At 42.8% G+C, this 57,671-nt stretch carries 44 protein-coding genes and 1 other RNA gene (2 of these 45 cut by a window edge); 22 read left to right on the top strand and 23 right to left on the bottom strand.

All coding sequences use genetic code 11. The annotated features are described in order from the left end of the window. Window positions 1-791, bottom strand: the 5' portion of a protein-coding gene (locus tag JMX95_RS05805) for an SLC13 family permease (RefSeq protein WP_201560260.1). 631 nt of this gene lie to the left of the window's left edge; 791 of the gene's 1,422 nt are visible here — the first part of the coding sequence; it begins with the start codon at window positions 789-791; its stop codon lies beyond the left edge, outside the window. Window positions 792-1,322: 531 nt separating this feature from the next. Here JMX95_RS05805 and JMX95_RS05800 point away from each other — a divergent pair. Continuing rightward, window positions 1,323-1,487: a hypothetical protein gene (locus JMX95_RS05800; protein WP_176393024.1), complete on the top strand. Its 165-nt coding sequence runs from the start codon at window positions 1,323-1,325 to the stop codon at window positions 1,485-1,487. Between the two features lie 49 nt (window positions 1,488-1,536). Here JMX95_RS05800 and JMX95_RS05795 read toward each other — a convergent pair whose 3' ends face one another. Together JMX95_RS05795 and JMX95_RS05790 are read right to left on the bottom strand one after the other, a co-directional pair. Then, entirely contained in the window at window positions 1,537-2,232 is a 696-nt protein-coding gene (locus JMX95_RS05795) for a YoaK family protein (RefSeq protein WP_198329879.1), read from the bottom strand. 110 nt (window positions 2,233-2,342) lie between these two features. Continuing rightward, window positions 2,343-3,149 carry an enoyl-ACP reductase gene (locus tag JMX95_RS05790; RefSeq protein WP_201560259.1) on the bottom strand — a complete coding sequence of 269 codons (807 nt, stop codon included), beginning with the start codon at window positions 3,147-3,149 and terminating at the stop codon, window positions 2,343-2,345. Between the two features lie 353 nt (window positions 3,150-3,502). On the opposite strand from JMX95_RS05790, the gene folE reads away from it, so the two are divergent. Continuing rightward, the gene (folE, locus tag JMX95_RS05785) at window positions 3,503-4,099 is read left to right on the top strand and encodes a GTP cyclohydrolase I FolE (protein WP_193008042.1); all 597 of its coding nucleotides are present in this window, start codon (window positions 3,503-3,505) and stop codon (window positions 4,097-4,099) included. 130 nt (window positions 4,100-4,229) lie between these two features. Here folE and msrB read toward each other — a convergent pair whose 3' ends face one another. The 12 genes from msrB to ffs form a co-directional block, all read right to left on the bottom strand. Then, the gene (msrB, locus tag JMX95_RS05780) at window positions 4,230-5,435 is read right to left on the bottom strand and encodes a peptide-methionine (R)-S-oxide reductase MsrB (protein ID WP_201560258.1); all 1,206 of its coding nucleotides are present in this window, start codon (window positions 5,433-5,435) and stop codon (window positions 4,230-4,232) included. Window positions 5,436-5,702: 267 nt separating this feature from the next. Then, window positions 5,703-7,007, bottom strand: a complete 1,305-nt coding sequence (locus JMX95_RS05775; RefSeq protein ID WP_201560257.1) for an iron-containing alcohol dehydrogenase — start codon at window positions 7,005-7,007, stop codon at window positions 5,703-5,705. A 222-nt stretch (window positions 7,008-7,229) separates the two neighbouring features. Then, window positions 7,230-8,852, bottom strand: a complete 1,623-nt coding sequence (locus JMX95_RS05770) for an ABC transporter ATP-binding protein (protein ID WP_227675988.1) — start codon at window positions 8,850-8,852, stop codon at window positions 7,230-7,232. Between the two features lie 124 nt (window positions 8,853-8,976). Next, on the bottom strand, window positions 8,977-10,008 hold the full coding sequence (locus tag JMX95_RS05765) for an ABC transporter permease (protein WP_201560293.1): 1,032 nt from the start codon (window positions 10,006-10,008) through the stop codon (window positions 8,977-8,979). Between the two features lie 62 nt (window positions 10,009-10,070). Beyond that, window positions 10,071-11,138: a microcin C ABC transporter permease YejB gene (locus tag JMX95_RS05760; RefSeq protein WP_201560255.1), complete on the bottom strand. Its 1,068-nt coding sequence runs from the start codon at window positions 11,136-11,138 to the stop codon at window positions 10,071-10,073. Between the two features lie 90 nt (window positions 11,139-11,228). Continuing rightward, window positions 11,229-12,008 carry a hydroxyacylglutathione hydrolase gene (gene gloB / locus JMX95_RS05755; RefSeq protein ID WP_201560254.1) on the bottom strand — a complete coding sequence of 260 codons (780 nt, stop codon included), beginning with the start codon at window positions 12,006-12,008 and terminating at the stop codon, window positions 11,229-11,231. Window positions 12,009-12,112: 104 nt separating this feature from the next. Further along, window positions 12,113-13,945: an extracellular solute-binding protein gene (locus tag JMX95_RS05750; protein WP_201560292.1), complete on the bottom strand. Its 1,833-nt coding sequence runs from the start codon at window positions 13,943-13,945 to the stop codon at window positions 12,113-12,115. 246 nt (window positions 13,946-14,191) lie between these two features. Next, window positions 14,192-15,301 (bottom strand): 3-phosphoserine/phosphohydroxythreonine transaminase, encoded by a 1,110-nt coding sequence (serC, locus tag JMX95_RS05745; protein WP_201560253.1) that lies wholly within the window; start codon window positions 15,299-15,301, stop codon window positions 14,192-14,194. A 128-nt stretch (window positions 15,302-15,429) separates the two neighbouring features. Then, window positions 15,430-16,314 (bottom strand): hypothetical protein, encoded by an 885-nt coding sequence (locus tag JMX95_RS05740; RefSeq protein WP_201560252.1) that lies wholly within the window; start codon window positions 16,312-16,314, stop codon window positions 15,430-15,432. A 135-nt stretch (window positions 16,315-16,449) separates the two neighbouring features. Next, the gene (locus tag JMX95_RS05735; protein WP_201560251.1) at window positions 16,450-19,503 is read right to left on the bottom strand and encodes a M48 family metalloprotease; all 3,054 of its coding nucleotides are present in this window, start codon (window positions 19,501-19,503) and stop codon (window positions 16,450-16,452) included. A 58-nt stretch (window positions 19,504-19,561) separates the two neighbouring features. Next, complete coding sequence (locus tag JMX95_RS05730; RefSeq protein WP_083475715.1) at window positions 19,562-20,158, bottom strand: LemA family protein; 597 nt, start codon at window positions 20,156-20,158, stop codon at window positions 19,562-19,564. Window positions 20,159-20,354: 196 nt separating this feature from the next. After that, window positions 20,355-20,451: signal recognition particle sRNA small type (gene ffs / locus JMX95_RS05725), an RNA gene on the bottom strand. 328 nt (window positions 20,452-20,779) lie between these two features. On the opposite strand from ffs, the gene JMX95_RS05720 reads away from it, so the two are divergent. After that, window positions 20,780-21,433, top strand: a complete 654-nt coding sequence (locus JMX95_RS05720) for an SIMPL domain-containing protein (protein ID WP_413786180.1) — start codon at window positions 20,780-20,782, stop codon at window positions 21,431-21,433. 160 nt (window positions 21,434-21,593) lie between these two features. Here the strand turns inward: JMX95_RS05720 and JMX95_RS05715 are convergent, their stop codons facing one another. Together JMX95_RS05715 and glnA are read right to left on the bottom strand one after the other, a co-directional pair. Continuing rightward, window positions 21,594-22,391: a DUF4124 domain-containing protein gene (locus tag JMX95_RS05715; protein ID WP_201560249.1), complete on the bottom strand. Its 798-nt coding sequence runs from the start codon at window positions 22,389-22,391 to the stop codon at window positions 21,594-21,596. Window positions 22,392-22,585: 194 nt separating this feature from the next. Continuing rightward, window positions 22,586-23,995 (bottom strand): type I glutamate--ammonia ligase, encoded by a 1,410-nt coding sequence (gene glnA / locus JMX95_RS05710; protein WP_201560248.1) that lies wholly within the window; start codon window positions 23,993-23,995, stop codon window positions 22,586-22,588. Between the two features lie 690 nt (window positions 23,996-24,685). Between glnA and JMX95_RS05705 the strand changes: the two genes are divergently transcribed. The 5 genes from JMX95_RS05705 (at window position 24,686) to JMX95_RS05685 (ending at window position 29,072) form a co-directional block, all read left to right on the top strand. Beyond that, window positions 24,686-25,309, top strand: coding sequence for an anthranilate synthase component II (locus JMX95_RS05705; RefSeq protein ID WP_201560247.1), 624 nt, complete (start codon window positions 24,686-24,688; stop codon window positions 25,307-25,309). A gap of 108 nt (window positions 25,310-25,417) precedes the next feature. Then, window positions 25,418-26,539 (top strand): anthranilate phosphoribosyltransferase, encoded by a 1,122-nt coding sequence (gene trpD, locus JMX95_RS05700; RefSeq protein WP_201560246.1) that lies wholly within the window; start codon window positions 25,418-25,420, stop codon window positions 26,537-26,539. Window positions 26,540-26,609: 70 nt separating this feature from the next. Next, window positions 26,610-27,488 carry an indole-3-glycerol phosphate synthase TrpC gene (gene trpC / locus JMX95_RS05695; protein WP_201560245.1) on the top strand — a complete coding sequence of 293 codons (879 nt, stop codon included), beginning with the start codon at window positions 26,610-26,612 and terminating at the stop codon, window positions 27,486-27,488. A 68-nt stretch (window positions 27,489-27,556) separates the two neighbouring features. Then, a complete protein-coding gene (locus JMX95_RS05690; RefSeq protein WP_055124887.1) occupies window positions 27,557-28,288 on the top strand; it encodes a Smr/MutS family protein in 732 nt (243 codons plus the stop codon). Window positions 28,289-28,439: 151 nt separating this feature from the next. Beyond that, on the top strand, window positions 28,440-29,072 hold the full coding sequence (locus JMX95_RS05685) for a DNA-3-methyladenine glycosylase family protein (protein ID WP_201560244.1): 633 nt from the start codon (window positions 28,440-28,442) through the stop codon (window positions 29,070-29,072). A gap of 160 nt (window positions 29,073-29,232) precedes the next feature. Here the strand turns inward: JMX95_RS05685 and JMX95_RS05680 are convergent, their stop codons facing one another. After that, window positions 29,233-31,209, bottom strand: coding sequence for a mechanosensitive ion channel family protein (locus tag JMX95_RS05680; protein ID WP_201560291.1), 1,977 nt, complete (start codon window positions 31,207-31,209; stop codon window positions 29,233-29,235). Window positions 31,210-31,656: 447 nt separating this feature from the next. On the opposite strand from JMX95_RS05680, the gene JMX95_RS05675 reads away from it, so the two are divergent. The 8 genes from JMX95_RS05675 to JMX95_RS05640 all read left to right on the top strand — a co-directional run bounded on the left by JMX95_RS05675 (window position 31,657) and on the right by JMX95_RS05640 (window position 46,147). Then, the gene (locus JMX95_RS05675; protein WP_201560243.1) at window positions 31,657-33,591 is read left to right on the top strand and encodes a TonB-dependent receptor plug domain-containing protein; all 1,935 of its coding nucleotides are present in this window, start codon (window positions 31,657-31,659) and stop codon (window positions 33,589-33,591) included. A gap of 272 nt (window positions 33,592-33,863) precedes the next feature. Continuing rightward, entirely contained in the window at window positions 33,864-35,288 is a 1,425-nt protein-coding gene (gene ahcY, locus JMX95_RS05670; RefSeq protein ID WP_201560242.1) for an adenosylhomocysteinase, read from the top strand. Window positions 35,289-35,301: 13 nt separating this feature from the next. Next, the gene (locus JMX95_RS05665; RefSeq protein ID WP_201560241.1) at window positions 35,302-36,147 is read left to right on the top strand and encodes a methylenetetrahydrofolate reductase; all 846 of its coding nucleotides are present in this window, start codon (window positions 35,302-35,304) and stop codon (window positions 36,145-36,147) included. A 179-nt stretch (window positions 36,148-36,326) separates the two neighbouring features. After that, window positions 36,327-37,220, top strand: coding sequence for a 16S rRNA (uracil(1498)-N(3))-methyltransferase (locus tag JMX95_RS05660; RefSeq protein ID WP_201560240.1), 894 nt, complete (start codon window positions 36,327-36,329; stop codon window positions 37,218-37,220). A 54-nt stretch (window positions 37,221-37,274) separates the two neighbouring features. Beyond that, entirely contained in the window at window positions 37,275-38,987 is a 1,713-nt protein-coding gene (locus tag JMX95_RS05655; RefSeq protein ID WP_201560239.1) for a putative bifunctional diguanylate cyclase/phosphodiesterase, read from the top strand. Window positions 38,988-39,380: 393 nt separating this feature from the next. After that, entirely contained in the window at window positions 39,381-41,174 is a 1,794-nt protein-coding gene (locus tag JMX95_RS05650) for an acyl-CoA dehydrogenase C-terminal domain-containing protein (protein WP_201560238.1), read from the top strand. 302 nt (window positions 41,175-41,476) lie between these two features. Continuing rightward, complete coding sequence (locus JMX95_RS05645) at window positions 41,477-43,261, top strand: acyl-CoA dehydrogenase C-terminal domain-containing protein (RefSeq protein WP_201560237.1); 1,785 nt, start codon at window positions 41,477-41,479, stop codon at window positions 43,259-43,261. Between the two features lie 405 nt (window positions 43,262-43,666). Beyond that, on the top strand, window positions 43,667-46,147 hold the full coding sequence (locus JMX95_RS05640) for a site-specific recombinase (protein ID WP_201560236.1): 2,481 nt from the start codon (window positions 43,667-43,669) through the stop codon (window positions 46,145-46,147). A 101-nt stretch (window positions 46,148-46,248) separates the two neighbouring features. Here JMX95_RS05640 and JMX95_RS05635 read toward each other — a convergent pair whose 3' ends face one another. Then, window positions 46,249-47,091, bottom strand: a complete 843-nt coding sequence (locus tag JMX95_RS05635; RefSeq protein WP_201560235.1) for a symmetrical bis(5'-nucleosyl)-tetraphosphatase — start codon at window positions 47,089-47,091, stop codon at window positions 46,249-46,251. Between the two features lie 96 nt (window positions 47,092-47,187). Further along, window positions 47,188-48,051 (bottom strand): 16S rRNA (adenine(1518)-N(6)/adenine(1519)-N(6))-dimethyltransferase RsmA, encoded by an 864-nt coding sequence (gene rsmA / locus JMX95_RS05630; protein WP_201560234.1) that lies wholly within the window; start codon window positions 48,049-48,051, stop codon window positions 47,188-47,190. 451 nt (window positions 48,052-48,502) lie between these two features. Between rsmA and JMX95_RS05625 the strand changes: the two genes are divergently transcribed. From JMX95_RS05625 to JMX95_RS05615, 3 genes are read left to right on the top strand one after another with little or no spacing between them, the layout of a single operon-like run. Next, window positions 48,503-48,703, top strand: a complete 201-nt coding sequence (locus JMX95_RS05625) for a hypothetical protein (RefSeq protein ID WP_201560295.1) — start codon at window positions 48,503-48,505, stop codon at window positions 48,701-48,703. Between the two features lie 41 nt (window positions 48,704-48,744). Continuing rightward, window positions 48,745-49,446 (top strand): IS1 family transposase, encoded by a 702-nt coding sequence (locus JMX95_RS05620; RefSeq protein ID WP_201560233.1) that lies wholly within the window; start codon window positions 48,745-48,747, stop codon window positions 49,444-49,446. After that, window positions 49,446-50,180, top strand: a complete 735-nt coding sequence (locus tag JMX95_RS05615; RefSeq protein ID WP_227675984.1) for a hypothetical protein — start codon at window positions 49,446-49,448, stop codon at window positions 50,178-50,180. The genes JMX95_RS05620 and JMX95_RS05615 overlap by 1 nt, the downstream gene beginning before the upstream one ends. Before the next feature lie 84 nt (window positions 50,181-50,264). On the opposite strand, the gene ampC is transcribed toward JMX95_RS05615, so the two are convergent. Together ampC and pdxA are read right to left on the bottom strand one after the other, a co-directional pair. Next, on the bottom strand, window positions 50,265-51,440 hold the full coding sequence (ampC, locus tag JMX95_RS05610) for a class C beta-lactamase (RefSeq protein ID WP_201560232.1): 1,176 nt from the start codon (window positions 51,438-51,440) through the stop codon (window positions 50,265-50,267). A gap of 345 nt (window positions 51,441-51,785) precedes the next feature. Then, window positions 51,786-52,877, bottom strand: coding sequence for a 4-hydroxythreonine-4-phosphate dehydrogenase PdxA (gene pdxA / locus JMX95_RS05605; RefSeq protein WP_227675983.1), 1,092 nt, complete (start codon window positions 52,875-52,877; stop codon window positions 51,786-51,788). 335 nt (window positions 52,878-53,212) lie between these two features. Here pdxA and dnaB point away from each other — a divergent pair, with 335 nt between their 5' ends. From dnaB to argF, 3 genes are all read left to right on the top strand, one after another. Next, window positions 53,213-54,616 (top strand): replicative DNA helicase, encoded by a 1,404-nt coding sequence (dnaB, locus tag JMX95_RS05600; RefSeq protein WP_087815967.1) that lies wholly within the window; start codon window positions 53,213-53,215, stop codon window positions 54,614-54,616. A 164-nt stretch (window positions 54,617-54,780) separates the two neighbouring features. Beyond that, on the top strand, window positions 54,781-55,887 hold the full coding sequence (gene alr, locus JMX95_RS05595; RefSeq protein ID WP_201560231.1) for an alanine racemase: 1,107 nt from the start codon (window positions 54,781-54,783) through the stop codon (window positions 55,885-55,887). A gap of 189 nt (window positions 55,888-56,076) precedes the next feature. Beyond that, the gene (argF, locus tag JMX95_RS05590; RefSeq protein ID WP_193012283.1) at window positions 56,077-56,994 is read left to right on the top strand and encodes an ornithine carbamoyltransferase; all 918 of its coding nucleotides are present in this window, start codon (window positions 56,077-56,079) and stop codon (window positions 56,992-56,994) included. Window positions 56,995-57,125: 131 nt separating this feature from the next. Here the strand turns inward: argF and rpiA are convergent, their stop codons facing one another. Continuing rightward, window positions 57,126-57,671, bottom strand: the 3' portion of a protein-coding gene (rpiA, locus tag JMX95_RS05585; protein WP_060491162.1) for a ribose-5-phosphate isomerase RpiA. The gene runs 114 nt beyond the window's last position; the window shows 546 of its 660 coding nt (coding positions 115-660); its start codon lies off the right edge, out of view — the gene reads right to left on this strand; it ends in the stop codon at window positions 57,126-57,128.

The raw sequence follows: 57,671 nt of genomic DNA, 5'->3' as shown, positions 1-57,671 counted from the left end.
TCCTCAACCAGTACAATTTTACGGTTCAGGTTGGGCTTCAAAAACACATACATCGCGCCTAACAATAGCGGCAATAATACCAGCATCATCGGCACACCAAACTTCATCCAGTCCACAAAAGCAATATTGAGCGCCTTTGCAGCGATAGCATTTGGTGGCGAACCAACGATCGTACCTAAACCACCAAGGCTTGCTGAGTAAGCGATACCTAATAGTACAAATACAAAAGTGCCTCGGTCTTTTTCACGGTCAACTTGCGTTAAAATACCCAGCGCTAATGGCAACATCATCGCCGCCGTCGCAGTATTCGATATCCACATCGACAAAAATGCGGTCACACCAAATATCAAAAATACCGCCGTGCTTAATTTGCCACCTGACATTGATAAAATCTTCAGAGCAATTTTTTTATCCAATTGCTGTACATGCAAGGCTGCCGCTAAAGCAAAACCACCAAAAAACAAATAAATGGTCGGATTGGCAAAGCTTTGTAAGCCTATTTCGGCATCGAATTCTGGTATGCCAACTAGGGCACCAACCACGACTACCAATAGTGCCGTAATCGTGACGTGCAACGCTTCCGTTAGCCACAATACGCCGATGAAGAACAATAAGGCAAGACCCTTATTGGCATTGATATCGAATGGCAATACATTATAAATAATTATACTGATTATCGCCGCAATAGCGACCACTATCAACCCTTTACCAGTACCCTTTGGAAAGGTATCGGTAAATAAATACTCATTGCCATCATCAGGAAGATGGCTATCTAGTTTTTGCTCTGACATAAAATGTCCTTATTTTCCCAAAGACAGTGTAAAAAGACGCTAAAATAAAAACGCATGTTAGCGATTGACGGTTGTTCAACCAGCAACCACAAAAAATACGCCGTTATCATAACAGATATATAACAAAAAGCTGATGCAACAAAGCCTTTATAAAAAAAACCTTATAAAATTTGCAATAAATATGGTTGTTTCATAGGTAAAGAATTACTTTAATGCGTTTTAGGAAAGGTACTTTAAAACGGTACTTTATAGAGATGATATTTATCTAATGAGTTTTTAATTTTTGAACCGAATGCCGAGAGTAAGTGAGAGCAACTTATAACCAAGTAATTGCTTTTAATTAAACAGCAAGCCTTGTGAGTTGCAGTTACACATCGTCACTAAACAAGCGTACACTTAGTATGTACAAGCGTATGGTGCTATCTCATACTAAATAAGTCAAAATAAATTTCTAATACCAGTAATAGTTTAACAACTATTTTTTATTAGTATTTATATCGGAAAATGAATAACAATAAATAGGAGCACTTTATGACAGATGCAAATAAAACAGATTCAACCACTAAAATGGCACCGAGAGATATCAATCAAGACAGTTTGGCTAAAAAAGATCAGCAGCGTACCGATGACTCTGCACTCGATATGATGCAAGGGTTGCATGAACATGAAGACCATAAGGAAGAAGGTAAAAACTAAATCACAGCTTTATTATTACCTCAAAGCAAAAAATAAAGGGTACTGATCGTTATGATGAGTGCCTTTTATTTTTTGGCTCTCTTTTTTCTGGCAAGCGATCTGAGACGTAGTTATATATAAATGCTGCTGTTAAAACGATAGCAATGGGTACAAATAGCGCTTCATAGCCAACCTTGGCGAATAAAAATGCTCCAACGGCGCTGCCACCGCAAAAGCAATACCAAATAATGGCTTGGAACCCTAATGTCGGTTTGCTAATCGATCGACCCGCCAACCAGTTGCCAATCGCTGCGCCCATATCTGATGTCAAACCCGTCAAATGGGTAGTTCGAATAACCGCGCCACTATAAGTCGCTACCATGGCATTCTGTAATCCGCATGCCATTGCCGCTGCCAACTGTCCTAAATAATCATGCTGCTGATACAACCAGTAGCTGGCCATTAACAGTGCCGCCTCGATATATAGCGCACTACCATAGCGCCTACCTAACTTTAATGATGTCTGCCCAATTACATAACCACTCAGTATCGCACCTGCCAAAAAAGACAGTAGTAGCGCACCGATATACAAGATACTACGCACATCCAAGTAAGCAATAGCCGCTGCAAATAAGCTTACGTTGCCAGTGACGTGAGAAACCGATAGATTGGTAAACCCCATTAACGCAGCAGTGTTAACACAGCCAGCACTGAATGCCAGTACTGCCCCGCCCCACAATATCCACTTTGGTAATTTGGTTATCATATTCGCCGCCTAATGGCTTATCACCAAAAAGCATCTATTATAACCAAAAAAGGCAACCGATTGGCTGCCTTCCTGATCTATAGAACCCTATAATCGACTATTGAAGTGGATTATTTCGGCTCATCAAGCATCATTAATTGCTCACTGATAGCAACGGTATTAAAACCTGCGTCAACAAACATAATCTCGCCGGTAATACCAGATGCCCAAGGTGATAGCAAGAAAAGCGCCGCATTACCGACTTCGGTTTGTGTGATATTACGTTGTAGCGGCGCGATTTTTTCGCTGATATCGAGCATTTTACGGAATGATTTGATGCCACTGGCAGCAAGCGTGCGAATAGGACCTGCTGATATCGCATTGACACGAATGCCTTCACCACCCATCGAAGTAGCCAAATAGCGAACACTGGCTTCAAGGCTAGCCTTTGCCATACCCATGACGTTGTAGTTTGGCAATACCGAGATACTACCTTCATATGTCAATGTCAGCATCGAACCGTGACGCATGGCCAATAAAGCACGAGCTTCTTTGGCTAATGCTACAAAACTATAGCTTGAGATATCATGGGCAATTTGACTGCCTTCACGGGTCGTCGCATTAACAAAATCGCCATCAAGCTGATCCATCGGTGCAAAGCCAATCGCATGTACCACACCATCGATTCCATCACCCCAATGGGCAGTGACTTGCTCAAAGCAGGCAGCGATAGACTCATCAGACGCCACATCACACTCAAGTACCAAATCTGCTTCGAATTTCTCCGCTGCCATATCGACACGCTTTTTGATCTTATCATTAGGATAAGTGAAAATTAATGAGGCACCCTCACGGTGCAGTGCCTCAGCGATAGCCCAAGCGATAGACAGTTTGCTCGCAATGCCTGTCACGACAAATCGTTGTCCTTGTAGTAGCATAATATTTCCTTTTGGGTCGATCAAAATTATTTAATCATATTAGGTTATTTAGAGTGATTAGATACGATGAATATCACAGCGTAAAAAGCATAAATTATAAAATAAGTCATTATACACGAATTAATTTAAGTAAACAGTCGTAAACTGTATTCCCTTATAATGGCGTCTAATATTGATTAAACGCCCAACTGCTCGCCACAGCAGTATGAAGTTAAGTAGATTTCAAGTATAATCACAGCCCTTCCCAGCTTGCACAATTTTTATAAAAATCCTTTACCACAGTTATTTGTGACTGTTCGTAATTAGGGATTTAGCGTTAAGCTACACCCACATTTTGGATGGCTGCCAAACTTATGAGTAACACCCCAACAATAGCATCAAATTACCAAGAAAGCGTTGAGTCTTATCGCCAACTGATTCTCTCAACTGGCGAGGACTTACAGCGTCCCGGTCTTGAAGAAACGCCGATGCGTGCCGCGAAAGCTTTTGCACATTTAACCCAAGGTTATCATCAAAGCTTGGATGAAGTCGTCAACGACGCCCTGTTTCCATCGAGCAATCGCGAGCTGGTATTGGTACAAAATATTGAATTTTATTCATTGTGCGAACATCATATGCTGCCTTTTCATGGTATCGCTCATGTAGGCTATTTACCCAATGGTCAAGTACTGGGCTTATCAAAATTTGCCCGTATCGTCGACATGTTCGCCCGTCGCTTGCAAGTTCAAGAAAATTTAAGCGAGCAAGTGGCACAAACTATCATGGATGTCACTGGCTGTCGCGGCGTAGCAGTAGTGATGGATGCAGCGCATATGTGCATGATGATGCGCGGCGTAAATAAGCAGCACTCCACCACACGTACAACATCGATGTTGGGTGAGTACGTACATGACAATCAAGCACGCAATGAGTTTTTGAGTGCGATCCCTAGACGTCAGCCTGCATTCTAACGCTTCAAGTAATAATAGATAATAAAAAAAGGATACTTAAGTATCCTTTTTTAATGCGTACCTTTCAATATAGCTATCATTAATAATTAGCAATCAATCCTTGATTGCAATATAACGAAGCTTAACTAACCTATTTTACGTCATCAATCCAATTGCCATAACCTTCTGCTTCCATCTGCGCCAGTGGAATAAAACGCATTGCCGCTGAATTCATACAGTAGCGCTTGCCTGTCGGTGCTGGACCATCGTCAAATACATGACCGACGTGTGAGTCTGCATAGCGGCTACGAATCTCGGTACGGGTGCCGAATATCCCTCGGTCTTCCTTCTCAACGACCATATCTGTGCTCAATGGACGGGTAAAGCTTGGCCAGCCAGTGCCAGATTTGTATTGGTCACGAGAGGAATATAGTGGCTCCCCCGATATCACATCGACATACAGCCCAGGCGCTTTATTATCCCAATATTCATTATCAAAAGCGCGTTCGGTGCCGTCTTTTTGAGTGACTTTATATTGAATGTCACTGAGTGACTGCTTTAGCTCATCCTGTGCAGGCTTCACAAAAGTATCAGGATTGAATCCTGTACTAGCTTTAGTAGCTGTCGCATTGTTTAATGATGCCTGTACGCTATCTGCCGCCGTAGGTTTAAACTGGCTAAAATCCAGCTCGTAGTCTTTACCATAGACACTTTCGATAAACTGATAGCGACCAGAATTAAAGGTATAAGCTTTATAGCGGATTGGGTTTTTCTTATAATAATCTTGATGATACTCTTCAGATGGGTAAAACTTGCTAGCAGCAACAATTTCAATCACAACTGGTTTGCTATAGATACCAGAGTCTTGCAGTGATTGCTTAGCCGCTTCTGCTATCTGCTTTTCTTGTGCATTATTATAAAAAATAGCAGGACGATACTGAGTACCACGATCTACAAACTGACCTTTATCATCGGTAGGATCCCCAATGCGCCATAACGCTTGAACGAGACCATTATAGGTGATTTTCGTCGGGTCATAATATACTTGAGCCGCTTCAGTATGCCCTGTGCCGCCTGCTGATACAGTGCTATAAGTTGGATTGGTCGATTGACCGCCGGTATAGCCAGAGACCACTTCTACAACGCCAGGTATCTTTTCATAACCCGCTTCCACGCACCAAAAACAACCGCCAGCGACCGTAGCGACTGCGAGATTTGGATCCGTTGGCGCATAAGGATTATCGATGGCAGTATTTTTTACAGCGGGCGTATTTTCGGTGGCAGCACAGCCAACGAAAACCATACTGATGGCTGCTACAGCCATCGAAATAGCGCCCGTCTTTAATTTATGATTCATCGATACCTCCTAAAAGTAATATAATATAACTATGATAACTCTTTGACCTCACTAAACCATACCTACATTGTTATAAAAATTTAACAGTAATTAGATATTATTTAATATAATTAAACAGTATAATCCTGAATTATACCCAATTTCTTAATAAGATAAGTTTGCTACAAAGTACAATAATTAAAAAAAGAGCACATTACGGACAGCGTAGTGTGCTCTTTTATATTACATCAATATATCTTAGGCAGCTTATGTAGCTTAGTTACTCTTTTATTTTCCAGCAGTATGCTCATCACTGGCTTGCTGAATCTTGGTTAAAATAGCCTTGATTTCAGACGCTGATAGATACGTTGGTACGGCATAGGTATCACTGACTTCTTTTGCTGCTGCTTTGGCAATTTTATCAAAATCACTGCTTTGCATGCCTTTCACCGTTGGATCTATATTCAAAGTAGCAATCAGTTCGCGTACTTGCGCGATGAGGTGGTCGGCAATCTCAGCATCACTCTTGCTAGCTTGTCCCGATTTTACCATACCTGTTTTTCTAGCCAACTCTGCCAGTCTTTTTTTACTTCCTTGACGATTGACATCAAGCACATACGGCAGCACGATGGCATTGGCACGACCGTGAGGAATACTGTAATACGCCCCTAGCTGATGAGCGATAGCATGGACGTAACCAAGACCCGCTTTATTAAAGGCGATACCGCCGTAATGAGCGGCAATACCCATCTCTTCTCTGGCTTTAAGATTGCCGCCGTCTTTATAAACCAGCGGTAGGTTTTGCATCACAGATTTGACCGCAGAAGCCGCATAATAATCGGTCTCTACGCTCGCATTAGCACTCATCCAAGCTTCAAGCGCGTGCGTTAAAACATCGATACCCGTATCCGCTGTGATATGAGCCGGCATGCCTTTCATAATAACAGGGTCAATAGCCGCTGCTAATGGCACCATTCTTGGGTCAATAGACAGCGCTTTTTGATGCGTTTTATCGTCTGATACTACTGCACCAAGGGTTGCTTCTGAACCTGTGCCAGCCGTGGTAGGAATACAATAGAGCGGCATAGAAGGCTTTCTGGCTTTAAGAATGCCGATAAGTTGTTGCGGCTTGCAGCTATTGCCTTGTGACATCGCAATCATCTTAGCCGCATCAATGACCGAACCACCACCGATGGCAATAATTGAATCGCACTTAGCATCGATAGATTTGCGCAGTCCTTTTTCGACAACCTTAAAAGTAGGGTCTGGGGTAATGCCGTCATAAACGGTATAGCTGATATTTTTGCTATCTAGATAATCAGTCACTTTGGCTGGGATACCTAGCTTATTAAGCACGGCATCAGTGACGATAAATACATTGGTGCTGCCTTCGTTGATAGCCATATCACATAGCTCTTCACAAGAGCTCTCACCAACAAATAGCATTGGTCTTCTAATTGGAACAACATAAGCGAACGCTTTTAAGACTTTAGCGCGTGTTTTAGCAACGGCTAAATAACCAACTTGCTGCAATCCATTAGTATTTACTAACTTGTTATTTACTAATTTAGCAATACTATTTTGTTTTTTCATGAGTAAAAATCCTTTTTATTGATGGTAATAATAGCGATGACAATCCTTTAAAGCAGCGATTTAAACTGCTCTTTAACTAAAAATTAAACAAATTTAAGCATCTAACTAAAGTGAACGTCTGTTTAACTTATTGTATCACTGCTATTTTTAGGATATCGCAATTAGTATGAACTGCCATGTTCTACTTATTTGACTCTATCTGCTTAACTCTTTTTGGCTAAGCTAAATCATACTCGCCTGCAGCAACTGCTGCGCATAGGGATGCTGTGGGCTATTAAAAATATCTTCAGTACGTCCAGACTCAATACATATGCCATCTTTAAGCACCATAATTTGCTGACATAAGGCGCGCACCACTTTTAAGTCATGACTAATAAACACATAGCTGATTTGCAATTTTTCCTGAATTTCACGTAGTAAATTAACGACGGTCACCTGCGTGGTACTATCAAGCGCGGACGTCGGCTCATCCAATATCAATAGACTCGGCTGCATAATAAGGGCGCGCGCAAGTGCGACACGCTGACGCTGACCACCTGATAGCTCATGCGGATAGCGATGCGAAAACTCAGCTGGCAGATGCACGGTAGTAAGGCTATCCATCACTGCCTGCTGCCGTGCTGCCTTATCAACGCCTTGTACGAGCAATCCTTCTTCAACGATTTGCATCACCGTCATACGTGGATTGATACTGGCAAATGGGTCTTGAAATACCATTTGAATTTGCGAGCGAAACTGACGTAGCTCACCCTTGGACAATACTGAAATATCTTGTCCATTGACCATTATTTCGCCACCCACACGCGCTTGATTGCTAAGTAATTGACTTAACGCAAGTGCGATGGTGGTTTTTCCAGAGCCTGACTCACCTACAATGCCTAACGCCCACCCTTTCTGTAGCGTCATATCAACATTTTTTACCGCATCAAACCAGCGCTTAGTACCACCAAACAGACTTTTTTCAATGGGAAACTGTACTTGTAAATTGCTGACTTGCAATACGGTTGATTGCTGAATTTTATCATCATTAGAGAAGTTCAGTGCTTGGCCAAAGTCTTGTTTGATTAGCGAGCGGGTATATTCGGCTTTGGGCTGGTTAAACACCGCTGCGGTTTGCCCTTGCTCAATCGTCTGTCCTTGGCGCATCACGATGACGTCATCACTGTAGCGCCTGACCAGATTGAGGTCATGGCTAATAAGCACCATCGCCATATTATGCTGACGCTTAAGATCATCTAATAGAGCGAGAATCTCATGTTGGAGAGTAACATCAAGCGCGGTGGTCGGCTCATCAGCGATTAAAATATCAGGCTGCTGTGCCAATGCCATGGCAATCATGACCCGTTGACGTTGACCACCTGATAACTCGTGCGGATAGCGGTTCAACTTATCAATCGGATTGGTAATATTGACATCATTTAGTAAATCGATTGTTTGGCTTTGCCATTGTTTCTTGGGCACACCAACTAGACGTAGTGATTCAGCAATTTGTTTGGCAACTGTATGTAGTGGATTGAGCGCTGTCATCGGCTCTTGAAACACCATGCCGATGCGCTGTCCGCGAATAGAGCGCAGCGCAGCGTTACGTGCCTTAGCACTAACACCAACATTGGCATTGGCTATCGGTAGCACAGTCAAACCTGCTGACCCTGCCAGCTTCACCTCACCGCTAACAGTCAAACTGTCTGGCAATAAGCCTAATAGCGCGAGACTTGCAATGGATTTGCCAGAGCCTGATTCACCTACTATCGCTAACGTCTGCCCTTGCCGTAGCTCATACGATAGTTTATCGACCAGAACGCTGCCTGCGTCCGTGACGATGCTAAGTTTATCGACGCTCAGCATAAGCTTATTTTGGCTATTGCTATGATTGTTATTTGAATGGGCATTGTGCTCAGTAACACTTTGCTTAGTAGTCGTTATATTAGTCGTTATCACATCATCAGTTGTCACATCATCAGTTGTCATATCAGGAGCGCCTCGGATCAAAGGCATCACGTAGCGCTTCGCCAACGAAAATCAGCAATGATAAGATAAAGGTCAAACTAAAAAACCCAGATAGCGCAAGCCATGGTGCATCTAGGTTATTTTTCCCTTGTACCATCAGCTCGCCGAGAGACGGTGACCCAGGCGGCAAGCCATAACCTAAAAAGTCTAGTGCCGTTAAAGCAATAATATTAGCTGTTAATATAAATGGCAGTTGTGACAAGCTTGACGCTAGGGCATTGGGCAAGATATGCCTTAGCATGATTTGACTGTCCGATACCCCAAGATTACGCGCAGCACGCACATAGTCAAAGTTACGCGCGCGCAAAAACTCTGCCCGTACCAAACCAACCAGTCCCATCCAACCAAATAATAACATCATAGCAAATAGCATGAAGATACTAGGGCTGAATAAGCTGACCAAAATAATAATCATAAACAGCTGCGGCATACCGCCCCATACTTCCATGAAGCGCTGCCCTGCCAAATCTATCCAACCACCGTAATAGCCTTGTATCGCACCGACGATGATGCCAATCACTGCCCCAGCAAGTGTTAATGCTAAACCAAACAATAATGACACGCGCATGCCATAAAGTATCCGTGCCAACACATCACGGCCTAAGTCATCAGTACCAAGCCAATTCTGGCTATTGGGCGCTGCTGGATATGGAATACCCAGCTCAACGTTTGGTGTCTGATCGGCAAATGGAATCGGCGGCATAATGTAAAAACCCTGCTCATTAATCAGCGTTTGCACCGCAGGGTCTTTATAATTGGCTTCAGTCTCAAACACCCCACCAAAAGCCGTTTCAGGATAGGCTTTTAGGACAGGAAAGTAATAATCGCCTTGATACTGCACCAGTAGCGGCTTGTCATTGGCAATCACATTGGCTGCCATACAAATGACGAATATCAGCACAAAAATGAATAATGATACGACGCCTAGACAATTACGGCGAAAGCGGTTGAGGCGTGCCTGCCAGATAGGATTTAGGCGACGTTTTTTTGGCATAGAGACAGGAGATGCAGATGAATGCGTTGAAGGTAACGGATGATTTGATATTTTATCTGACATTATCGCCCCTCAAAATCAATACGAGGATCAATCAAGTGATAACTCAAATCACTGATTAACTGTAATAACAGTCCGACCAAGGTAAAAATAAACAATGTACCAAATATCACCGGATAATCGCGCTGCTGAATGGCTTCAAAACCTAACAACCCCAAACCATCAAGTTTAAAAATAATCTCGATTAAGAAGTTTCCGGCAAAGAAAATGCCAACGATAGCCGCTGGAATACCTGCAATAATAATCAGCATGGCATTACGAAACACGTGTCCGTATAGCACTTGACGCTCAGCCAAGCCTTTGGCACGAGCAGTAAGCACATATTGCTTACCCAGCTCTTCTAAAAAGCTAAACTTGGTCAAATAAGTCAAGCCAGCGAAACCGCCAATCGTACTTGCCAGCAGTGGTAGCGCTAAATGCCAAAAGTAATCTTTGATTTTACCCAGCGCGCTTAATTGATCGAAGTTCTCAGAAGTTAATCCTTGCAGTGGAAAGATATTCCAGTAGCTACCACCGGCAAAAAACACCAGTAATATAACGGCAAATACGAAAACAGGTATTGCATGCCCGATAGCCAGTAGCATAGCAGTAACTTTATCAATCCCCGAGCCATGATGCATGGCTTTATAGATACCTAGTGGAATCGCTATCATATAAATCAGCAGCGTGCTCCAGAGTCCAAGCGAGATAGAAACGGGTAATTTCTCGATAATTAAATCTGTTACCGACTGCCCTTTAAAAAAAGACTCACCGAAATCTAGCTGAGCGTAATTCTTTAACATGAGCCAAAAGCGCTCAGGTGCCGATTTATCAAAGCCGTATTGGGCATTAATCGCTGCAACCATTTCCTCAGATAAGCCACGCGTACCTTGATAGGTACTGTTATTTCCCGCACTACCCGCGCCAATATTACCGCCAAGCGCATTGTCTTTTGCCCCTTGCTCAATAAGCGCCAGTTGCTGCTCGACAGGACCACCAGGCGCTGCTTGTACAATCACAAAGTTTGCGAGCAATATCAAAAAAAGCGTCGGTAATATCAGTAGTAACCTTTTTAAGATATAACGACCCATAACGACGGCTTCCTAAGATAATAAATATGACGACAGAAAGAATACGCAGCTAATAACTATCGAAACGTCAGTCGAAGCGCCCGTTATGGTTTAAAAGCTATTTTTAAGCTCACGTAACGCAGCAAATACAGCCAAAGATTTATCATCATCGATAGTTGTTTTAGACTTCACCCCTGCTATCACACTCGGCTCTTGCGTCCGTAAAAATACATTGATCGCACGTTCATGTTCTAGAGTGACTGGCAACGTCGGAATACTTTGAGTGGTTTTTTCTTCTGCTTGAATCAGTGCTTGCTGCATTGCGTCATTAGTAGGTTCAATAGATAGTCCAAAGCGCAGATTACTGGCAGTGTATTCATGCGCAGGATATAGTAGCGTCTCAGCTGGTAAACCATTTAAACGCTTAAAGCTGTTGTGTAATTGCTCAATCGTCCCCGTAAATACCCGTCCGCATCCAGCACTAAATAAGGTATCACCGCAAAAACAATGCTTCTGTCCATCGATATCTAAAATATACGCCACGTGGCTTGCGGTATGACCGGACACATCCCATACTTGTGCTGCACAGCCCCACGCACTGACGGTACTGCCATCTTTGATGGTTTGATCTTCATCGACATTATGCTCAGTATGCGCAACCAGATGCGTCATCGGATAAGACTCTTGCAGTTCTGCGACACCGCCGATATGGTCATGATGATGATGAGTCGTCCAGATAGACGTTAGCTCTAATTTATTTTCTTCCAAATAACTCATGACAGGCTCAGCTTGACCAGGATCAATCACGATCGCCTGTTTATTATTTTCATTAATCAATGTCCAAATATAATTATCATTGAACGCTTTGATTGGGTGAATGCGAATAGTCATATTAAATCCTTACCAGTAGTTATCTTTATTGCTGATGTCTTTTATTGATTTTTTAAACGAAATAAAATTTTAAGATGAAGCGTTATTTCCTTTATTGTTCTAAATTATTGCTTCAAGTATTGGTTAACATGTGCTTCTGCTTCTTTATCCGTCCACCAGTAGTCAATACCGATGGCATTAGAGGGCAGTTTTTCAGTATGACGATATTGATCCCAATAGGCGACATTGGTCGCTGATTTGCCGTATAAGGGCACTAAATAATGACCAGCACGTAGTAGGCGATCGAGCACCTGAGTATATAAAACAATCTCATCACGATTTTTGGCTTTGCCTAACTGATCTATTACTGTGTCAATCGCCGTATTTTTAATACCAATAGTGTTTCTATTGCCCGCTTGGTCAGCGGCTGAGCTACCCCAAAAGCCAACTTGTTCCGCACCAGGGGATAAACTCTGAGCAAATACATCGACCACCATATCATAATCGAAACGGCGTACCCGCTCATAATATTGTGGTCCGTCGACTTGACGTAACGTCGCATCAAATCCCAAGCGCTTTAGATTTCGAATATATGGCAGCAGCACCCGACCCATGGTTTCGCCTGTCATCAATATCTCAATCTGAGCAAGTTGTCCATTGGGCTGATATAGTTTCATATCGTTATAATAAAACCCAGCATCTAGCAACAGCTGCCGCGCTTCTAACAGTCCTTTACGGTTAAAGCCGCTACCGTCACTGGTAGGCAATTGCCACTCCATTAATACGGCTTGACGTTGCAGCGGTTCAAGCTTGGGTAATAAAGGCGTAAGCACCTGCATCTCTTCAGCAGATGGCATCCCTGTTGCGGCAAGCTCGGAGCCATGAAAGAAGCTTTGTAAGCGCTCATACTGCCCATGAAACAAGGTCTTATTCATCCACTCAAAGTCATAAGCCTTGCTCAGTGCTTGGCGAACACGAATATCTTGAAAGATGGGACGTCGCATATTCATCACTAGCCCTTGCATTGGTACTGGGTTTTCGCTGCTAATCGTTTCTTTATTAATCATCCCTGCCTTGACTGCAGGGAATTTATAGCCCGTTGCCCAGTTCGACGCTTTATTCTCAGGGCGAAAACGATATTGACCAGACTTAAAACCTTCAAAGGCAATCTCATCGCTTTGATAATAAACAAACTTAATCATATCGAAGTTATAACGACCGCGATTGACCATCAAATCACGACCCCAATAATTGGGGTCACGTACATAGCTGACCGAGCGCCCTGCATCGACACGCCCTAACTTATAAGGACCACTGCCCATCAATGGCGTCAAAGTGATTTTCTCAAAATCAGTATCGATAGAGGACTTGGCAAAAATAGGAAACTGTCCGACCGTTAATAGAATTTCTTGATTATCTTCAGAAGCAAAGACAAATTTGACTTGCTGCTTATTAATAATTTCAATATTTTTAATATCACCCAAATAGCTGCGAATATACATCGGACCTTTATTTAACAGTGCATCATAAGTCGCTTTGACGTCACTGCTGGTGACCGGCGTGCCATCCCAAAAGCGCGCAGCAGGATTAATATGGTAAATAATCCAACTGGTATCATCAGGGTCATAAGTTACTTTGGTTGCCAGCTGCGGATACATGGTAAAGGCTTCATTGAGTGAGCCTGTCATCAAGGTATCATACAGATAGTCCGTACCAACCATCGCCACACCTGTGGTCATCCATTTATTGGCCGCATTAAAGGTGCCGCGTGCATCCAATGAAAGCGTACCACCTTTGGGCGCCTTTGGATTGGCATAGGGCATGTATGGTACGTCAATATACTCAGTGGTACTATTGTGCCCAAGCGCAGTCGTGGTGATTGGCGCTGCGATACTAACAGGTATCCAGCTGCTAGTCATGACAAGCAAGACGGCTTTTAGTATGGTATTTTTTAGCATCATGACTATGTAATACCCCTCATAACGACCTTCTACTCTAAACCGACTTGGATAAAAAATGCGCGACTGACGGCAAAATAGGCAATTGAAGAAATTTTATCATAACAAACTTAGGTTTTTTAACCTAATGCTTTGCGGTGTTAAGGATGCTACATAACGCATTATGCTACTTAAAAAAACGCTAATAGACATAAAAAAAGACGCAGCTCTTAAAGTTGCGCCTTTTGTTTCAAAGCCTGTACTAACTTAAGCGTGTTTTTTTTCAAAATCTATCATAAAGTCAACCAACTGCTGTACCCACTCTAATGACACTGCATTGTAAATACTGGCGCGCATACCGCCGACATCGCGGTGACCTTTTAGATTCATGAGGCCCGCCGCCTCTGACTCTTCTAAAAACACTTTATCAAGGCTGCTGTCGGCTAACGTAAACGGCACGTTCATGATAGAGCGATATTTGGGGTCAACGGGATTACTATAAAAGCTGCTGTCATCAATCGTTTTATAGAGTAAATCGGCTTTTTGCTGGTTGATTTTACCAATAGCAGCAACGCCGCCCTGCTCTTCTAACCAATCAAATACTAGTCCTGCTAAATACCAAGAATAGGTCGCTGGCGTGTTTGACATCGACTCTTTTTCAGCTTGGTGTTCATAGTTCATCAGTAGTGGGCACCACTCACTCGCTTTGCCCAATAAATCTTCACGAATAATGACGATAATTAGTCCTGCTGGCCCGATATTTTTTTGCGCACCCGCATAAATCATGCCAAATTTAGAGACATCGATTGGCTGTGACAAAATGCAAGAAGACATATCGGCGATAATTGGTGCATCGACTTGTGGCGGCTCAAAAATCTGCAAACCATGAATGGTCTCATTAGCGCAGTAATGGAAATACGCCGCATCTTCGCTTAGGTTCCAATCGCTTTGGGCTGGCACGTCAGTAAAATTACTGTCTTTACCCGTTGCCACCACATTAACCTCGCCCAAACCCAGTTTGGCATAGCGCTGTGCTTCTTTAACCGCTTTACCAGACCAAGTACCTGTCGTTAAATAATCTGCGCGGCTACCATTTAATAAGTTTAATGGAATCGCTGAAAACTGTAAGCTGGCACCGCCTTGTAAAAACAGCACTTTATAGTTATCTGGAATGTCCATGAGCGAGCGCAATTTGGCTTCCGCTTTTTCAGTAATCGCGATGTACTCTTTACTACGGTGACTCACTTCCATGACCGACATACCGCGTCCCTGCCAATCAAGCAACTCTTCTTGAGCGCGTGATAAGACGGCGGTAGGTATGGTGGCAGGTCCCGCTGAAAAGTTGGGTACACGGTTAGGAGCGGCTTTAGTGGTCATAATCATTATCCTAAATATGATGAAATCATCGTGGTTATTAAAGATTAAATGTTAAAGGTGAATGTTATCGTTATTTTTTAATCTCTGCCGTAGTAGTCGTAATAATAGTAAGTGGTAAGCCTTTAATACTACTTTGATAACTGCTCCCACAGCTGACGTTTAAGGCTACTATCAGCCAGCATCTCATCGAGTGTCGGCACAGTGGTAAAGTTCGGATGCTCAAGACCGTCAGGTAACACTGTCAATGCGGCAACTTTTATCTCTTCGCGACGACCAATTTTAAAGACATATCCTGCAAGGCTGGCATTGGCAAGCTCAGCGGTATCCATACCTTCACAAATAGGAAATGAGGTTGTCTCACAACTGATGGATAGCGCCTGGGTGATATTTTGCCACAGCTTTTGGCTGTCATTATTAAGGGCTTGGATATCAACCAAAATTACCCAATCGCCATAGCGACCACCTTGTAAATCAAATGGTGCTACCTTTTTAAAGCTTTCCTCTTTAAAGCCCTCTTCCTTAAAACCAACGTCTTCAAAGCTCGGAGCGTCGTTTATATTATCAATCGTAGTGTGCTGAACGACCGTATTTACAAGTGAGGTAACGGCCGGCTTGGAGATATCAGGGGCAGTCGAGTCAAAACTATAGATGACGGGGCTTTGTTGGTCAGAAGGACTTAAGCCTGTTTCATTAGCGTCATCATAAGAATGATTAGACTCATCATCTACCATATCTGCTATGGCGACGTTTATAGTATCGATATTTGGGGGTTCAATATTAGAAGATTCAATGCTTGGCTGTTCGGTGCTCGTTGTAGAAGTAGTAGCATTAGAATGAGATGCAATGCTAGCGTTAGCTGTAACCGCATCAGGCAAGGCAGGCGCAGAAATATCGGCGATATTCATGGTTTCAGAGCTCGGCTGCACCCACTGATTGATACCCATCATCGCTAAAATCTGGCGCTGCTGCATGCGCTGCTGCAATACAATTAGCGGGTCTCGGATATCACTCATGCTTATTTACTATCCTACTTATCTAAAATGAATTTACAGGCTTTTACTATCAAAAGAAATGCTATTAAGAAAAGGTCAAGAACATATCGTTTCTTGCCAGCAAAACAATTACTTAAGTACCATCAACTAAATTGCTCAAAAAAGCTGCCGAACGCCTAACCAATGATTGGCTAACATGGACAAGCAATCATACTCATCTTGACTGACTATCGTATCGTGTAACATCACCGTATGCAATGTGCTCAGCCATTGCCGGTAATCATTGTAATCATTGTAATCATAAGGCTTATTATTAATCACATTATAATCTATTTGAGCGCCGCCCTGTTGCCTCTGTCTATAATTATCATTACGTTTGGCTTTAGAACTAGATGATTGACTGGCAGATGCTAATAAAATAGGCACCGCTTCTATCACTGCCAATAACTGGATACTATTTATATTTTGCGCAGTCAATAGTAGCCATTGCAAATTTGCGTCACTAACGGCGGCTAAGTCAATATCAATCAAACGTGCGTGACGCCGCAAATCCACAAGATAGTGAGCAACACTGTCATTATTATAGCCGAGTACTGAAGTAGGTGCTGAAATGTGTACTGAGCTATCTAGTGCTGATACGACCTGACCCTTAACATCTTTTGATAGGCGATAAGCCAATAAAATAAGCATTGTTTTCGCCGCAACATCGAGACCATCAAACACCTGTCCTGAAGGGTCAATCTGGTCATAAATATCATCCGTGCCAGCGTTCAATACTTGCTGCCATTGATAGGATGAAGAAGATTGAGGATGAAGATGCGACTGGACCTTTGTAGCGTTTAATACGGCAGACAATATCGGTAATAATTGCTGCAACTGTAGCGCTTGCCATAATGATAAAATCGGTGGCAACCGAGAGTCTATTTTTCCTGAGTGCGTTGATACTGGCTTAGTTTTATCCATAGCACCATCTTCACTGGCTATGTTATCAGCCAAATGTTGACTTAAATCCGCCGTTAGATAGTGTTCAAATAGCTCAATGATACCCTGTTGATAGCGCATCAGCATTGTACGACACTTTTTTTGCTGCACATAATGTTGATGATCTTGATTGCTCTGACTCGCTTCATATCTTAAGCGTGATTCATTGATAGCAGTTTCTGACAGGTCATGCTGACTCAATTGCTTTATTGCCAATGCAATCAATGCGTTGTCTAAACGCCTATCAAGATGTGCCACTGCCGCTAATAATTTATGATCTATCGTATGCGCTAAAAATTGGGGGTGGCTGCTAATATTAGCGCTAGCGTTATTATCGATTTCAACAGCAGACGCTTTATCGTTAGCAAGTCCAAGCCAGATATCACTCAAGTCATAACTCTCAGTCGTTGATAATATACGACCTTGATGGCACAACATAACTGCTTCAATCAAAGCTTGCGCCCCAAGCGGGTGATAACTGTGATTGAGTATATACTGCGGCAGTGAAACTTTTTGTCTATCGTCGATACCAATCAATGTATCCGATGGCAAATCGCTATCAGGTTTTGCTTGCCATGGCTTGAGCAACTGATGAATACCAGTATCTTGCGCTTGAACCTGTAAACGTCCTGCAACAACGACATCTTTCTCGATAACAAACTCCAGTCCCTTATCTTCGTCCAACTCATTCTTTATTTCATTTGCAGGAAAAGGGGTAATTTCTTTGTCTATAACATCATTGCTGTTATTAGTAAGGCTTTTATCGTTATTGATTTTATTGTTATTTAACGCTGATTGAGTTTCAAATATTGATGATTGGGTATTTTTTTCTTTTTTGTTTTCGCTTAGGCTATTTGCTTTTATGAAACCCCAATTCCCTAATCGCCGCTGCTCATATATCTCTTTTATTTTCTGTTGATTTATGCGCTTTTCTTTAGCTACTTTTACCGCAAAATCATGATAAGCGTGGGCATTAATGGCACTCATTCGCTCAGCCAAGCTCGGATGGGTAGCAAACCAAGAGACGTCACCCAAATCAGCACCACTACTGGCAAAGAAGAAATGACTAAGACCATTGATATCAGCGATACTGGTTAAGCGCGAACCAAGCGAATCTTGATGAATGGCTTGTAAGGTTTCCATAATAGCCGGCGAGCGTGTCAGCTGCACGCTGGTCGCATCGGCAAGCAATTCACGCTGGCGATTAAAGCTGTGTTTAATCAGTTGCGCACTGGCCATACTCGAAAAACTCAATCCATGTATTAACAACGTCCAAATATTGCGCGGTGCTTGACTATCAAACTTATTATTATTTTGTAGCCATCGTGACTGGCTCTTAGCTGACGACTGCTGGCTTTGTGATTGACTTTGCCAATAGCTTACCCATTCACTATGGGTGGTAAAGTTGGCGGTTTGAGCTTCAGTGCTACGCGCATGGCTATCGACGACTCTTTGTGACAAGAGATTGCGTCGATTGACCGCATCATCAAAATAATTGTGATGGCTATTCTGATTACCAGCGCCAAAATTATTAATAGAATCACTCCAGTCATAGAGTAATTGCAAGCCTGCCAGTACCACCATCAGTTGCAAATTAAACGTCGCATCACCATGCAAGATATGACCATATTCATGCCCTATCAGCCCATACAGCCCCTCATCGGACAGCTTATCAAGCGCGCCTTGAGTGACGACCAATACCATATCTTGACTATGACGACCAGCAACGAAGCCATTAATACCTTGCTCATCAGGCAATACATAGAGAATCGGCATACGTACACCCGAAGCAATGGCTAGCTGCTGGGCAATCTCATAGTAACGACGGTAGACAGGCGGGAAGTCTCGCTCATCACGCACGGCGATATGACGGGCGCTGAAACGAACCTTTGGTATAGGCTCATGCTGGTGAGCAACCCCTTGACTATGCTCCCACGCATCTTGGCTGTGGTCGATAAACAGCCGAACCCCGCCCACACGCTGAGCAATAGCGCGACCGCCCGCTTCTAAGCGTCTGTACTCTAAAAAACTACCGATCACAAAGCTACCGATTGTCCAGATAGCAACCAGTATCAACACCCAATGATAAATGCCACCAGTAAATATCGTTAGCAGCAGCGCCATGATACCCAGCGCTACTGCCAGATGGGCAAAGACAATGAGAAAAAATAGCCCATAGAGCAATAGACTTCGCTGGGTACGGGTGCGTTGTTCACCAAAAAAATCCATCTATATGCCTGACTTAAAAATAGCTAAACGCATCTGAACATATGAATATAATTCAATATCAGCCCATATTGACGACAGGTGCTTGAGCGATCACCTTTCTGTCTTCAAAAACTAGCGGGCTTAACGGGCGAAAGCCAAAAGTCGTACTAATAAGATTGTTGGGAAATACCTCGCGGTCATTGTTGTAGAACATCACGCTGTCATTATAGTGCTGACGGGCGAAGCCAATGCGGTTCTCAGTATTGGTCAGCTCATCCATCAACTCTTTAATCATGCTGTCCGCCTTTAGCTCAGGGTAAGCTTCCACAACCGCTGAGAACTGCCCTAACGCTTTAGACAGCATACTCTCAGCTTTGGCAAATAGCGCCATATGCTCAAGCGAGTCTGGCTGATGTGTATTGGAGTCTTGCAAGCTCTGGGCATGATTACGTGCACTAATCACACGGGTCAGCGTCTCTTCTTCATGCGTTAGATAACGTTTAGCAGTTTCAACCAAATTTGGAATCAAATCATGACGGCGCTTCAGTTGTACATCTATTTGGGCAAAACCATTTTTCGCTTGGTTGCGAGCGCGTACCAATTTATTAAATATAGATACGCCAAACACAATCACTAGTAGCACGAAGGCAATGAACAACCAAACAAACATCTTCATAAGAAAACCCTAAAGTGTCCAGAATGTTAATAAAAGTTAATACATTGTATTTTAACCCATCTTAATCAATCAAAGGTCAAAATCGGACAAAAAAAGGTCGAAAAAAAGCCCTTTACAATGAAGGGCTTAATAGATCAAACGAGCATTTCTGATTAAATATCAAAACAGGTATCAAATTTTAGGCAAAAAAAAGCGACTCCAAAAGCAAATCCTCGGCACACACTGTGACTATTACCGTTGCTACCTTCCGGTCCTGGCGGGGTTCATAGAACAATGTTGCGAGGCTACCAATGGAGCCACCAGTTGCAAATTATACAAGAATTTTTAAATATTACAACCCCTATCGTAAAACTCTTTCTATTATCTCAAAACGCCCTGTAACTTAGGTGACAAAATTCTCACAGCGAGCCTGTTAAATTTTGCTATTTTAGTTGAGGAAGCTGAGCATACTCGGTATCAACTAATAACTAAAATGGACAGCTTCTCATAATAAGGCGAGTCTTACCTATGGTATGGCTCACCTAAATACTATTGATATAACTCACTCAGGAGATCATTGTGAAAACCACTTTACTTAATAAAGCCGCTCTAACGACTGGTACTGCATTTTTACTCACAGCCATGATGGGTAGCGCGCATGCAGAACCAACAGGCTACGATCAGCTTACTTTTCAGACAGAAGTAAAAGAAGAAATCCAGAATGATGAAGTACGAGCCAGCTTATATAAAAAAGCGCAGGCAACGGATTCTAAAACTCTAGCGACAACGCTCAACACCTCAATTAATAATGCCATGAAAATTGCTAAGCGCTATCCAACGGTCACCGTGAGTACCGGACAACAGCGCACCTACCCTCGCTATGATAAAAATGACAAAATCATTGGCTGGACAGGACAAGCAAACATCGATTTAAAGAGCACCGACTTTGCAGCAACCAGCCAACTCATCGCTGACCTACAAGAAACGTTGGTGATGGACAATCTGAACTTTGGTGTCTCAGATACCAAGAAGGATGCGCTTGAGCAAAAGCTGATGACCAATGCGTCTCGTGCCTTTCAGCAACAAGCTAAAAACCTAACACGCGCTTGGGATGCTCGTAGCTATCGTGTCGTCAATGTGAATCTAAATACAGGTAGCAACTACCCACGTCCGATGTATAGTGCTATGAGCATGAAAGCAGGCGCAGCAGACGAATCAGTACCTAGCCAAAGTTTTGAATCTGGCAATAGCACTATCTCAGTGACTGCTAATGGTACGATTGAATTGACTAAATAAGCTGTAAATACATAGAATTGATAAATATCCTTATAAACATAAAGGCAAGTGCTGCAATCAGCGCTTGCCTTTATGTTTATACAGAAGAAATTAACTTATAAAGTTACTCTACTTTGTATGGGTTCTTATACTTATCCATGATTGACACATTAACTACAAGTCAATTTGTCACTGGTTGCTCAAGCGTCATGGGTTTATCCACTATAGGCTTAGTAAATGATTGCATATTCGGTTGTTTGCCCTCTTGACGCATTTTTAACAGCACTTTTTGATACCAAGGTAGATTCTGATAAGCTAAAAGCTGTTGCGCGATTTTCTTATTATTTTGCAATGTTGTATTGTTTTGAATCACATAAACCGTACGCTCTACTTGTTTGAGTGTTTGACTTTTCTCATTTTTCAACACGGCTTTTATCTTGTGCGATCCTGGTAAAACATCTACCGTTGCAATCGATGCGCTGAGACCTTGAGCGACTTCATTGCCATCCAAATAAATACTGACACTATCACCTGCTTGTAACTCCGGCTTCACTTGTACCTTGATATCAATGCTTTGGGCTGGGCGACGATATGCACGTTCTGCGCTTGGTTCAGTAATATTAAGCTGATAATTGACGACTGGTTTGGCGACAGGGCTATTTTTAGCAGCCGTATTTTGCGTAGTCGTATTAACATTACTAGAAGGAGGTTGACTACTCGTGTTATCACTGTTACTTGAGCTGACGCGACTTTCTTTCGTCGTGACACCCGTTTGGCTGATTTTTTTACCTGCCTGCTGTTCATAATTTTGCGGGCGATCGGTAAAGGTGACTTGACCTGTTTTTTCGTCAATAACTTTATAAATAGGCGCAGCATTCACTGAAGGAGCATAGAGAGTTGCCATACTAATCATCGTAGCAGCAATCAGTGCCAACCCTAACTTACTGTTTGAAAAAACCGGTTTTGATAATGAAGTCATAGTCAGTCAACCTAATGAGTACCTAATATTATGAATATCTATTATGCGATACTTTGGGCGTTAAATCAGTAATAATTTCAAAGAGGACATATCCGTTGATTTAGCAAATTATTATTGAGATGTAAAAAAACCAGCTAAGTTATTCTTAGCTGGTTTTTTTACGTATCAAAATAACTGAGTGTTTTAGCTATAAATTAGCAGCTGTAGTATAAGTCAAACTCAACGGGATGCACGGTTACATTGACACGTTGCACTTCTTCTTCTTTCAAAGCGATGAACGCTTCTAGCATGTCTTCAGTGAATACATCACCTTTTAATAAGAACTCATGATCATCACGCAAGGCTTGTAATGCAACTTCTAAGCTCTCCGCAACGGTTGGGATGAGTGCTTCTTCTTCTGGTGGTAAGTCATACAAGTTTTTGTCAGCCGCTTCACCTGGATGTATTTTATTTTGAATACCATCAAGACCTGCCATTAGTAGCGCTGCAAACGTTAAGTATGGGTTGGCCGCTGGATCAGGGAAACGTGCTTCAACACGTACCGCTTTTGGGCTGCTAACATGGGGAATACGGATAGATGCTGAGCGGTTAGACGCTGAGTACGCAAGTTTGATAGGCGCTTCATAATGCGGTATTAGGCGCTTATAGCTATTAGTCGATGGGTTGGTAATCGCATTCAACGCACGCGCATGCTTGATAATACCACCGATGAAATACAGTGCAGATTCAGAAAGACCCGCATATTCATCACCTGAGAAAGTATTGACACCATCTTTGGAGATTGACATATGCACGTGCATGCCTGAACCGTTGTCACCAACGATTGGTTTTGGCATAAAGGTAGCCGTTTTACCAAACTGATGCGCAACATTATGCACAACATACTTTAGCTGCTGTACTTCATCGGCTTTTTTGACTAACGTATTGAAAGCGACACCAATTTCTGACTGGCAAGGCGCAACTTCATGGTGATGAACTTCGACACAGCCTTCACCGATGATTTCTTCTAAACGCTCACACATAACAGAGCGCATGTCTTGCGAGCTATCGATTGGTGGTACTGGGAAGTAAGCGCCTTTAACACGTGGACGATGTCCCATGTTGCCCCACTCATAGTCATTGTTAGTCGACCATGCCGCTTCTTCGGCCGTGATCTTATGGCTAACGCCAGACATATCAATTGACCATTTCACATCATCAAATATAAAGAACTCAGGCTCAGGACCAAAATAAGCAGTATCGCCAATACCCGTTGACTTTAAGTACTCTTCGGCGCGGCGCGCAATAGAACGTGGGTCACGATCATAACCTTGTAGCGTTGATGGCTCGATGATATCACAAGTAACAACTACGGTAAGTGAATCAAAGAACGGGTCAAGAAAAGCCGTCTCTGGATCAGGACGCAAGATCATATCTGACGCTTCGATACCTTTCCAACCAGCAATAGATGAGCCATCAAACATCTTGCCATCTTCCATCACTTCTTCGTCAACGCTATGCGCTGGAAAGCTGATATGTTGCTCTTTACCGCGTGTATCAGTGAAGCGAAAATCAACCCATTTAGCATTAGAGGATTGGATAAGATCTAGTAGTTTGTTCGACATAAATAGTCTCCGTTGTGTTGATTAGGTTATTGCGATTTAAAATTATAGGTACAATCTGTTGATTAAAAATCTCTGGTTTGATAACAGTCAGCGCTGCGTTTAGAGCTAAATATCCTGTTTAATATTATGCTTATTCTCAGCACTGTCAATATTATTAGTAAAGATAGTCATCTGAGTTATGCGCTTAATAAGAACCGCCAGTGTTTTGGTTCGATATTATTCTAACAACATATCACTCATTATGCTGAATTCTTCAGGCACTTGTTAATAATAATTATTGAACCACTTTATCACCAAAGATAATCATAACAGTAACAATGCAAAGGCTATGCCAGTTTTTTATAACAATAGAAACACAGAAGATGAAAATATATTTTTTATAATAATTACAGTAACTTATAATACTTTTGAAAATATTCTAGCCGTAGATTTATCGTCAGTGGCGTCATGCGAATTATTTATTCAGAATCATTATTAACGCATTTACGCACTAAATTAGTGCGTATTTAGTGTATAAATAAAAATTATGTACTTTTTTAGTGCGTTCGAGATTTTAACAAATGTCATCTAACAAGCAAAATGTATTGTTATTCACCACTTGTTTGGGTCGCCTGCACCCTACATTTGATAGTCTACAAAATAGTGGTAAGATAACGGCGTTATATAACCATCTCAATAAGTAGAACGCTAATGATTCTGATGATCGATAATTACGACAGCTTTACGTACAATATTGTACAGTACTTCGGTGAATTACAGCAGGACATCACCGTCTGGCGTAACGATCAAACCACTATTGAAAATATTAGAACCCTTGCGCCAGATGCGATCGTCATTGGCCCCGGTCCCTGCGATCCTGATCAAGCTGGTATCTCTCTAGAAGCTATCAAGACTTTTCAGGGCGTGATACCGATACTAGGTATTTGCCTAGGACATCAGGCAATTGGACAGGCATTTGGTGGACAAGTGGTCAAGGCTGGTGAAGTCATGCATGGCCGCTTATCCGCCGTTTATCATACTGACCAAGGTGTCTTTGAAGGCTTACCTAATCCCGTACAAGTCACGCGCTATCATTCGCTTGTCATTGATAAAACCAGCCTGCCCGACTGTCTTGAGCTGACCGCATGGACACAAAACAGTGATGGCAGTATTGAAGAAATCATGGGTATCCGTCATAAAACGTTTGCGATAGAAGGGGTACAATTCCATCCTGAGTCTATCTTAAGCGAAGCAGGTTATATGCTGCTCAACAATTTTTTGCAAACGCATCATTTGTCAGCACTAACCTCAGATCAACTACCACAAGTCGGCTAACAGTTTATTAAAGCATGTTCTAAAAAAGCCGTTAATAACAAAATTAAAATAAAACCTATTCTATTGATAATTTAAAATTAACGTATAAAAGTATTAAGAGAGATCATAATGAGTACAACAAAAACAAATGAAAGCCCTAACCCAGCTAACATTGCTCAACTGTCTGATGAAGAGACACATACGCTACTGACGACAGCTTTGGGTCGAATTTTTCAGCATATTGATTTGACCTTTGATGAGATGTATCAAGTCATGCTGATTATCATGCAAGGCAGATGTAGCGATGCGATGATGGGCGCTATTTTGACTGGTTTACGTATGAAAGGTGAATCCATCGACGAGATTACGGCATCAGCCAGTGCCATGCGCGCTTTGGCTGCGAATATCGAACCTAAGAACTGTGCTCATTTAGTCGATATCGTCGGTACGGGCGGTGATGGTGCGAATTTATTCAACGTCTCTACAGCGTCGGCGTTTGTGGTGGCAGCGGCAGGCGCTCAAGTTGCTAAGCATGGTAATCGCGGCGTCTCTACCAGATCCGGTAGCTCAGATTTGTTGGAGCAAGCGGGTATTAGTCTGTCGCTCACACCTGAGCAAGCAAAAGACTGCATCGAAAATCAAGGCGTTGGCTTTTTGTTTGCGCCCAATCATCACAGCGCGATGCGTTATGCCAATCCAGTCCGTCGTGAGCTCAAATCGCGGACTATCTTTAATATCTTAGGGCCATTAACCAACCCTGCTGGCACACCCAATTTGGTCATTGGCGTCTTTACTGCTCAGCTGTGTGAGCCAATCGCCAAAGTTATGAAAAATCTAGGCGCACGTCATGTCATGGTCGTCGGTGCAAAGGATGGCTTAGATGAAATCAGCCTCGCCACTTCGACCACAGTAGCTGAATTAAAAGAGGGTGAAATCTCTGTCTATGAGATGATGCCAGAGGATGCGGGTATCGAATCACAAACGCTGATTGGGCTTGATGTAGATTCTCCAGAACAAAGCCTTGAGCTAATACGCGCCGCTTTATCAGGTGAAGAGACTCATGATCGCGCGGTCCTAAAAGCTCGTGATATGATTGCCCTAAATGCAGGTGCGGCGATATATACCGCAGGACTTGCCAGCAACTATGCTAATGGTGTGAGCCGGGCACAAAAAGTCATTCAGAATGGTGATGCTCTACTCAAGCTTGAGTCTCTCGCCACATACACGCAGCAACTAGTGACTCCTGCTTAACGGCTAAGCACCATTACTGTGCACTATAGCTATTTTGTCTATTTACATTTAACGATATTCGGATACCAGCATGACTCATACAGAAACCAAGACAGATGTTCCTTCCGTATTGCAACGCATTGTCGCCACTAAAGTGGAAGAAGTAAACGCCGCTTGCAAGGTATTATCTCTTGAAGACTTACAAGCACAAGTCGCGGCGGATAACAAACCACGTCGTGGCTTCGCGACGGCGCTGCGAGCGGCTAGCACTAAAGAGCATGGTATTGGTATCATCGCTGAGATTAAAAAAGCCTCTCCTTCTAAGGGCATTATCAATCACAACTTCGCGCCAGCCCTATTTGCCAAGCAATACGAGCAAGCGGGCGCCAGCTGTCTGTCTGTATTGACTGATCGCGATTATTTCCAAGGTGATGATAGCTATCTTATTCAAGCAGCTAATGCGGTAAGATTACCGATACTGCGTAAAGATTTTATGATAGATGTGTACCAGATCTATCAATCTTATCTGATGGGAGCTGACTGCATTCTACTTATTATGGCCTGCCTTGACGACATCCAAGTACAAGAGCTGCATGCGCTAAGTATCGAATTGGGTATGGATGTATTGATAGAAGTCCATACCCAATTCGAACTTGAACGTGCGCTACAGCTACCGCGCTCAGCGCATAATATTTACGGCATTAATAATCGTGATTTGAATACTTTCGATGTCGACTTGCAAACCACGCTGGATCTAAAAAATATTTTAATCGACGCACTGGCAGCTAATGTGGATAGCACGCTTAAACCGCTTATCGTCACCGAAAGTGGCATTCATAATAGCGCTGATATTCGTTCGATGTTAGATAATGACATTCAGCACTTTTTAATCGGTGAACAGTTCATGAAGACTGACCATCCTGGACAAGCGTTACAATCCTTACTTGCGGGCGTCGCAGCAGACGGGTAAAGTGGCTTAAGTCTACTGAACAGTTTAAATCAATCCATCATTCATCAACCAACGATACGTTAACTTCTATGTCAAACTCTCTATTTTCAAAAGAAATGCAAGACCAGCTCAAAGAGCTAAAAGGCCAACTTAGCAAAGGTCGCGATACCAATTCGCCTGAAGATGAAAACCAAAAGCCTACTGAGCCTGTATCATTGCCCACGCAAAAGCAAGTAAACAAGACCGTCAAGCAAATGGCTAGCGAGCATATTGACGATGACAAAGTACTGTTTATGCAAGCAATGCATGGCGTCAATCAGCTTGAAGACAAAAACGTACGCTCACCTGCCAATGCTAGCAAAGCGGGCAAGCCTGATGCGACCACCTTGTCTAAACGTGCTGCCGCGCAAGGTAGTGAAGCGAGTGATTTGGGAGCTGGCTTGTCAGATATGCAAGCACTACTCAACCCTGTCGCTGCTGAGGCCTATTTATCTTACAAACAGCCGACTTTGCAGAATAAAATCTTTGATCAGCTTAAAAAAGGTAAGCTACGTTGGTATGACGCCGTAGATATTCATGGTTGTACCATCGAAGAAGCACGCGTGGCCATGACTCAACTCCTAAGCCAAGCGAAACAGAAAAACGAGACCATGGTAAAAATCGTCCATGGTAAAGGCAGTGAAGCCATTTTAAAAACCTGCGTCAATGGTTGGCTGCGTCAACTACCAGAAGTATTGGCATTTTGCTCTGCACCGCCAAAAGATGGTGGTAACGGTGCTGTATTGGTACTGCTCAAAAAATCTAAAGCTGATGGTGAGTAGTTTTTAGGGTTAGTATGAAGAATCAAAAGGACTGCTTATTGGCAGTCCTTTTTGTTATGCTCATAAAATCATTATTTAATCTTTATTGACTATAGCCACTATATTTAACATCTAGCTATAGCGATATTTGCATAAATCAGGATAAGCATTTATGAGCATACAGACCATTCAGAACACACAACAGCTACATGAACATATCATGGCTTTGATTGTTATCGAGCCAAGATTTTTGTCTATCTATGAACAAGTTGGTATGCCCAGTCTACGGCATAATGTCGGTGGGTTTGAGCAGTTGATGCGAGCAATGGTTGGTCAACAGCTGTCTGTGGCAGCAGCAGCCAGTATTTGGCAAAGACTACTTGATGCCGCCTTAACGAATCCACAGGCAATTATCAAAGCAACAGATGAGGACTTAAGAGCGCAAGGGTTATCTAAACAAAAAACCCGTTATATTCGCTCATTAGTCGATCATGATATAGACTTTGCTGCGTTAGAAATTATGCCTGATGAAGAAGCAATAGAAGTGCTGACGGCCGTTACTGGTATTGGCATCTGGACGGCTGAGATGTATTTATTATTCTCTCTCAAACGTGCAGACGTACTTGCGGTCGATGATCTAGCGATTAAAGTAGCGGCGATGGTGTTATTAGGCTTAACGGAACGCCCAACGCCGAAACAGTTAAAGAATCTAACACAAGATTGGTCACCACATCGCAGCGCTGCCAGCCTGTTGCTATGGTCATACTACGGCTTATTACGTAATCAAACCGCTGTCCCTTTATAATGCCAAACATCCAAGTGACGATTCACTATGTCAAACTCGCTTAGCTTAAGCTTAGTCTAGCACTCGTTTTCTTTGCTGCTCTAATTTTTGTGAATGGTATAAGATAAACGCTTGGTACTTACCTCAAGTGCTTATCTTATACCGTTTTTAATCCATAATTTTATGGCTGATTCCATATAGAAAAGCCAGATTTTCTTTTTGCGTACTTGAACTTGATTTTCTTTATCATCCGACTTTTATTTCTCAATGCCTTTAACGCATTGTCTTTTTTGCTCTTGACTGATTTAGAGGTTCGCTGGCTGCCTTTTTCATCTGTCTTGACGTTATCTTTACCTTTACTCAAGTCCACGGCATGCTTATCATCGTTGCTGTTATCCTTATTGTCGCTAGCATCATCATCATCAGCATGGTCATCGTTTGACATGTCTTTTGTCGTTTCAGCGACGTTACCTTCCTTATTCTTATCTTCAATTTCGTTTTCTATGTGATGCTCAAGCTCAGTTTGATTGACAATAAGCTGCTGCGTTGGCAAGGCATGCTCGACATCATATTTCGCCACTTGGTTCAATAAATCAACAAACAAAACGTTCTGTTTGTCATAGAACTCAGTCACGCCATTAGCATTAACATACGCCTGTAATTGAATGATGTAGCAGTCTTGACGTAGCTCTAAAATATTGACCTGATTCCATTCTTGGTTGGTCAAATAATGCTCATCTATAAACTCATCCAAGTCCTTAACCATCTTAAAGACCACATCAATATCAGCAGTGCGTTTAATATATAACTGATGGAAGAAGCGAAACATATCGCGGGACGTAAAGTTTTCAATCTGCATGGATGAGAAATCACCGTTTGGTACAGTCACAACAGTGCGCGTCAAGGTGCGCACACGCGATGAGCGAATACCAATATCAATGACTGTGCCTTCATAAGTGCCAAACTTACAATAATCACCAATACGTACGGGCGAATCCGCCACGACCACGACACTACCAACAAGGTTTTCGATGGTTTTTTGCGCCCCCAGTGCTAATGCCAAACCACCCACACCCAAGGCGGCAATACCCGTGGTCAAATCAAAACCCAAATTACCGAAGATAACAATCACAGCAAAAATCAGCAGCAACGCTTTGACGACTTTGCGTAGCAGCCCCAAGATAGAGACCCGTTCAGTATAGTTTTTCTTATAACTTAAATTTACCGCACGAGTGAATATGGCATCGATGACTCGTAGCAGCAACCAAGTTAATGCAAGCCAAGATGCAATCTCAGTAAAGCGATTGACCGGTTCTCGCAGCGTCACTGACACGCCCGCATATACCATCACTTCTGACAATATCAGCGCCATAATGACCACAGCCAGCGGCAATACGACCTTATCAGGTAATGGCAATGGTACGCCGCGTACACGAGGATAGACGATTCGTAATAGATGGTACAGCAGCCATACCATGATATAAGTAAATACAAAGCTGCCGACAGTCATCATTAACGCTGCGGCTAAATCCGCCACTTGATAGCCAAACAGCTTTTTGCCTTCTAATGAATCAAAAGTATAGCGAGACACTAACGTTGGTTCGGTATTTTCTATGACTTCTGGTACTGAGCTAAGCGTATCCGTAGAAAACTGCCAGTACTGCTCTCCTTGCTTAGACACCACTCTTTCAAGTATCAGTGGCACACTTTTTTCACCCACATTAATCGCACCGACGTTTTCTTGGCTTGGCGGTAGCTGATCAGTTAGATTGCCCTCAGGCGTATTATTAATCTGCAAATCAGGCTGAAAACGCCCGCCTGCATCCAGCGCTTGCTTGAATTGACGAACGATTGTGGTTGGATTGTCAGACTTTGATAAGTTTAAATAATTACTCGCCAGCAGATAGTCATTTTCACCTAACGCACTGATGAAGCCCTGTACGGTATGGCGCGGTGTATCGCGTCCGAATGAATCTGGTATCGGCGTACTCGCCGACTCCTCACTGGTACTGCCACCCATCCCCAGTGCGCTAGCTTCAGCAGCAAATGCATTATTTGGTAACAACGCACTCAACAGCATCACAAGCAAAAACAAAATTGCCATTAGTGGCATTTTGATGATTGAGTATGGTGAAGACAACTCGGGACTGGTAATCATAGGAATCAGGCGATACTTAATAGACAAAACAAACCTCTTAGCATTATGAATGGTACAACGAAGAACAAATGAGCACTTCCCCATAATAGCAATTATTTATAACAGCAGTGCTTTTGATTACACGTTTTTATGGTCATCTATGTGAGTTATCTGCTCTCACCTTTGCTTATGGCTTCTGATTTTTTATCACCTTTCACGATACTCCTTCTCAATGCCTACTATGAATGAGAGTGATAATCGTTAAATGAGTAAACCGCAATCTATCATGAAAACTCCTCAGCTTATCGTGAATAAACATTAGGTTAAAGTGGTTTATAAAGCGGTCTGTTTTGTAGATAATGAACGCAGTTTTGCTTGTCCACTGTTTTTTGTAATTTTTAGCCATATTAACGTCAATATGGTTGCTTTTTCGCTGCATTTTTTAATATGATTATTTTGGAATTGACTATGTCTTTATCACGTTCATCTTCACGTACCTACCTTCGTTTGAGTATCTTAAGCGCACTAGGTTTACTTGCGGTTAACACAGCAATGGCAGTGACACCTGACGTTGCTACTATTAGCGATAGCGAGCTACCACAAGTTGAACTCGATGAAATCGTTGTAACAGCTACCCGCACCCCTACCAAAATCAGCAATACCATTGCCCAAACAAGGGTTATTGATAGCGAAGAATTACAGCGTTATCAAGGTCAAACCGTGCAAGATATAATCTCTCGGCAACCAGGTTTTAGTAACTTTTCTAACGGTGGCATGGGAACTACTGGCAACTTCTACATTCGTGGTTATGACAAAAGACAGATTTTAGTTTTAGTTGATGGGATACGTTATAGCTCTGTTGATGATGGCGGTGCAGCATTAAGTTTATTGCCTGCTGAGCAAATTGAACGTATCGAAATATTATACGGTGCTTCAGGCTCAAGTATGTATGGTGCTGATGCCATGGGTGGCGTGATTCAAATATTCACAAAAGGCTCTAATATTGAAAAAAATCAATTTTCTGTAACTGCAGGAGCAGGCTCTCACGACCATTACCTATATGGTGCTACTGCACAGTTCAGAAACGATCAAGGTACGAGCCTAAGTCTCTCTGCTAGCCGTAATGAAATCAAGGGTTTTAGCGCCGTTGCTCCCGATGGCTATGGTTATAATAAAGACGATGATGGATTTAAGAGCAATAACTATAGTTTGAATCTTAACCAAAAGGTGAATGAAGCGGTCACGGTAGGTATTAGTGGCTTATATACTGACTCAACCACAGATATTGATTCAGCAGATCAGTATAACTGGGAATCTCCCTATGAAAAGCTAGAAACAGCTCTACATGACGCTTATGTCAATCAAAAAAACGGGGTTGCTAGCGCCTATATCCAGTACAAAGATGCTGAAAAAACAGCTAAGCTAGCTTATGGATACAGTGTTGCCGACTCTTCTACCTATGAATATGAATCCAAAGTGGGCAATCCAGATAAATATGATACCACTCAACAGCAGATCACCTTAACAGGTGATTATAAGTTACCTATTGGTACTGCTGTTTATGGTATTGAGCACCTAAAACAAGAGTTAGACTCTAGTGTTTATGAAGCTGATGACCGTAAAGTTACTGGTGGTTATCTAGGATATATTCTATCTAAAGATAATATAGACGCTCAGGCTAATGTTAGACATGATGATTATTCTGATTTTGATAGTGAAACCACCTATAACTTAGGCGCCGCTTATCACTTCACTCCTGAATTACGTGTCGGAGCGAATTATGCTAAAGGTTATCGCGTACCATCTTTTACCCAATTATTTGGTCCAGCTAGTTGGGGAAGTAATCCAAACTTAAAGCCTGAAACCAGTGACAACTATGAAGCTTTTATTGAGTATGATACTTTGCTTCAATCTACGCGCTTGACAGGCTATCATAATACAGTTGATGACCTTATCTCTTGGTCTGGTTCACAAAATGAAAATATTGAATCAGCAAAAATAAGAGGTGCTACTTTAAGCACTGACTGGAATATTGATAATTACTTATTTGGCTTAAGCTATGATTACCAGAAAGCCGAAAATGATAGTGGACTTGGTAATGATGGTAACTTACTAGCTATTCGTCCTGAACATAAAGGCTTGGTCTATGTCGGCTATCAATTATCAGATCTAGATATCCGTGCTGAATACCAGTACGTGGATGATTATTATTATGACGCTACTAATGATACGAAAGTTGAGAGTTATAATTTAGTAAATATTAGTAGTAATTACAAACTGACTGACAACCTATCTATGACTGCACGTTTAAATAACGTGTTCAATGAAAAATATGTAACAGCCCCTGGTTATAATACTGACGGCACTAACTTCTTCACCTCATTAACTTATAACTGGTACTAGAGTTATTCGTTCTGTTATTAAAAGAGACCATCTATTGATGGTCTTTTTTTATGGGTGACATTTTATCTGTCATCTATTACAATGACACCCTCCGAGAGGTGTTGCGCCATAATAATTGATTATTGCATCTAGGCTTCAAAGCCATGTTAATCAATCATTATGTTAGGCTCGGTTAACTGTCGATCGCCCTATTTTGGTCGCTCACAGCGCAAACAACGGCACCTGCGTTTTTATTCTTTTTATCATACCTTAACCACTGATAGGAGCATATTATGGACGCAGTGTCTAACACCCCATCTGCCCATACGATCGACCCCTCTTTCACTGACTATAAAGTCGCCGACATCAGCCTTGCTGACTACGGTCGCCGTGAAATTACCCTTGCCGAAGCTGAAATGCCTGCCCTAATGGGTTTGCGTCGTCGCTACGAAGCCGATCAGCCGCTTAAAGGCGCAAAAATCGCTGGCTGTATCCACATGACGATTCAGACTGCCGTCCTTATCGAGACACTAGTCGCGCTAGGTGCTGAAGTACGTTGGACCTCATGTAATATCTTCTCAACCCAAGACCATGCTGCTGCGGCTATTGCTGCTGCTGGCATCTCTGTTTATGCTTGGAAAGGCGAAACTGAAGAAGAGTACGAATGGTGCTTACGTCAACAAATCCACGTTGGCGGCGAAGAGTCAGGTCAGCTTTGGGATGCCAACTTAATCTTAGATGATGGCGGTGATTTAACTGCATTGATTCATAATGATTATGCCGAGCTTCTTGACAGCATCCATGGTATCTCAGAAGAAACCACTACTGGCGTCCATCGCTTAGTCGAAATGCTAAATAAAGGCACACTTAAAGTTCCCGCTATCAACGTTAACGATGCGGTTACTAAGTCTAAAAACGACAACAAATACGGCTGCCGTCATAGTTTAAATGATGCTATCAAACGTGCAACTGACATGTTCCTTGCTGGTCGTCGCGCTTTGGTCATCGGTTATGGCGATGTGGGTAAAGGCTCTACACAAAGCTTACGTCAAGAAGGCATGATCGTACGTGTCTCAGAAGTTGATCCTATCTGTGCCATGCAGGCATGTATGGACGGTTTTGAAGTATTGTCACCTTACATCAATGGTGATAACACTGGCGGCGCAGAAAACATCAACACCCGTCTGCTTGAAGACACTGACATGATTGTTACTACTACTGGTAACTACCATGTTTGTGACAGACATATGCTAGCAGCCCTTAAGCCTGGTGCGGTTGTTTGTAACATCGGTCACTTTGATACTGAGATCGACACCCAATTCATGCGTGATAACTGGCGCTGGGTTGAGATTAAGCCACAAGTGCATCAAATTTTCCGCTCGGACGACGAAAATGATTATTTGATTTTGCTTGCTGAAGGTCGTTTGGTTAACCTTGGTAATGCCACTGGTCACCCATCGCGCGTGATGGACGGCTCATTTGCCAACCAAGTATTGGCACAAATGTATCTGTTCGAAGAAAAGTTTGCTGACTTGCCAGCCGACGCACGTACTGACAATTTATATGTAAAAGTACTGCCTAAGAAGCTCGACGAAGAAGTCGCTGCGGCGATGGTTTCTGGCTTTAACGGTACGTTGACTAAGCTGACTGAAAAACAAGCAGAGTATTTGGGTGTGCCTGTCGAAGGTCCATTTAAGCCTGACGCTTACAAATACTAAAAGGAGCCAGACTGTGACTAAGCCTGCTTTCTCCTTTGAGTTTTTTCCTGCCAAAACCGAGCTAGGTCATGAAAAACTACTCAGTACTTATGATGAGCTGAATAAGCTATCACCTGCGTATTTTTCGGTGACCTACGGTGCTGGTGGTTCAACCCGAAATCGCACTTTAGATATCGTTCAAGCCCTGTGCGCACGCGGTGAGACTGACATTGCGCCGCATATATCTTGTATCGGTGATGATAAGGCGGAAATCGCTGAATTGCTCGATCTGTATAAAGGTTTGGGCATCAAGCGCTTAGTCGCGTTGCGTGGTGATTTACCATCAGGTCAGGTTGGTATGGGCGAGCTACCATTTGCGTTAGACTTGGTTAAGTTTATCCGTGAACATTCAGGCGATCATTTCCATATCGAGGTCGCAGCGTATCCTGAAATGCATCCACAAGCGCGTAGCTTTGCGTTTGATATTGACAACTTGGTCAATAAATACCAAGCGGGTGCTAATGCATCGATTACCCAGTTTTTCTATAACGCTGATAGTTACTTATATTTGCGAGATACCTTAGAGAAGCGTGGTATCGATACGGTTGCTCAGCCTTTAATCGCTGGTATCATGCCAATTACTAACTCAAGTAATTTGGTACGCTTTGCCGATAGCTGTGGCGCTGATATTCCGCGTTATGTACGTAAGCAGTTGTCTGACTTTGGTGATGACCGCAAAGCCATTCGTGAATTTGGTTTTGATGTCGTCTATCGTTTATGCGAGCGCTTAATTGCTGAGGGCGTACCTGCCATGCATTTTTATAGCATGAATAAGGTTGAGCCAAACAAGCGCTTGGTTGAAGCACTCGGCTTAGCTTAATTACTCATCATATTTATCGAATGTATTTTTTAAAGACTGGCGTTCCTAGGAGCGCCAGTCTTTTTGGTATAAGAATTGCACTAATGCAAATTCTACTAAAGATAATCCCTTTACCCTCTCAAACGATATTCTGCTAAGATATTTGAAATATATTATTCAAACAATAGGACTAAGCAACTGTGCGACGTTTTTTTTATGACACCAGCAATGACATCAGTGATGAAAGAAGCTCACTCCATCCTCAACTTAGCACCTTGGCTATTGGGGATAGTGCCGAATTAACAGAGAGTATCGTCCATCATTGGTGCCGTGTATTACGTGCCAATATTGGCGATCAAGGCATATTATTCGATGGCTTTGGCGGCGAGTATCAGGTGCAGCTACAGGTCATCAGTAAAAAACACGCCACTGTGACATTATTAGCACATGTAGATACTGACCGAAGTGCCGCTGTCTTCACTAAAATCGGTCTAGTGATGAGCCGCGGTGAACGCATGGACTATGCGATTCAAAAATCCACCGAGCTTGGTGTCACTGCCATTCAATTGCTAAGTAGCCATCATGGCGAGGTCAATCTAAAGCCTGCCCAAGTAGAAAAAAAACTGGCACATTGGCAGCAAGTTGCCATTGCCGCGTGTGAACAATGCGGTCTTAACCGTCCACCGCTTATTATTGCGCCTGTGTCCATAAATGACTGGTTACAAAAGTCAGTGACTCACTCTGCCGATTCACAAATGGACGTTCGCCCTCCTACTACCAGTACTATTGTCACAACCCTTAGCCAAGACCCTTATTATCAAATATTACAACAACCAGCAGATTTGCGTCTGCAACTGAGCGTACCAGCTGCAGGACAACCAGCAATGCCTAGGTCGCTACCAACAGTCTTAACGCAACAGTCTCCTTATATTGAGCTGCTAATAGGCCCTGAAGGCGGTCTGAGTGTTGATGAATGCCAGCAAGCAGCGAAGGCTGGTTTTGAACCTTGGCAAATTGGCTCAAGAGTCTTACGCACCGAGACCGCACCCGTGGTGGCGTTGGCGACTCTGCATGCTTTGAGCTATTATGAGTAAATACCATATGCGTAATCCTAATTGCTGTTCCATTTCGACGTGATGAGTCCAACTATGACTGCTTTCGCCCCTATTTCCATCGCAGACAAACAGCAACTGCTGGCCGAGTTATGTGAGCAGCTTGATGATGCAATATTCATCTTGGATGTCCATTTACGCTATCTATCGGTCAATGCCAGTTATGAGATTATCATTGGCTACAGTGAGTCATTTTTGCTTGGCAGACCACTTGGTGTTTATGCGGCAGAGTTTTTATCAGATGAAGAAAGAGCCGTTTTAGCAGATATTACTAACCATCTAGACTGCAATGGTTTTTATGAAAACGACTTTTCGATGCCGAACCGTTATGGACAAATACTTGACTGTCACATGACTTATCGCAAAATCTGTGTCAATCATAAGACTTACTATATCGGTATGGTGCGTGATATGTCCTCGGTCGTCAAGGATCAAAAGCAAGTGGCGCATTTGCTCAATTATGATCAATTGACTGGGTTACCAAACCGTAAGGTTTTCTTGAGTCAGACCAGCGACCTATTGTTGGACAGCTATCAAGAAGTCGTGATTGTGCGCTTTAATATTGACCGTTATCGCAATCTAGCAAGCTTACTTGGCCCTGATGGCATCAACACTTTGGTAAAAAACTTTGTCACACGCCTGAAGAACCTCAAGCTCGATAATTTACAGTGTTTTTCCCATTTTGGCGGCGATGATTTTGCGTTATTATTCGAATCCAATGACGCTAACATGGTACGTCATCAGCTAGATAGCTTGATGCAAATGTGTGAACGCCCCTTCTCCTTAGATGAAAATACTGCGACAGATGCCAAGATTTATTGTCATATTTCCGTCGGGGTCAGTTACTTTCCCACTAACGACGACGAAGTGACAGGATTATTGACCAAGGCTGAAAAAGCCCTGCATTATGTCAAGCAGCAAGGCGGTGATGACATTTGCTGGTATGATACGGCCATTGACGAAGCCACTGCGGGTAGCTTGCAGTTAGAGGCGGAACTTAGAGCCGCCACCACTGAAAATCAGTTTGTTCCTTATTATCAACCAAAGTTTGAGTTGGCTACTGGCATCATTATTGGTTTTGAAGCGCTGGTACGTTGGCAACACCCGACTCGCGGACTGCTAAAGCCGATACATTTTATCAATGCCATTATCACTCATAAACTGTCGTTTGAGCTGTTCTCGCACATGGCGGTTCAAATAGCTAAGCAGTTATCGACTTGGCAACAGCAAGGATTTTGTCAGCATATCTGTATCAATGCAGATGCCGCCGAATTTAGCCACCCTGAGTTTTCTGAGATGGTGAGCAATTTACTGGTGCAACACCGTATTTCTGCGCATCAGCTACATATTGAAGTCACTGAATCATCGTTAATTCAGCGTCATGCAAATGTCAAAAAACAGCTTACTCTGCTCAAAGAGCTGGGAATTTGTCTGGCGTTGGATGACTTTGGCACCGGTTATGCTTCTTTGAGTTACTTACAAGAATATCCGTTTGATTTTATTAAAATTGACAAAAGTTTTATATCCAACATCGACACCGATCGTACCCAACATGCCATTGTAAAAGCTATTTTAGACTTGGCAATGGCACTTGATATGCAGGTAGTCGCCGAAGGTATCGAAACTGAACAACAGCGAGATGTGTTGCTAAAAATGGGCTGTCAACAGGGACAAGGCTATTGGTTTGGCAAACCAGTGCCAGCAGAGGCTGCGACTGAGATGTTGATTCAGCAGTACGCCGCCAAATAAACCCCCTTTAACGAATGTTTATTCATCCAGTATCATGAGTATTTTCATATGGTTATTCGCGTTTCCTCTTAACGCCTAACGTCGATTGTATAACCGATGCAAGATAGGTTCATGACTTATCAGTGCTGTCACCAAACTTGTATAATCCCCTCTGAAAGCCTATCTTTTATAGTGAATTTGTTAGAGCTTATTAAGTTTCAAGCTTACTCTGACCATCGCCATTCTTTTCAATACTATTTTATATAGCCGACAACATCGTCAATCTGCATTATTGCCTAGCATTTATTTGGGCTCGTTAGATTAATATGGGCTGGACTTGTGCATTAAATAACAGTGCAGTCATGTGCCTACCCTTGATGATGATTGGTTATATTCTCAAAAGGACAGGAAGTTATGCAATACAAAGCGCCCTTACGTGACATTCAATTCGTGATGCATGAGTTACTCGACAGCGAAAGCCATTATAAAACCCTGCCAGCATTCCAAGAAGCGGATCGCGAGCTAATGGACAGCCTGTTTGAAATGGCGGCAAGCTTTGCTGAAAATGAGCTATCACCATTGAATCAAAGTGGTGACGCTGAAGGCTGCCAGTTTAACAATGGTCAAGTGACCACGCCAAAGGGCTTTAAAGAAGCATACAAAGCGTATTGTGAGCTTGGTTTCCCAGCCTTATCTGCTGAAGAAGACTTCGGTGGTCAAAACATGCCGTTCTCATTATCGACCGTCATTAATGAAATGGTTGGTACAGCGAACTGGTCATTCTCTATGTACCCTGGTTTATCACATGGTGCGATTCAAACCATCGAGCATCACGGTACGGACGAGCAAAAACAAACCTACCTAGAAAAAATGGTCAGCGGCGAATGGTCAGGCACCATGTGCTTGACTGAAGCACATGCGGGTTCTGATTTGGGTATTATCCGCACCAAAGCCGAGCCTAAAGAAGACGGCAGCTATAGCATCACTGGTCAAAAAATCTTCATTTCAGCGGGTGAGCATGACTTAACGGACAATATCATTCACATTGTATTGGCTCGTCTACCTGGCGCGCCTGCTGGCACAAAAGGCATCTCACTGTTTATCGTTCCTAAAGTAACGGTCAACGAAGATGGTAGCCTAGGTGAAAACAATAACGTCGTTTGTGGCTCTATCGAACACAAAATGGGTATCAAAGCCTCAGCCACTTGCGTGATGAACTTTGATGGCGCAACGGGTTATCTAATTGGCCCAGAAAACCGTGGTCTACAGTGCATGTTTACCTTTATGAACGTGGCGCGTATTGGTACCGCAGTGCAAGGTTTAACAGCAGCAGAATATGCGTTCCAAGGCTCATTGACTTATGCCAAAGATCGTCTAGCAATGCGTTCATTATCTGGTGTTAAAGCCCCTGAAAAAGTCGCTGACCCTATCATCGTTCATCCAGCGGTTCGTAACATGCTCTTGACTGAAAAAGCCTTTGCTGAAGGCGGTCGTGCTTTGGTCTATTACCTCTCACATTTTGCCGATACTGTTGCAAAAGGCGAAGGCGATGCGCTTAAATTTGCTGATCAAATGTTGTCACTATTGACACCTATTGCTAAAGCGTTCTTGACTGAAACTGGTCTTGAAGCGGCTAACCATGGCGTACAGGTTTATGGTGGTCATGGCTTTATCAGCGAATGGGGCATGGAGCAAAACGTGCGTGATACGCGTATTGCTTGCTTATACGAAGGTACCACTGAAATCCAAGCACTCGATCTACTAGGTCGTAAAGTATTGGGCTCACAAGGCAAACTGCTTGCAAACTTTGTCAAAATCATTCAGACATTCTGTGAAGAAAACAAAGAAAACGATGAGATGGGTCAGTTTATTCGCCCACTTGCCAAACACCTTAAAGAATGGGGTGATTTGACTGCACGCATCGGCATGCAAGCCACTGAAAACCCAGATGCGGTCGGCGGCGCTGCGGTTGATTACATGTATTTCAGCGGTTATGTAACGCTAGCCTACTTATGGGCACGCATGGCATTAGTAGCACAAACTGAACTTGCTAACGGTACTAGCGAACAAGCCTTCTACGACGCGAAAATAAAAACCGCGCAGTTCTACTTTGCTAAGCTATTGCCACGTACCACCACTCACGTACAGCGTATCAGCACTGGTGTTGAACCATACATGAGCATGGACGTTGATCAGTTCGCTTTTTAATTAGACGTTAAATACTGCTAATACTGTATTTTTATCGGCAACATACTCAGGTGTGTTGCCGATTTTCTTAGCGCTATTAAAATTAATAACGAGTAGAGTTAACACTGTCAAAAAATCTATCCTTATTTTTATAAAGGCTATCCTTTATCAATACTTTTGGTGTACGCACAATTCACGAAGAAACACACCCGTGCGCAAGCTTATTTGCTAAACTTTGATTATTAACCGCTAAGGTTAGACCAAAAGAACAATTGATATCTTTAACAACTTTAATTTTATTTATTTGAACCAAAGGAATGTTTATGGCTGTTTATAATGCCCCTCTGAATGACATGCGCTTTATCTTAAATGATGTATTTAACGCGCCTAAATTTTGGCAAAACAACGAAAACTTAGCTCATGTCGATATGGAAACAGTCGATATGATTTTGGAAGAAATGGCAAAACTGTCAAAAAATATTCTTTTGCCAATCAACCGCAGCGGCGATGAAGAAGGCGCAACCTTTGAAGGTAATGGCGTCGTCACGACTCCTACTGGATTTAAAGAAGCGTATAAGCAGTATGCTGAATCAGGCTGGGTTGGCTTAAGCGGTAACGCTGAATACGGTGGTCAAGGTTTCCCAAAAATGGTGACCATGCTGACTGAAGAGATGGTATTCACTGCCAACCAATCGTTTGCCCTCTACCCTAACCTAACCGTTGGCGCAACACTGTGCCTAAACGCAGCGGCTTCTGAAGAACAAAAGCAAACTTACCTAGAAAAAATGTACAACGGCGAGTGGGCGGGCACCATGTGCTTGACAGAGCCACATGCTGGTACTGACTTAGGTATCATCAAAACCAAAGCTATCCCTAACGATGATGGTAGCTATGATATCTCAGGTACCAAAATCTTTATTACTGGCGGCGAGCATGACTTAACCGAAAACATCATTCATTTGGTATTGGCAAAAACCCCTAACGCGCCAGAAGGCTCAAAAGGTATTTCGCTATTTGTGGTACCAAAATTTTTGGTCAATGCAGATGGTAGCTTAGGCGAGCGTAACACGCTAGCAGTCGGCTCTATCGAGCACAAAATGGGCATCAAAGCCTCAGCCACTTGTGTCATGAATTTTGACAGCGCTAAAGGCTGGATGGTTGGTGCTGAAAACACGGGTCTGTCATCAATGTTTATTATGATGAACTATGAGCGTGTCACCATGGGTCTGCAAGGCCTTGGTGGTTCTGAGCTTGCTTACCAAAACGCAGCGCTATACGCCAATGATCGTGGTCAAGGTCGTAGCGATACCCAACTGCAAAGCCCAGAAAAACCAGCAGATGCCATCATTCATCATGCCGATGTACGCCGTATGCTATTAAATGCCAAAGCCAATACTGAAGCGTCACGTTGCTTTGCGATGTACGTTGCCAAAAATCTTGATCAGGAGAAGTTTAGTACCGATCCAGAGGCCGCTCAAGCTGCTGCCGCGCGTGTTGCCCTATTGACGCCTGTTGCTAAAGCGTTCTTGACTGACAAAGCGTTAGAAGCCACCATTGATTGCCAGCAAGTATTTGGTGGTCACGGCTATATCCGCGAATGGGGTATGGAGCAAATCGTTCGTGATACCCGTATTGCCCAGATTTATGAAGGCACCAATGGTATTCAAGCGCTTGACCTACTAGGTCGTAAAGTGGCGAAAAATAACGGCAAATACGTCACTCATTTCTTAGGTGAAATTCGTGATTTTGTCAATAACATGCAAGCAGATCATGGTATCAAGCAAGCAACGCTAGATGCTGCTGACACGATTGAAGCATTGACTAACACTGTGCTTAGCAACATTGGCGAGCGTAAAAACGAAGTCAATGGCTGTGCCGTTGACTACATGCATGCCTTTGGTTACCTCGCTTATTCGTACATGTTTGCGTTGATGGTAGAAGCCGCTAACGGTAAAGAAGGTGAGTTTTATACCAATAAAGCCAAGCTTGCCGATTATTTCGTCGGGCGTATTTTGCCACGCATTGATGCTCATGCACAAATGGTTCAAGCTGGTAGTGATCCAATGATGAACTTTGATCTTAGCTACTTTGATGTACCTGCTAGCTAATTTCTTACTTTTATAATAAAGTAAGCCATACCGCACTACGATAAGGGGACAGTCACGCTACTGTCCCTTTTTTTGCCAAAAATATCATCACAGTGATGGTTTCCACAATCGATATAATGAGCGCCACAAAATAACTGCTAACAAAATAATTAACCGCTCAGGCATTGTTACGATTAAAATAACGCAAAGTCACAACATTAAGATTGGTACAAATATCTTTAACGCCGAAACCAATAAGCTCTGAACCAATAATTTCCAAATTAGTGAGCTGTAAATTAAAAACCTAACAATCAATCGTGGTAGATATCGCGACATTGATAGCCAATATAGCCATTCAAAGCACTTATATCTTTGCTCATACTCAATAATAACAATGATTGAAATAACCACCACAAGGGATGCAATGTGTCAGAAATAAAACACATTTTACAACAGATTACAGCCTTAAGTGATGTGCCAGATCCTGCGGTACTCAAGCGCCTAATCGATGAGCTACGAGTGAGTGATAAAGAGCCCACATTAGCCAATCAAAACATTCAAGAGCTGATTGATATTTTACGTCAACATCCAGAATATGCAGATGGACTGTCAAGTTTCGTCTTAAAACTGATTATTGAATATCGCCAAATTGCTTTATATACCGATACCGGCATCATGTCGGATCAGGGCTTTTTTAATAGTCTACGTCGCCTTATCGGGCACCGTTTTTTACCGCTACTGCCACAAGAAGATTCTGTCGTAGAATTGGTCGGTTATTTATTTGATAAACGCTATGATGAGCGCTGGCTTGCCAATATTAAAAAAGACAAATGGGATGAACTGGTTGAGCTACTCAAAGTCGATGAGCAGCATTTAAACTTAGTTGCGACAGCAAAAAACAGTATTTTGAACGCGATTATCATTTTGTCATACCGTATCAGCGGTATTGGCTTGCATCCAGATTTGATGGAATTTTATCCGCAAATGCTGAATTATTCAGCGTCATTTGTGGCACAAAATCAAGAGGCGGTCTTATACGTCAATCAGTACCGAGAAGCGCATGAGCTTGATACTTTAACGGATATTACGCCCGAAAAAGCGGTAGATCCTGCGCCGTTATTGGTCATGATTGAACAATGCGAAGATATCGTTGCCACCATACGCAAGCGCATTTATAAAACAGGAATCTCTATTCGCCTGACCAACATGATGCTGCGTTTAGACCAAAGCTTGCAACGTATGCGCATCCTAACTGAACTGGTAGCAGATAATTATGATAAGCGTGATCAGGCGCTCATTGAGTTGATTCAAGCGCTGATTACCACTGCGAGCCGCCGTTATAGTATCGGATACTTAATTGATAATAATACCAAGCTGCTGTCGCGCAAAGTCACTGAAAATGCCAGCCGCGTGGGTGAACATTATATTAGTACCGATAAATCGGGCTACCAAAAAATGTTCAAGAAAGCCTCTATCGGTGGTTTTATTATTGCGTTTATGGCAACGCTTAAGATATTAGCCTATAACCTAGCCCTCGCACCGATGGGACGCGCCTTTGTCAATAGTATGATTTATGGATTGGGTTTTGTTTTTATCCATATCGTTCATGGTACGGTTGCTACCAAACAGCCTGCTATGACGGCGGCGGCAATCGCCTCTACTATTTCGGACGGTTCTGGCAAAAAGTCACACCAGTTAAATAAATTATCAGAATTGGTGGTCGATATTTTACGTACCCAGTTTGTGGCGATTATGGGTAATATTATGCTAGCGATACCAGTCGCTCTGATTATCTCTTTTGCATGGCTACAATATACTGGTGCGCCGATGATCAATACCGACAAGGCTGCACACTTACTGCATGATCTTGACCCCTTTCACTCACTGGCATTGCCCCACGCGGCCATTGCTGGCGTCTATTTATTTTTATCGGGTCTTATTGCTGGTTACTACGATAACTTGGCAGTCTACAACCAAATCGGTGCCCGTATTCAGCGCCACAAACTACTTCAATACCTACTACCAAAAACTTGGTTACAGCGTTTAGGCGGTTTTATAGAAGCCAACCTTGGCGCCATTATGGGCAATTTCTTGTTCGGGGTGTTCTTAGGTAGTACTGCAACAATTGGCTATTTATTTGGCTTACCGATTGATATTCGCCACATTGCGTTTGCCTCGGCGAATTTGGCGCATGGACTGTTTAATATATCTGCCAACCAGTGGGATTGGCAGATTGTGTTTATTTCTATTTTAGGCGTTGCCCTTATCGGCATGGTGAACCTCATGGTCAGCTTCTCGCTCGCCTTATTTGTGGCACTGCGCTCTAAAGAAGTCAAATTCATGGAGTGGAGTCGTTTAACCAAGCAGCTTTTCAGCCATATGCTTACCCATCCTTCAGACTTTTTCTGGCCACGTGATAAGCCAATGAAGTATGCTCGTATCGACAGCCAAGGACATATGATTTTTGACGATACCAGCGCTCATAAAGGAGGACAAACTATTCCCAATAATTATGTAGTGCGCCGTTTGTCTGATGTAAAAATCCTACCTAAATCCAAGCAAAAAAGCATGCAAAATGAACAGGCTATCACAGACATAGATTACGATAATAACATCTCAAATGCTGACACTGACGCTGCGCTAAAAAGCCGGGAAACACACAGCACCACCAATCATATCAGTACCAAAAAAACCATTGAACTCGATGATGGGCTGATAGATGAGGAGCTCAATAGCGTCCCTTATAGTAGTGATATTCAATATGATAAAGCGCATAACGCCTTTACTGAGGGTAATGAGGCGATTGCCCATCCTGAAAGCGATAACAGCAACCCTGAAAACAAGGCTGCGAGCGATGCTAAAACCTCACTACCTAAACCCAAAAAACCACCAAACCTACCCAGCTAATGGGAAGGTTTTGGTGGTTTAATAAATCGTTTGGATAAGCCAAATAGTTGCGACATGACCTCATTTTAAAACGGAGATAGAAATGAGTCCATGCCCTAATATTATGTTTCTGGCTGTAAGCAGTGCGCACTTGACCTGATGATTTTTCCATCACTCAAGCGATAAGCCAATAGATCATTACCCCAAACGCAGCCGCCGTCAAGTGCACGCGCATACGGTAAGTCTACCTCACCTTTCAGCGCTGCCCAATGCCCAAATAATACCTTGCGAGTCCGCGGTACTTGCCATTCAAACCAAGGCAAAAAACCCTCTGGCATAGACGCTTCTAACCCTGCTGCAAAGCTAAATTCTAACGTGCCGTCTTGTTTGCACAGCCGCATACGAGTGAAATAATTGGCAATTGCACGCATTTTGGTAAAGCCGCTAATATCTGGATGCCAATCATCAGCAGTCTTACTATATAAATTCGGCAATAGACGATCCAGCTGTTTTAAACTACCTTGCAGTTGTGACTCTAACTGCTGCGCGTGATTTGCGGCCGCCTCAACCGTCCAATGCGGTGGAATGCCAGCATGAACCAATACCGTCTGCTCATCAGGAAAAGCCAATACTGGCTGATGACGTAACCATTCAAGCAGTTCATCGCAATCATCGGCAGCAAAAATGGGCGCTGTCTGATCCTTTTTTTTAATCTTTGCCGCACCGCGCCAGACAGCGATCAAATTGATATCATGATTGCCGAGTACTGTCGCGGCTGCCCCTTGCTCGCAAAGTGCTTTGACATGACGCAAGGTACTTAACGAATCTTCACCACGTGCCACCAAGTCCCCTGCAAACCATAGCTTGTCTTGTGCAGGATCAAAATCCAATATTTCAAGTAAATGAAGGTACGCCGCATAGCAACCTTGCAGGTCACCGATGACATACTGATGGCGAAAGCTCATAAATCCTCAGTGTTTTTACGTGATATTTTTATGTGAAAGTTTTATGTCGTCATTTCCATATAAATGTCTTTGACGACGAATCGGCAGTAACTCGATTTAAACCTCTACTTTACGCGCTTGATTGCTTAAATTCACAAAATCTTTCACACTTAAGACTTCAGGACGTGCTTGTGGGTCAATGCTACACGCTGCAAAATCTTCTTCGCTCAATGTCGGTAGCAACGTTGATTTTTTAAAGATGGCACGTAACGTCTTACGACGATGGTTAAAGGTTTCACGTACCACAAGCGCGAAATATTCTTCGTCCTCTGCGACGACTGGCTTAGTAATATGCGGCGTCAAACGAAAAACCGCACTGGTTACTTTTGGTGGCGGATTAAAAGCACCACGTGGTACGGTCAGTAGATAATCGGTATGGCAATGATACTGCATAATGACCGACAGGCGACCATAAGTTTTGCTACCGACATCCGCCGTAATACGCTCGACCACTTCTTTTTGCAGCATAAAGTGCATGTCTTGAATCACATCGGCATAACTGAGCAAATGAAATAAGATAGGCGTAGAAATATTATACGGCAGATTACCAACCACACGGAGCTTGCCACGCTCATCGCTATACAGCTCGCGATAGTCGACATGCATGGCATTGTCTTTGATGATCGTAAAGTTTCGATGGCTGTTGGCACCGATACGAATACGCAGGCTATCTGCCAAATCACGATCCAGCTCGACCACAGTCATCGCATCCACTTCTGCCAATAATGGCTCAGTCAGTGCGCCCATCCCTGGCCCAATCTCAATCAAATTGTCATCGCGCTCTAAGCGAATGCTCTCAACAATCTCACGGATGACACTGCGATCATGTAAGAAGTTTTGACCAAAGCGCTTACGTGGTTGGTGTTTGGCAGCGCGTAGGCTGTTGGTAATAGACTGAGCATCAAACGATGTTTTGGACATAAAAAAGTCTTCATAGATAAAAAAGAGAGGGTCGATAAGGCAATGCCAGCAATGTGCTAGTTTTATAATGATGAATTATAACACAGCTCATAATTGCACTGTATTTTTGAGATATTTTATTGTTAAACCACCCATACATTAGCGCAACCGACGCAGAGCCTTTTTTGTTCTAAAATCATTTATTATAAGACTATTATGAGAGCAAGCATGGTTCCCTAGTGAGGACTTGAAGCTTTTGCTGTAGGCTAGTGATATCAATGTTTTAACTCACTGAAATACTCACGGTGTACTTTATGGTGTGCTTACCATACATATTCTATTCGTCTTTAGTGCGCTATAGACGCACCGATTAGACGTTATCTTAAATGAAATTGAGCATAAGAAAAACAGTTTATACAAGGTTCATTGAGGTATATATTAATATCAATGATCTGAATTCAGGAATTGAGCCATGTTAACTTTTCATTCAAAATCATCATTGCCGATAATTAGAACGGCAATGGCTTCTACTTTATTAATCGCTGCTGTACAACTGATGACAGGCTGTGACTTACAGCCCTCATCTACAAATAACGATGACACTACACAAACGAATAATATAGACAAAGATATGATCGAGGGTGGTGTATCAGAAAGTATGCTGAGGAGATAAAAGGAGGGTGACAGCCAAAGCAAGATGATATATTTGAGGTTATGAAGACACAAATAGATATCAGTTGCCCCGACTGTCACAGTCCCAGTCTAAAGAAAAATGGCAAAAAAATCTATGGCAAGCAGAATTATCAATGTAAGGACTGCAAACGTCAGTTTATTGGCGACCATGCATTAACTTATAACGGCTGTCACTCTAAAGTGGAAGAGCTTATACGGCTCATGACAGTTAGAGGCTGCGGCGTTAGAGACATAGCTGTTATAGCCTCAGTCAGTATCGGTAAAGTATTGAGCACCATAGGCTCATCTGTTTATAAGATTACGCCTAAGAAGCGCTACTATGAACGCTTAGAGGTTGATGAATTCTGGACTTACGTGTATCGCAAAAAGCGTAAAGTTTGGCTTATTTATGCTTATGATCGCGTTACTAATGAGAATGTTGCTTATGTTTGGGGCAGACGCGACTTAAAAACGGCTAAGAAGTTAAGAGCTCGTCTCAAGCAGCTTAAAGTCAGCTATGGCTCTATCAGTATGGACAACTGGGACAGTTTTATAACCGCCTTTAAATTTGACCACAAACGAGTTAGCAAATCTCATACGGTAGGAATTGAAGGTAATAACTGCCGTCTTAGACACCGATTGCGTCGGGCGGTTAGAAAAACCTGTTGTTTCTCTAAGAAGCTCGATAATCACTTCAAAGTGTTTGATATGGTGTTCTTTTACATCAATTATGGTTACGTCTGATGCCGGCATACTTTTTAGAACACCACCTGATCGAGAATGATGAGATGCCTGTCAATCCAGCACCTACAGATACAAGTGCTATAGATGAAGCCCAAACTAACAAAGCGACAGATATAGCTGATGAACAAATCGTCAGCCCGTCAGGGTATCAGAAACTAAGCTTTGGTCAGGTTATTACTCCTGAACTACTAAGCAGCCTAGGAATGACCAAAGCCAAGAGCGATAACGAAAAATGCTATTACGTCAGTAATCCAGAGCTGAGCTATATCGATAAAAAGTACGGTAAACGTGCTTCTGTGCTGTATCAAATCATAGACAACAAGGTTGCCCTGATTAATATTCAGGATCCAAGTATCCCGTTTTATAAAGACATCAACGTTGGCAATTCCGCTACAGACGTTATGAAAGCACATAATGACGAGCTTAGCTACGAGATCGATAAATATGCGGTTGATGGTGACTACTATAACCTGATTGCTAATGTCAATTTCAAGGTAATAAAAGAAAGCCCACTTGGAGAATTCTTAAAAGATGACAATATTGAGCTTAATAATAAACAGGATAAGTTACCCCTACAAATTGAATATCATGTCAAGGGTGGTCAAAAGCTGAGTGATTCTATGATTAAGGCGACTGAGTGGACAGCAGAGCATAAAAACCTATTAAAAGGTGAGGTAGAAAGCATAGATATTGGTATACCAGAAGCGATTTATTTGGTGGAAGGTTGCTCTTAAAAGTTGAACGTAAAAAACCCAGCATCTAGCTGGGTTATTAGTGGGAGGTCGTTTTTATAAGGTTGCTTTGTGACTCATGCTTAATCAATGAGTTATCACACTCTCTAAAATCGTATACGCTGCTTTGACCCTATCTGCATTGGGATAGTTTTTATTTGCCAGAATGACAATGCCTGATTTTTCGGCAGGAATATAAGCGATATAGCCACCAAACCCATTAGTAGCGCCTGTTTTATTGACCCAGACGTTGTTTAAAATAGACGTTGGATGATTGTCTATTTTAATGGCTTGAGGCTTTAGCACCACATCCATTGAGTTACCTTCGAGTAAGGTATTTAGCTGAGTAGGATAAGAGTACATCTCCCATCCTAACCCTTGGGTAAAAGTACTCGCCTGATAGTAACCCTTTCTATTATTGTCTAACGCTTGCTGAATATCTTTATCCAGCGGCACCAGCCCCATATTCGCCGCCATAAACTGCGTCATATCTTTAATGGTGGATTTAATGCCATAGGCTTCAGCGTCTAACATGCCAGGATTGACTCGGATAGCATCGCCAACAGCATTATAACCAAACGCATAATCCGCCATTTTGTCATTAGGCACATTGATAAAGGTGTTGGGCATATTGAGTGACGGCAGTATTTTTTCTTCCATCAATTGTGTGTAATCAGCATCCATGCTCAATGCCGATATATAACCAAACAATCCTATGCTGGCATTGGAATATAAACGCTTTGAGTTGACAGAAAAGACTGGCTGCCAAGATTTATAACAACTAAGCAACTCTTTATTGTTTTTGACTTCATCAGGTACTTGTAACGGCAGACCACCAGCTGAATAGGTAACTAAGTTTATAAGCTTGGTGTTGCCAATGGTGCTGTTTTTTAGGTAGGGAATATATTTATCAGCAGTATCTTCTAATGTAAGTGTGCCATTTAATTCTGAATAACTGGCTAAGGTAGCAGCAAACGTCTTACTGATTGAGCCTAGCTCAAAAATAGTGTTTTCTGAGACAGGTATTTTGGCTTTCTTATCAGCCAAACCATAATGATAAAAATGTGATTTGCCATCGATGATGACGCCAAAAGACATCCCTGAAATATCATGCTCATTCATTAGTAATTTGGCTTGTTGATCAACGGTGCTCTTTAGATGGTCATTGTTATCTGCTGCTTGTACTGTTCCAGATAGTAATGATGCTGTCACTAAAGCGGTAAGTCCCACTTGATTTAACAGGGTCTGAAAAGATTGTTTCATTCTAGGGCTTCTCATTTATTCTGATAGATGTACTGATAATTTAGTGAGCATGCAAATAGCGCTTTGCTTTCAGTTCAGATATGCCATCTTACATTATCTCAGAATGCTGAATCCCCGACAATCTTAGCGATTTAGTATCATAGAATGGATCTTTTAGGATGTACCCTAGCAGAACCAGCTATTTCAGCCCTCTAAACCTATTAATAGACCACTTATAACAGACTGCTATGGCGGAACCAATTATATTAAACCCTGTTTGATAATTCATAAATAGCCATTACTCACACTAAAGTTACCCAATACTGCGTGATAAATGTCGCTAAGGTGCCGGCTTATGCAAGAGGTCTATTTAATAAGCGATTTATCTGCCATCTCGTTTGCCATTTTTAATGCTTGATACAAGCTAGTGGCACTAGCATTGCCGCGCCCCGCTAAATCAAGCGCAGTCCCATGATCAACCGAGGTACGGATATACGGCAGTCCTAAAGTAAGATTGACGGTATCACCAAAACCATGTGATTTGAGCACCGGCAACCCCTGATCATGATACATAGCAATCACCGCATCACAGTTGGCTAGATGTCTGGGTGTAAATAACGTATCCGCTGGCATTGCCTCTGATATATCGACGCCTACATCGATGAACTCTTGCAACACTGGATTGATAATCTCAATCTCCTCGACGCCTAAATGCCCACCCTCGCCTGCATGTGGATTAAGACCACAGACTAAAATACGTGGCTGCGTTAAGCCAAATTTTGCTTTCATCTCATCGACGACAATTTGTACGGTCTGGCGTACATTGTCAGACGTGATTGCAGCAGGGATATCTTTTAGCGGTAAATGAGTGGTAACAAGCGCCACTTTCATGGCTTGATTGGCGAGCATCATAACCACTTTATCACAGCCACTTTGCTGCATAAAAAACTCTGTATGACCGCTAAACATTGTGCCATCTAATAGCTCAATATCAGCTTCTATCAATGCAGACTTTTGCAATGGTCCAGTGACGATAGCAGCCACTATTTTGTTGGTTGCCAACTGATGGGCAATGTCTAACTGCTTAGCAACCATTGCTGAATTGCGCGTGTTAATTTTCCCGCAGACAACTGGCTCAGCACAAGATATATTAAGTAGAATAAAAGAACTATCCACGTTCGTATCTGGCTGCGACATCTGCTCTACAACGTTAAGATTAAAGTCATCGGCATCGATATCAATAGTTTGCCAGATGGGAAGGTTTTTCAATACATCAGCTGCAACCAACTCATCTGCGCGCTTTGTCATAGCGGTGCTATCGGCAGTGACCCAAATTGGACGTTCAAAATCTTGCAATTTACCCTCAGCCGCTAATAGCAGCACGATATCCATCCCAATACCAGCAGGCTCACCAGTTGTGATTAATAATGGCAATTTTTTTTGTATATCTTGCATCATAACTACGCCTTTATATTTATATTGAGTCGTGAATTTTATTGTATTTTTTATGGGGAAAATAAGTACTGACACTTATATTGTATAGATGATTTTTTACTTATTACAACCGTCATCTAGAATAGATAGTTATCTATCGGTGCCGAAAAAAGCCTATTATGTGTTAAACTTTCGCTTTTCATTATAGCATTTACCGGTCAACACAGAGATCAGGTTTTGGTACTTCAATTATAGTGGCACGTGGCGTTTTATTTGCTATATCAGCACCCAATGAAACCCTGATGTCACATACCCATTTATACCCTCTTTTATATCGACTTTTGACACATTAGGCAATCATGGCAGACAACGAAAAAACCGACGACTTACTCAATCAGACACCGCCGCACAATATCGACATTGAAAAGGCATTGCTCGCGTCCTTAATGAGTATCGAAGAGGCGTACGACAAGATTGCTGATATCGTTACCAAAGATGATTTTTATGCAGGGCGACATCAGTATATTTTTGATGCTATTGCTCATTTAGCGGCAGTCAACGAACCCTATGATACGGTCATGGTACACGACTGGCTAGAAGCACAAAAACTCCTTAAAAGTGCAGGCGGCGATAGCTACTTGGCAGATATTTTGAGCCAAAGCCCTGCGACCTTGTTTAACCTGACCGCCTATGCTCAGCGCGTCCGTGAACTATCTACTCTACGCCAACTGATTACGACTGGCAATGAGATGCTCACGCTCGCCTATAATCCTAAAGACCAGAGCGTCAGTGATATTTTAGACAGTGTTGAGGGTAAGATATTTAGCATCAATGAGCAGCACAATAAACGCGCTGAACAGCGTGGACCTGTGGGCATTACTGCTGTTTTGACCAACGTTATTGATAAGATTCAAGAGCTTAAATCCAATCCCGATGGCATGATTGGTTTGCAGACGCCGTTTGCTGAGTTGAATAATAAAACCCAAGGCTTGCAGGCAGGTGACTTAATCATCGTGGCTGCGCGCCCTTCTATGGGTAAAACCACCTTTGCCATGAACTTGGCAGAAGGTATTTTATTTAACGAAGATCTGCCTGTTGTGGTGTTTTCGATGGAGATGCCTGCTGAGTCTATCGTCATGCGTTTGCTGTCCTCATGGGGCGCGATTAATCAGACGCATCTGCGTTCTGGGCAAATGAATGAAGATGAATGGGCAAAAATGATGAACGCCATTCAGCACTTACAATCTAAACATCTCTATATTGATGATAGTACTGCTTTGCCACCATCTGAGATGCGTTCACGCTGCCGCCGTATCGCTAAAAATCATGATGGCAAGCTTGGCGCTATCGTCGTCGATTATCTGCAGTTGATGAAAGTACCAAACCTAGATGGCAACCGTGTTGGGGAAATCTCAGAGATTTCACGGAGTCTCAAGGCGCTAGCACGTGAGCTTGAATGCCCTGTTATCGCTTTGTCGCAGCTTAACCGCAGTCTAGAAAACCGCCCTAACAAGCGCCCTATCATGTCGGATTTGCGTGAATCGGGTGCGATTGAGCAGGATGCCGATTTGATTATGTTCATCTATCGTGATGAGGTTTATAATGAGAATACAGACCACAAAGGCGTGGCTGAAATTATTATTGGTAAGCAGCGTAACGGCCCTATCGGCACCATACGTTTGGGCTTTGAAGGGCAATTTACCCGCTTTATTAACCTAACACCAGAATACTATCAAAATGTCAGTTTCGAGAATGACGAGTAATCAATCTTATAAAACTTAAGCCTAATAAAACTAAACCTGATAAAGACTGAAGCTTAACCATAAGCGAACAAATAGTTTTTAATAAAATAGCCAGTGCTGCATTAGCCCAATTGATGCAGTACTGGCTTTATAACTTCATAATTCTACTTATAAAGAAGCCAATTATGCGTACTATCACAATCAAACCACAAGCCATTACTCACAACTTAAATCAAGTTAAGAAAATGGCAGCAAACTCTAAAGTCCTAGCCATGGTCAAGTCCAACGCTTACGGACATGGTGTGGCAGCGGTATTGCCTGCATTGCACCAAGCAGATGGTGTTGGTGTTGCAACCCTGACTGAGGCGCTAGAAGCTCGGCAGTTAGGCTGGGACAAAACCATTGGTTTGATTGAAGGGGCATTTACCACTGATGAGTGGCAGCAAGCCATTGAGCATGATATTAGCTGCGTGATTCACCATGCGCCGCAATTGCAGTGGGCACTCGACAATATCCCACCAGCCAATAGTGCGACCAGAGTGGTTTGGCTTAAATATAATACTGGTATGAACCGTCTAGGCTTCAACGCTGAAGGTATTATGGCAGCGGCTAAGCGTCTGCATGAAGTGGGATATCAGCTGATACTAGCCACGCATTTTGCTAATGCCGATGACAGCACTCATCCATTAAACTCAATGCAAATTCAGCGTTTTTCGGAGGTATTAGATACCTTACAAGCGACCATTAGCGCTGATATTAAAGGCTCATTATGCAATTCAGCCGGTATCGTTAATTTTCCAGAGCATCATTATGACTGGGTACGTCCCGGCATTATTTTATATGGTAGCGCCCCTGTCATTGATAAAAGCGCGCATGAGTTAGACTTACAGCCAGCGATGGATTTCAGCGCACAAATTATCGCCCTGCAAACAGTTCAGGCGGACAATTCTATTGGCTATGGCAGTCGTTGGACAGCGCAGAAAGACACTAGAACCGCACTGGTGAGTGTCGGCTACGGCGATGGTTACCCTCGTGTCATCAGCGATGAAGCCTATGTCACTGTTATAGATACTATCAACGATCAAAGCTACCGATGTGCAGTCATTGGACGCGTGGCAATGGATATGATTGTCATTGATGTCAGTACCGCGCCAGAAGACATTGCGTTAGACAGCAAAGTAATACTGTGGGGCGATGCCCCGCACGTCGATGAAGTCGCCGCACATGCAGGTACGATTAGCTATGAGCTACTATGCCGCCTAAGCATTCGCCCAAATCGCATACAAGTATAATTATGCTGACCTCGTCACTATTCATGTAATGTCTGTTTGCCAGACTTATAAATCATGGCAAATTGGACATTTACATTAAGCCTAATTGCGCTATACTAAAAGTTTGTTGTCACCCCAGTATACGCACTGACGCGATGCTATTAAAGACTGATGACGTTTCACTGACTGCGATCGACTGCTAGGATTACTATGAGTTTGCGCCATTTTTTGACCTTATCTGATTTAACCAAACAAGAATTAGAAAACCTTATAAAGCGTGCCAGCGAATTGCGCAAGATGCAACACGCAGGCGAGATATATCAGCCGTTTGTTGGTCGTACGCTTGGCATGATATTTGAGAAATCCTCAACCCGTACGCGCATCTCATTTGAGACAGGTATGGGTCAGTTTGGTGGTAGTGCTATCTTTTTGTCGCCAAATGATACCCAGCTTGGGCGTGGTGAGCCGCTAGAAGACTCTGCTCGTGTCATATCGAGCATGGTCGATATCATCATGATTCGTACCTTTGGTCACGAAAAAGTTGAGACCTTTGCTGAATACTCAAGTGTGCCTATCATCAATGCTTTAACTGACGAATTTCATCCTTGTCAGCTACTGGCTGATATGCAAACCTATTATGAGCACCGTGGAAGTATCGAAAATAAAATCGTTACTTGGGTCGGTGATGGCAATAATATGTGTGCATCCTATATGCAAGCAGCTCATCAATTTGGTTTTGAGCTACGCGTCGCTGCGCCTTATGGGTTTGAGCCTGACCCTGAGCTGATGAAACGCTTCTCGCATTGCGTCAGTATTGTCGAAAACGTACAAGAAGCCGCGAAAGATTCAAATTTAATTGTCACCGATGTATGGGCAAGCATGGGACAAGAGTCTGAACAAAATACTCGTGCGCGCCGTTTTGCCGCTTATCAAGTAACGCCATCACTATTGGACAAAGCCGATCCTGAAGTGGTATTTATGCATTGTCTACCCGCGCATCGTGGTGAGGAGATCTCTCATGATATGCTTGACGATCCACGCTCAGTGGTATGGGATGAAGCCGAAAATCGCTTACATGCGCAAAAAGCCTTGATGGAATTCTTATTACAAGACAAAATAAAACTTTAAAAATGTAGCCATAATCTATTTATGGAAGAGTAAGTACGAAAAAGGCAGACCACATTTAGTGTGATCTGCCTTTTTCGTTTCTGATGAACGATAAGACACTGCTTAACCGATTTTTAACGAGTAAGCATTTTTTAACGAATAAGTGTCGTCACACCATTACTACCTGCTTTCAGCAATACATCAGCTTGATTGGCCGCAAAAATACCATTACACACCACACCCACAATATTATTCAGCTCTTTCTCAAGCGCTATCGGATTACTCACATCCAAATCATAAGTATCTAAGATAACATTACCATAATCAGTCACAAAATCTTCGCGGTAAACTGGCTCACCGCCCATACGGGCTAATTGCCGTGCGACATAAGAACGTGCTTGCGGCAGTACCTCAATCGGAACAGGAAACTCGCGACCTAGCACCTCAACGCTTTTGCTCTCATCAACCATACATATAAATTTGTTAGAAGCCGCTGCCACGATTTTCTCACGAGTGAGCGCGCCGCCACCGCCTTTTATCAATTGCAAATGCTCATTGACCTCATCTGCCCCATCGATATAAATATCAAGCGTACCAGCAAAGTTCAAATCAACGATTTCAATACCAAGGGCACGAAGTTTGTCTTCAGTGACCTGTGAGCTGGCAACTGCGCCAGCAAGCTTTACTGTCGGTAATAA

The sequence above is a fragment of the Psychrobacter sp. NC44 genome, assembly GCF_904846655.1.
Taxonomy (GTDB): Bacteria; Pseudomonadota; Gammaproteobacteria; order Pseudomonadales; family Moraxellaceae; genus Psychrobacter.
Note: the sequence above shows the minus strand (reverse complement) of the source record. Positions and strands in the feature narration are given on the sequence as shown.

Bases quoted from the DNA above. Each gene is read 5' to 3' on its own strand.
- JMX95_RS05705 (WP_201560247.1), top strand. From the start codon at position 24,686: ATGATTCTGATGATCGATAATTACGACAGCTTTACGTACAATATTGTA.
- JMX95_RS05645 (WP_201560237.1), top strand. From the start codon at position 41,477: ATGGCTGTTTATAATGCCCCTCTGAATGACATGCGCTTTATCTTAAAT.
- JMX95_RS05765 (WP_201560293.1), bottom strand. From the start codon at position 10,008: ATGCCAAAAAAACGTCGCCTAAATCCTATCTGGCAGGCACGCCTCAAC.
- ampC (WP_201560232.1), bottom strand. From the start codon at position 51,440: ATGAAACAATCTTTTCAGACCCTGTTAAATCAAGTGGGACTTACCGCT.
- JMX95_RS05740 (WP_201560252.1), bottom strand. From the start codon at position 16,314: ATGAGTGATATCCGAGACCCGCTAATTGTATTGCAGCAGCGCATGCAG.
- JMX95_RS05730 (WP_083475715.1), bottom strand. From the start codon at position 20,158: ATGAAGATGTTTGTTTGGTTGTTCATTGCCTTCGTGCTACTAGTGATT.
- JMX95_RS05715 (WP_201560249.1), bottom strand. From the start codon at position 22,391: ATGACTTCATTATCAAAACCGGTTTTTTCAAACAGTAAGTTAGGGTTG.
- dnaB (WP_087815967.1), top strand. From the start codon at position 53,213: ATGGCAGACAACGAAAAAACCGACGACTTACTCAATCAGACACCGCCG.
- JMX95_RS05680 (WP_201560291.1), bottom strand. From the start codon at position 31,209: ATGATTACCAGTCCCGAGTTGTCTTCACCATACTCAATCATCAAAATG.
- JMX95_RS05685 (WP_201560244.1), top strand. From the start codon at position 28,440: ATGAGCATACAGACCATTCAGAACACACAACAGCTACATGAACATATC.
- JMX95_RS05625 (WP_201560295.1), top strand. From the start codon at position 48,503: ATGTTAACTTTTCATTCAAAATCATCATTGCCGATAATTAGAACGGCA.
- JMX95_RS05615 (WP_227675984.1), top strand. From the start codon at position 49,446: ATGCCGGCATACTTTTTAGAACACCACCTGATCGAGAATGATGAGATG.
- JMX95_RS05620 (WP_201560233.1), top strand. From the start codon at position 48,745: ATGAAGACACAAATAGATATCAGTTGCCCCGACTGTCACAGTCCCAGT.
- JMX95_RS05720 (WP_413786180.1), top strand. From the start codon at position 20,780: ATGATGGGTAGCGCGCATGCAGAACCAACAGGCTACGATCAGCTTACT.
- serC (WP_201560253.1), bottom strand. From the start codon at position 15,301: ATGACCACTAAAGCCGCTCCTAACCGTGTACCCAACTTTTCAGCGGGA.
- alr (WP_201560231.1), top strand. From the start codon at position 54,781: ATGCGTACTATCACAATCAAACCACAAGCCATTACTCACAACTTAAAT.
- trpD (WP_201560246.1), top strand. From the start codon at position 25,418: ATGAGTACAACAAAAACAAATGAAAGCCCTAACCCAGCTAACATTGCT.
- JMX95_RS05690 (WP_055124887.1), top strand. From the start codon at position 27,557: ATGTCAAACTCTCTATTTTCAAAAGAAATGCAAGACCAGCTCAAAGAG.
- JMX95_RS05775 (WP_201560257.1), bottom strand. From the start codon at position 7,007: ATGAAAAAACAAAATAGTATTGCTAAATTAGTAAATAACAAGTTAGTA.
- JMX95_RS05770 (WP_227675988.1), bottom strand. From the start codon at position 8,852: ATGCTGAGCGTCGATAAACTTAGCATCGTCACGGACGCAGGCAGCGTT.
- ahcY (WP_201560242.1), top strand. From the start codon at position 33,864: ATGGACGCAGTGTCTAACACCCCATCTGCCCATACGATCGACCCCTCT.
- msrB (WP_201560258.1), bottom strand. From the start codon at position 5,435: ATGAATCATAAATTAAAGACGGGCGCTATTTCGATGGCTGTAGCAGCC.
- JMX95_RS05790 (WP_201560259.1), bottom strand. From the start codon at position 3,149: ATGCTACTACAAGGACAACGATTTGTCGTGACAGGCATTGCGAGCAAA.
- glnA (WP_201560248.1), bottom strand. From the start codon at position 23,995: ATGTCGAACAAACTACTAGATCTTATCCAATCCTCTAATGCTAAATGG.
- JMX95_RS05675 (WP_201560243.1), top strand. From the start codon at position 31,657: ATGTCTTTATCACGTTCATCTTCACGTACCTACCTTCGTTTGAGTATC.
- trpC (WP_201560245.1), top strand. From the start codon at position 26,610: ATGACTCATACAGAAACCAAGACAGATGTTCCTTCCGTATTGCAACGC.
- JMX95_RS05800 (WP_176393024.1), top strand. From the start codon at position 1,323: ATGACAGATGCAAATAAAACAGATTCAACCACTAAAATGGCACCGAGA.
- JMX95_RS05655 (WP_201560239.1), top strand. From the start codon at position 37,275: ATGACTGCTTTCGCCCCTATTTCCATCGCAGACAAACAGCAACTGCTG.
- folE (WP_193008042.1), top strand. From the start codon at position 3,503: ATGAGTAACACCCCAACAATAGCATCAAATTACCAAGAAAGCGTTGAG.
- JMX95_RS05650 (WP_201560238.1), top strand. From the start codon at position 39,381: ATGCAATACAAAGCGCCCTTACGTGACATTCAATTCGTGATGCATGAG.
- JMX95_RS05735 (WP_201560251.1), bottom strand. From the start codon at position 19,503: ATGGATTTTTTTGGTGAACAACGCACCCGTACCCAGCGAAGTCTATTG.
- pdxA (WP_227675983.1), bottom strand. From the start codon at position 52,877: ATGATGCAAGATATACAAAAAAAATTGCCATTATTAATCACAACTGGT.
- gloB (WP_201560254.1), bottom strand. From the start codon at position 12,008: ATGACTATTCGCATTCACCCAATCAAAGCGTTCAATGATAATTATATT.
- JMX95_RS05795 (WP_198329879.1), bottom strand. From the start codon at position 2,232: ATGATAACCAAATTACCAAAGTGGATATTGTGGGGCGGGGCAGTACTG.
- JMX95_RS05760 (WP_201560255.1), bottom strand. From the start codon at position 11,138: ATGGGTCGTTATATCTTAAAAAGGTTACTACTGATATTACCGACGCTT.
- argF (WP_193012283.1), top strand. From the start codon at position 56,077: ATGAGTTTGCGCCATTTTTTGACCTTATCTGATTTAACCAAACAAGAA.
- rsmA (WP_201560234.1), bottom strand. From the start codon at position 48,051: ATGTCCAAAACATCGTTTGATGCTCAGTCTATTACCAACAGCCTACGC.
- JMX95_RS05750 (WP_201560292.1), bottom strand. From the start codon at position 13,945: ATGCTAAAAAATACCATACTAAAAGCCGTCTTGCTTGTCATGACTAGC.
- JMX95_RS05635 (WP_201560235.1), bottom strand. From the start codon at position 47,091: ATGAGCTTTCGCCATCAGTATGTCATCGGTGACCTGCAAGGTTGCTAT.